The 57,671-nt window shown below is 69.8% G+C and carries 44 protein-coding genes (1 of these 44 cut by a window edge); 24 read left to right on the forward strand and 20 right to left on the reverse strand.

The genetic code is table 11. The annotated features are described in order from the left end of the window. Positions 1 to 896, forward strand: partial view of an aldehyde dehydrogenase family protein gene (locus tag ABZV77_RS18365; RefSeq protein WP_356257421.1) — the 3' portion only. It extends 550 nt beyond the left edge of the window; 896 of the gene's 1,446 nt are visible here — the last part of the coding sequence; its start codon lies beyond the left edge, outside the window; its stop codon occupies positions 894 to 896. A 91-nt stretch (positions 897 to 987) separates the two neighbouring features. On the opposite strand, the gene ABZV77_RS18370 is transcribed toward ABZV77_RS18365, so the two are convergent. After that, complete coding sequence (locus ABZV77_RS18370) at positions 988 to 1,287, reverse strand: hypothetical protein (RefSeq protein ID WP_356257424.1); 300 nt, start codon at positions 1,285 to 1,287, stop codon at positions 988 to 990. Between the two features lie 153 nt (positions 1,288 to 1,440). Next, positions 1,441 to 1,842, reverse strand: coding sequence for a hypothetical protein (locus ABZV77_RS18375; RefSeq protein WP_356257427.1), 402 nt, complete (start codon positions 1,840 to 1,842; stop codon positions 1,441 to 1,443). A 273-nt stretch (positions 1,843 to 2,115) separates the two neighbouring features. On the opposite strand from ABZV77_RS18375, the gene ABZV77_RS18380 reads away from it, so the two are divergent. The 9 genes from ABZV77_RS18380 (at position 2,116) to ABZV77_RS18420 (ending at position 15,017) form a co-directional block, all read left to right on the forward strand. After that, positions 2,116 to 4,071 (forward strand): acyl-CoA dehydrogenase family protein, encoded by a 1,956-nt coding sequence (locus ABZV77_RS18380; protein ID WP_356257430.1) that lies wholly within the window; start codon positions 2,116 to 2,118, stop codon positions 4,069 to 4,071. 65 nt (positions 4,072 to 4,136) lie between these two features. Beyond that, positions 4,137 to 4,670, forward strand: coding sequence for a chloramphenicol phosphotransferase CPT (gene cpt / locus ABZV77_RS18385; protein WP_356257433.1), 534 nt, complete (start codon positions 4,137 to 4,139; stop codon positions 4,668 to 4,670). Between the two features lie 207 nt (positions 4,671 to 4,877). Next, positions 4,878 to 7,514, forward strand: coding sequence for a preprotein translocase subunit SecA (secA, locus tag ABZV77_RS18390; RefSeq protein WP_356257667.1), 2,637 nt, complete (start codon positions 4,878 to 4,880; stop codon positions 7,512 to 7,514). Between the two features lie 55 nt (positions 7,515 to 7,569). After that, positions 7,570 to 8,847 carry a 1-deoxy-D-xylulose-5-phosphate reductoisomerase gene (gene dxr, locus ABZV77_RS18395; RefSeq protein WP_356257436.1) on the forward strand — a complete coding sequence of 426 codons (1,278 nt, stop codon included), beginning with the start codon at positions 7,570 to 7,572 and terminating at the stop codon, positions 8,845 to 8,847. After that, a complete protein-coding gene (locus ABZV77_RS18400) occupies positions 8,844 to 10,145 on the forward strand; it encodes a site-2 protease family protein (protein WP_356257439.1) in 1,302 nt (433 codons plus the stop codon). Before dxr ends, ABZV77_RS18400 begins: the two co-directional genes overlap by 4 nt. A 203-nt stretch (positions 10,146 to 10,348) precedes the next feature. Continuing rightward, positions 10,349 to 11,506 carry a flavodoxin-dependent (E)-4-hydroxy-3-methylbut-2-enyl-diphosphate synthase gene (gene ispG / locus ABZV77_RS18405; RefSeq protein WP_356257441.1) on the forward strand — a complete coding sequence of 386 codons (1,158 nt, stop codon included), beginning with the start codon at positions 10,349 to 10,351 and terminating at the stop codon, positions 11,504 to 11,506. A gap of 319 nt (positions 11,507 to 11,825) precedes the next feature. Further along, positions 11,826 to 12,674 (forward strand): GNAT family N-acetyltransferase, encoded by an 849-nt coding sequence (locus tag ABZV77_RS18410; RefSeq protein ID WP_356257444.1) that lies wholly within the window; start codon positions 11,826 to 11,828, stop codon positions 12,672 to 12,674. Positions 12,675 to 12,703: 29 nt separating this feature from the next. Further along, on the forward strand, positions 12,704 to 13,246 hold the full coding sequence (locus tag ABZV77_RS18415; protein WP_356257447.1) for a GNAT family N-acetyltransferase: 543 nt from the start codon (positions 12,704 to 12,706) through the stop codon (positions 13,244 to 13,246). Positions 13,247 to 13,322: 76 nt separating this feature from the next. Further along, positions 13,323 to 15,017, forward strand: a complete 1,695-nt coding sequence (locus tag ABZV77_RS18420; protein WP_356257450.1) for a proline--tRNA ligase — start codon at positions 13,323 to 13,325, stop codon at positions 15,015 to 15,017. Positions 15,018 to 15,086: 69 nt separating this feature from the next. On the opposite strand, the gene ABZV77_RS18425 is transcribed toward ABZV77_RS18420, so the two are convergent. From ABZV77_RS18425 to ABZV77_RS18435, 3 genes are read right to left on the reverse strand one after another with little or no spacing between them, the layout of a single operon-like run. Further along, entirely contained in the window at positions 15,087 to 15,986 is a 900-nt protein-coding gene (locus tag ABZV77_RS18425) for an aminoglycoside phosphotransferase family protein (protein ID WP_356257453.1), read from the reverse strand. 27 nt (positions 15,987 to 16,013) lie between these two features. Beyond that, entirely contained in the window at positions 16,014 to 16,520 is a 507-nt protein-coding gene (locus tag ABZV77_RS18430; RefSeq protein WP_356257456.1) for a ferritin-like domain-containing protein, read from the reverse strand. Further along, a complete protein-coding gene (locus ABZV77_RS18435; protein WP_356257459.1) occupies positions 16,517 to 17,077 on the reverse strand; it encodes a hypothetical protein in 561 nt (186 codons plus the stop codon). The genes ABZV77_RS18430 and ABZV77_RS18435 overlap by 4 nt, the downstream gene beginning before the upstream one ends. A gap of 267 nt (positions 17,078 to 17,344) precedes the next feature. Between ABZV77_RS18435 and rimP the strand changes: the two genes are divergently transcribed. The 9 genes from rimP (at position 17,345) to ABZV77_RS18480 (ending at position 29,215) form a co-directional block, all read left to right on the forward strand. Continuing rightward, complete coding sequence (gene rimP, locus ABZV77_RS18440) at positions 17,345 to 17,842, forward strand: ribosome maturation factor RimP (RefSeq protein WP_356257462.1); 498 nt, start codon at positions 17,345 to 17,347, stop codon at positions 17,840 to 17,842. A gap of 2 nt (positions 17,843 to 17,844) precedes the next feature. After that, the gene (gene nusA / locus ABZV77_RS18445) at positions 17,845 to 18,843 is read left to right on the forward strand and encodes a transcription termination factor NusA (RefSeq protein ID WP_356257465.1); all 999 of its coding nucleotides are present in this window, start codon (positions 17,845 to 17,847) and stop codon (positions 18,841 to 18,843) included. A gap of 134 nt (positions 18,844 to 18,977) precedes the next feature. Continuing rightward, a complete protein-coding gene (locus tag ABZV77_RS18450) occupies positions 18,978 to 19,256 on the forward strand; it encodes a YlxR family protein (RefSeq protein WP_356257468.1) in 279 nt (92 codons plus the stop codon). A 158-nt stretch (positions 19,257 to 19,414) separates the two neighbouring features. Next, positions 19,415 to 22,474 (forward strand): translation initiation factor IF-2, encoded by a 3,060-nt coding sequence (infB, locus tag ABZV77_RS18455; RefSeq protein WP_356257470.1) that lies wholly within the window; start codon positions 19,415 to 19,417, stop codon positions 22,472 to 22,474. Positions 22,475 to 22,630: 156 nt separating this feature from the next. Beyond that, positions 22,631 to 22,924, forward strand: a complete 294-nt coding sequence (locus ABZV77_RS18460) for a DUF503 domain-containing protein (RefSeq protein ID WP_356257473.1) — start codon at positions 22,631 to 22,633, stop codon at positions 22,922 to 22,924. Between the two features lie 50 nt (positions 22,925 to 22,974). After that, the gene (gene rbfA, locus ABZV77_RS18465) at positions 22,975 to 23,436 is read left to right on the forward strand and encodes a 30S ribosome-binding factor RbfA (protein ID WP_356257476.1); all 462 of its coding nucleotides are present in this window, start codon (positions 22,975 to 22,977) and stop codon (positions 23,434 to 23,436) included. After that, positions 23,433 to 24,341 (forward strand): tRNA pseudouridine(55) synthase TruB, encoded by a 909-nt coding sequence (truB, locus tag ABZV77_RS18470; RefSeq protein ID WP_356257479.1) that lies wholly within the window; start codon positions 23,433 to 23,435, stop codon positions 24,339 to 24,341. Before rbfA ends, truB begins: the two co-directional genes overlap by 4 nt. 226 nt (positions 24,342 to 24,567) lie before the next feature. Next, positions 24,568 to 28,131, forward strand: coding sequence for a trypsin-like peptidase domain-containing protein (locus tag ABZV77_RS18475; RefSeq protein WP_356257482.1), 3,564 nt, complete (start codon positions 24,568 to 24,570; stop codon positions 28,129 to 28,131). 130 nt (positions 28,132 to 28,261) lie between these two features. Beyond that, positions 28,262 to 29,215 (forward strand): bifunctional riboflavin kinase/FAD synthetase, encoded by a 954-nt coding sequence (locus ABZV77_RS18480; RefSeq protein WP_356257485.1) that lies wholly within the window; start codon positions 28,262 to 28,264, stop codon positions 29,213 to 29,215. A 33-nt stretch (positions 29,216 to 29,248) separates the two neighbouring features. On the opposite strand, the gene ABZV77_RS18485 is transcribed toward ABZV77_RS18480, so the two are convergent. The 10 genes from ABZV77_RS18485 to eccE all read right to left on the reverse strand — a co-directional run bounded on the left by ABZV77_RS18485 (position 29,249) and on the right by eccE (position 45,797). Then, complete coding sequence (locus tag ABZV77_RS18485; RefSeq protein WP_356257488.1) at positions 29,249 to 32,590, reverse strand: tetratricopeptide repeat protein; 3,342 nt, start codon at positions 32,588 to 32,590, stop codon at positions 29,249 to 29,251. A 16-nt stretch (positions 32,591 to 32,606) separates the two neighbouring features. Next, a complete protein-coding gene (locus tag ABZV77_RS18490; RefSeq protein WP_356257490.1) occupies positions 32,607 to 32,945 on the reverse strand; it encodes a trypco2 family protein in 339 nt (112 codons plus the stop codon). A 152-nt stretch (positions 32,946 to 33,097) separates the two neighbouring features. Further along, positions 33,098 to 34,108, reverse strand: coding sequence for an ABC transporter ATP-binding protein (locus tag ABZV77_RS18495; RefSeq protein WP_356257493.1), 1,011 nt, complete (start codon positions 34,106 to 34,108; stop codon positions 33,098 to 33,100). Between the two features lie 29 nt (positions 34,109 to 34,137). Continuing rightward, on the reverse strand, positions 34,138 to 35,184 hold the full coding sequence (locus ABZV77_RS18500) for an ABC transporter ATP-binding protein (protein WP_356257669.1): 1,047 nt from the start codon (positions 35,182 to 35,184) through the stop codon (positions 34,138 to 34,140). A 14-nt stretch (positions 35,185 to 35,198) separates the two neighbouring features. Then, positions 35,199 to 36,149, reverse strand: coding sequence for an ABC transporter permease (locus ABZV77_RS18505; protein ID WP_356257496.1), 951 nt, complete (start codon positions 36,147 to 36,149; stop codon positions 35,199 to 35,201). Next, on the reverse strand, positions 36,146 to 37,240 hold the full coding sequence (locus ABZV77_RS18510) for an ABC transporter permease (RefSeq protein WP_356257499.1): 1,095 nt from the start codon (positions 37,238 to 37,240) through the stop codon (positions 36,146 to 36,148). The genes ABZV77_RS18505 and ABZV77_RS18510 overlap by 4 nt, the downstream gene beginning before the upstream one ends. A 3-nt stretch (positions 37,241 to 37,243) precedes the next feature. Continuing rightward, positions 37,244 to 39,166 (reverse strand): ABC transporter substrate-binding protein, encoded by a 1,923-nt coding sequence (locus tag ABZV77_RS18515; protein ID WP_356257502.1) that lies wholly within the window; start codon positions 39,164 to 39,166, stop codon positions 37,244 to 37,246. Positions 39,167 to 39,718: 552 nt separating this feature from the next. Next, the gene (locus ABZV77_RS18520) at positions 39,719 to 43,348 is read right to left on the reverse strand and encodes an SCO5717 family growth-regulating ATPase (RefSeq protein ID WP_356257505.1); all 3,630 of its coding nucleotides are present in this window, start codon (positions 43,346 to 43,348) and stop codon (positions 39,719 to 39,721) included. Positions 43,349 to 43,644: 296 nt separating this feature from the next. Beyond that, complete coding sequence (locus tag ABZV77_RS18525; RefSeq protein ID WP_356257508.1) at positions 43,645 to 44,367, reverse strand: hypothetical protein; 723 nt, start codon at positions 44,365 to 44,367, stop codon at positions 43,645 to 43,647. A gap of 95 nt (positions 44,368 to 44,462) precedes the next feature. Continuing rightward, a complete protein-coding gene (gene eccE, locus ABZV77_RS18530; RefSeq protein WP_356257511.1) occupies positions 44,463 to 45,797 on the reverse strand; it encodes a type VII secretion protein EccE in 1,335 nt (444 codons plus the stop codon). 182 nt (positions 45,798 to 45,979) lie between these two features. Between eccE and eccB the strand changes: the two genes are divergently transcribed. The 4 genes from eccB (at position 45,980) to ABZV77_RS18550 (ending at position 49,773) form a co-directional block, all read left to right on the forward strand. Next, complete coding sequence (gene eccB, locus ABZV77_RS18535; protein WP_356257514.1) at positions 45,980 to 47,509, forward strand: type VII secretion protein EccB; 1,530 nt, start codon at positions 45,980 to 45,982, stop codon at positions 47,507 to 47,509. Positions 47,510 to 47,605: 96 nt separating this feature from the next. Next, the gene (gene mycP / locus ABZV77_RS18540; protein WP_356257517.1) at positions 47,606 to 48,802 is read left to right on the forward strand and encodes a type VII secretion-associated serine protease mycosin; all 1,197 of its coding nucleotides are present in this window, start codon (positions 47,606 to 47,608) and stop codon (positions 48,800 to 48,802) included. Between the two features lie 297 nt (positions 48,803 to 49,099). After that, a complete protein-coding gene (locus ABZV77_RS18545) occupies positions 49,100 to 49,432 on the forward strand; it encodes a WXG100 family type VII secretion target (protein ID WP_356257520.1) in 333 nt (110 codons plus the stop codon). A 32-nt stretch (positions 49,433 to 49,464) separates the two neighbouring features. Then, positions 49,465 to 49,773, forward strand: a complete 309-nt coding sequence (locus ABZV77_RS18550; RefSeq protein ID WP_356257523.1) for a WXG100 family type VII secretion target — start codon at positions 49,465 to 49,467, stop codon at positions 49,771 to 49,773. A gap of 91 nt (positions 49,774 to 49,864) precedes the next feature. Here the strand turns inward: ABZV77_RS18550 and ABZV77_RS18555 are convergent, their stop codons facing one another. The 5 genes from ABZV77_RS18555 to mycP (ABZV77_RS18575) all read right to left on the reverse strand — a co-directional run bounded on the left by ABZV77_RS18555 (position 49,865) and on the right by mycP (ABZV77_RS18575) (position 55,991). Further along, a complete protein-coding gene (locus ABZV77_RS18555; RefSeq protein ID WP_356257526.1) occupies positions 49,865 to 50,179 on the reverse strand; it encodes a DUF397 domain-containing protein in 315 nt (104 codons plus the stop codon). Between the two features lie 951 nt (positions 50,180 to 51,130). After that, positions 51,131 to 51,499 carry a hypothetical protein gene (locus ABZV77_RS18560; protein WP_356257529.1) on the reverse strand — a complete coding sequence of 123 codons (369 nt, stop codon included), beginning with the start codon at positions 51,497 to 51,499 and terminating at the stop codon, positions 51,131 to 51,133. Between the two features lie 310 nt (positions 51,500 to 51,809). Then, entirely contained in the window at positions 51,810 to 54,047 is a 2,238-nt protein-coding gene (locus ABZV77_RS18565) for a DUF6571 family protein (RefSeq protein ID WP_356257532.1), read from the reverse strand. A gap of 1 nt (position 54,048) precedes the next feature. After that, positions 54,049 to 54,465, reverse strand: coding sequence for a hypothetical protein (locus ABZV77_RS18570; protein WP_356257534.1), 417 nt, complete (start codon positions 54,463 to 54,465; stop codon positions 54,049 to 54,051). A gap of 209 nt (positions 54,466 to 54,674) precedes the next feature. Continuing rightward, on the reverse strand, positions 54,675 to 55,991 hold the full coding sequence (gene mycP, locus ABZV77_RS18575) for a type VII secretion-associated serine protease mycosin (protein WP_356257537.1): 1,317 nt from the start codon (positions 55,989 to 55,991) through the stop codon (positions 54,675 to 54,677). Positions 55,992 to 57,143: 1,152 nt separating this feature from the next. Between mycP (ABZV77_RS18575) and ABZV77_RS18580 the strand changes: the two genes are divergently transcribed. After that, the gene (locus tag ABZV77_RS18580; RefSeq protein WP_356257540.1) at positions 57,144 to 57,554 is read left to right on the forward strand and encodes a hypothetical protein; all 411 of its coding nucleotides are present in this window, start codon (positions 57,144 to 57,146) and stop codon (positions 57,552 to 57,554) included. The last annotated feature ends 117 nt before the right edge of the window (positions 57,555 to 57,671 follow it).

Raw genomic sequence — 57,671 nt, forward strand, 5'->3', positions numbered from 1 at the left:
TCTCCGGCCTGATCCTCGGCGAGCTGCTCGCCGAGACCGAGCTGCCCGCCGGTTCGTGGAGCATCCTGCCGGTCGCCAACGACAAGATGCCCGCCCTGGTCCAGGACGAGCGGATGCCGGTCATCTCCTTCACGGGTTCCGAGAAGGTCGGCTACGCGATCATGGACTCGGTGCCGCGCAAGCACTGCACCCTGGAGCTCGGCGGCAACGGCGCGGCCGTCGTCCTCGGCGACTACTCCTCCGACGAGGACCTCGACTGGGCCGCCTCGCGCATCGCCACGTTCTCCAACTACCAGGGCGGCCAGTCCTGCATCTCCGTGCAGCGGGTCATCGCGGACGCCGCCGTGTACGACCGGCTCGTGCCGCGCGTGATCAAGGCCGTCGAGGCCCAGGTCACCGGTGACCCGTCCGACCCGGCGACCGAGGTCGGCCCGCTGGTCAACGAGGACGCCGCCAAGCGCGTGGAGTCCTGGGTCGACGAGGCCGCGAAGGCGGGCGCCAAGGTCCTCACCGGCGGCAAGCGCGACGGTGCCGCGTACGCGCCGACCGTGCTCGCCGAGGTGCCCGCCGACGTCACCATCGCCTACGAGGAGGTCTTCGGACCGGTCCTCACCCTGAAGAAGGTGGACGGCGAGGCCGAGGCGTTCGACGCGGTCAACGACTCCAAGTACGGCCTCCAGGCGGGCGTCTTCACGCACGACCTGCAGACCGCCTTCCGCGCGCACCGCGCCCTGGAGGTCGGTGGCGTGGTCATCGGCGACGCCCCGTCCTACCGCGCCGACCAGATGCCGTACGGCGGCGTGAAGCAGTCCGGTGTGGGCCGCGAGGGCGTCCGCTTCGCGATGGACGACTACACCTACGAGCGCGTCATGGTCCTGACGGGCCTCGCCCTGTAGGACCTGTAGGACCTGTAGAACCCGCGCCACAAAGGCGGACGGCCGGAGCCCACTGTGCGGGGGCTCCGGCCGTCGTGCTGTGTGCCGTGCGTCAGACGATGCGCTCCTGCGCGTCGAACTGGTCGACCGGCTCGTTGGTGCAGGCCGCCACCGGGCCGCCGAGCACGTTGCCGCCCACGCCCTGGGGCGCGGGGACGGCGCAGCGCAGGTCCACGTTGACGAACGAGGCGCCGTAGCTGTTCAGGATGCCGCCCGTGTCGCCGCCGATCGCCACGTCGCCGTTCTCGGTGGCGAACTCCGAGGCGTCGGCCGCGGCCACGCCCGCACCGCCGACGGTCGCGGCGGCGGCCGCCGCCATGAGCGCGGCACCGGTCAGAACTTTCCGGATCATCTTTGCTCCATAAGGAAAGAGGAGTTCACACTTCATTCAGTCGGGCAGTCGGGGAAATTCCCGAACTCGAAGCGCGGAGTCAATGCCGGGCCCTGATTGACGGTCGGGATTTCCGTCCCGAATTGTCGGCAGGGCGGAATCCCCGGCGCCGGATCAGAGGATGCGCTCGGGGGCGTCGAACTGGTCGACCGGCGCGTTGTTGCAGGTCGTGACCGGGCCGCCGAGGACGTTGCCGCCCACGCCCTGGGCCGCGGGGACGGCGCAGCGCAGGTCGACGTCGACGAACGGGGCGCCGTAGGCGTTGGCCACGCCGCCCGTGTCGCCTGCGATGGCGACGTCGCCGTTGTCGGTGGCGAACTCCGAGGAGCCGGTGCCCGTCCCGCTGACCGTCTCGCCGTAGGCGACCCGGGCAGCCTTGTTCATGTCGTGCGCGCTGCTGGTCGTGTTCTCGGCCTCGGGGCCACTCGTCGTCGCCGAGGCCACACCGGCGGCACTCACGGTCGCGGCGGTGGCGGCGGTCGCGAGCGCGGCGCCGGCCAGAACCTTCCGAATCATCGTTGCTCCAATTTCAGTGGGGGGTGACGGCTGCATTCTGCACAGCGGCTCTGTTGTGGCGGGGCTTTATGAATGAAGGGTCGTCCGCATTCACGCATTCAGTCCATTAATTGCCCTGCATTTCCCCGCCCGCCCCGGTGTCCGGGTGATCAGGTGCGGCCGGATGCTGCGCGAGGGCTGGTGGGGCCGCCCCGAATCGGGTACATACGATCGAGTAGCACCGGTCGGTAACGGGCCGGGCCGGTGGCCCCGACACGCGGCGAGGTGAACCTCATGTCCGCAACATCCCCCGCTCCCGAGCACCGGGCGAAGGTCTCCGAACGAGAGGCCAGGCAGGTGGCCGAGGCCGCCCGCGAGCAGGACTGGCGCAAGCCCAGCTTCGCCAAGGAGCTCTTCCTCGGCCGATTCCGCCTCGACCTCGTGCACCCGCACCCGATGCCGCCCGACGAGGACGCCCAGCGCGGCGAGGAGTTCCTCGCCAAGCTCCGCGACTTCTGCGAGACGAAGATCGACTCGGCTCGCATCGAGCGCGAGGCGAAGATCCCCGACGAGGTGCTCATCGGCCTCAAGGAGCTCGGCGCCCTCGGCATGAAGATCGATACGAAGTACGGCGGGCTCGGCCTCACGCAGGTCTACTACAACAAGGCCCTCGCCCTGGTCGGCTCCGCGAACCCCGCGATCGGCGCGCTGCTCTCCGCGCACCAGTCGATCGGCGTGCCGCAGCCCCTGAAGATCTTCGGCACCCAGGAGCAGAAGGACGCCTTCCTGCCCCGCTGCGCCCGCACCGACATCACCGCGTTCCTGCTCACCGAGCCCGACGTCGGCTCGGACCCGGCACGCCTGGCCACCATGGCGGTGCCCGACGGCGACGATTACGTCCTGGACGGCGTGAAGCTGTGGACCACCAACGGCGTCGTCGCGGACCTGCTCGTCGTCATGGCGCGGGTGCCGAAGTCCGAGGGCCACAAGGGCGGCATCACCGCGTTCGTCGTCGAGGCCGCGGCCGAGGGCGTCACCGTCGAGAACCGCAACGCGTTCATGGGCCTGCGCGGCCTGGAGAACGGCGTGACCCGCTTCCACCGGGTCCGCGTCCCCGCGGCCAACCGCATCGGCCCGGAGGGCGCGGGCCTCAAGATCGCCCTCACCACCCTCAACACCGGGCGGCTCTCCCTGCCCGCCATGTGCGTCGGCGCGGGCAAGTGGTGCCTGAAGATCGCCCGCGAGTGGTCGGCCGCGCGGGAGCAGTGGGGCAAGCCCGTCGCGTACCACGAGGCGGTCGGCTCGAAGATCTCCTTCATCGCGGCGACGACCTTCGCGCTGGAGGCCGTCCTCGACCTCTCCTCGCAGATGGCCGACGAGGACCGCAACGACATCCGCATCGAGGCCGCCCTCGCCAAGCTGTACGGCTCCGAGATGGCCTGTCTGATGGCCGACGAGCTCGTCCAGATCCGCGGCGGCCGCGGCTTCGAGACCGCCGAGTCCCTCGCGGCCCGCGGCGAACGCGCCGTCCCCGCCGAGCAGATCCTGCGGGACCTGCGGATCAACCGCATCTTCGAGGGCTCCACCGAGATCATGCACCTGCTGATCGCCCGCGAGGCCGTGGACGCCCACCTGAAGGTCGCGGGCGACCTCATCGACCCCGACAAGTCCCTGTCCGACAAGGCGAAGGCGGGTGCGAAGGCGGGCGGCTTCTACGCCCGCTGGCTGCCGAAGCTGGTGGCGGGCCCGGGCCAACTCCCGCGCTCGTACGCCGAGTTCCACCCGACGGGCCACGCCGACCTCTCCGGCCATCTGCGCTACGTCGAGCGCGGCGCCCGCAAGCTGGCCCGCTCGACCTTCTACGCCATGTCCCGCTGGCAGGGGAAGATGGAGACCAAGCAGGGCTTCCTCGGCCGGATCGTCGACATCGGCGCCGAGCTGTTCGCGATGAGCGCGGCGTGCGTGCGCGCCGAACTCCTGCGCACCACCGAGGAGTACGGCCGCGAGGCCTACCAACTGGCCGACGTCTTCTGCCGCCAGTCCCGCATCCGGGTCGACGAGCTCTTCGACCGGCTCTGGACCAACACCGACGAGCTGGACCGCAAGGTGGTCAAGGGCGTCCTGTCGGGGACGTACACCTGGCTCGAAGCGGGGGTCGTCGACCCCTCGGGCGACGGCCCGTGGATCGCGGACACCGCGCTGCCCGAGACGCCCCTGCCCGATGTCCGCAGGGTGATCAAGGAGGGGTGAGGGCCCGGCCCGACCCGTAGGGGAAATCGTTTGGAGCGGGATCCGGGCACTCCTACTGTGGCCCGGTGAAGACCCAGGTGATCGTCCTCAATGGTGGCTCCAGCTCGGGGAAGTCCGGGATCGTGCGGTGCCTGCAGTCGGTCCTGCCGGGGCCGTGGCTGGCCTTCGGGGCGGATACGTTCGTCGGTGCGCTGCCCGCGTCCATGCAGGCGTCGGATGCCGGGATCGAGTTCGCCGCGGACGGCACGGTGAGCGTCGGGCCGGAGTTCCGGGCCCTGGAGGCGGCCTGGATCGAGGGGGTCGCCGCGATGGCCCGCGCGGGCGCCCGGATCGTCGTCGACGAGATCTTCCTCGGCGGCGCGGGCTCGCAGCACCGCTGGCAGCAGGCCCTGGGCGGGCTGCCGGTGCTGTGGGTCGGCGTCCGGTGCGACGGCGAGATCGCGGCGGCCCGCGAGATCGCACGGGGCGACCGGGCCGTCGGCATGGCCGCGTCCCAGGCCGAGACGGTCCACCGCGGCATGGTCTACGACGTGGAGATCGACACCGCCCGCACCGAGTCGATGGAGTGCGCGCGGACCATCGCCGCGCACGTCGGGTGAGCGAATCCGCTGCGTGAGCGACGCTGCCGAGTGAGTGACACCGCCCCTTTCACCCGTTCTTTTCGCGCGCTCCGCATTCCGCCCCGCCCGTAACCGGTCTGCTTGCTGCCGCGATGTGGCCCCGCCCACAATGAGCGGACCGGCCGGCGAGGCAGGGAGGGGATCACCGTGTCCGTCCTCAAACTGGAACACCTCACCGGCAAGATCATGCGAGCGGGCGAAGGCAGAATGCTGCGTCGGCTCGAACGCGTCAGGGCTCAGGTCAACTCCATAGAGGGCGAGATCGAGCGGCTTTCGGACGCCGAACTCCGCGCCCTCACCGACGAGTACAAAGAGCGTTACGCCGACGGAGAGAGCCTCGACGATCTCCTCCCCGAGGCCTTCGCGACCGTCCGCGAGACGGCCCGGCGCATCCTCGGCATGCGCCACTTCGATGTCCAGGTGATGGGCGGCGCGGCACTCCACCTCGGCAACATCGCCGAAATGCAGACGGGGGAGGGAAAAACCCTCGCGGCCACGCTGCCCGCGTATCTGAACGCCCTGGCGGGCGACGGAGTCCACCTCGTCACGGTCAACGACTATCTGGCCGAGCGCGACGCCCGGTGGATGGGCCGCGTCTACGGATTCCTCGGGCTGACCGTCGGCGTCATCAAGGCCGATATGAGCCCGGACGACCGCCGTGCCGCCTACGCCTGCGACATCACGTACGGCACGAACAACGAATTCGGCTTCGACTACCTGCGCGACAACATGGCCTGGTCGAAGGGGGAGCTGGTGCAGCGCGGGCACCACTACGCGATCGTCGACGAGGCGGACTCCATCCTCATCGACGAGGCCCGCACCCCCCTGATCATCTCGGGCCCGGCCGACCAGCCCACGCACTGGTACGGATTCTTCGCCGACGCCGTCCGCGGAATGCGGGGCATCGCGATCCAGGAGGAGAAGTTCACGGCACCGCAGCGCAAGGTCGAACTGGCGGAACTGCGCGCCGCTTACGACTACGAGTACGACCCGAAGAAGCGCACCGTGGCCGTACTGGACAACGGCGTGGAATTCCTGGAGGACCAGCTGGGCATCGACAACTTCTACGACTCCGCCAACACCTCCCTCATAGGCCAGCTGCACAATGCGCTCAAGGCGAAGGAGCACTTCAAGAAGGACAAGGACTACGTCGTCACCGACGGAGAAGTCCTGATCGTCGACGAGCACACCGGGCGCATCCTCGCCGGACGCCGCTACAACGAAGGCGTCCACCAGGCCATCGAGGCCAAGGAGGGCGTGGAGATCAAGGACGAGAACCAGACGCTCGCCACGATCACCCTGCAGAATTTCTTCCGCCTCTACGGAAAACTCTCCGGAATGACCGGCACGGCCATGACAGAGGCCGCCGAGTTCCACCAGATCTACAAACTCCACGTCGTGCCCATCCCCACCAACAAGCCGATGGTCCGCGCCGACAGGCCCGACGTCATCTACCGCGACGAGTCCGTGAAATTCGACGCGGTCGTCGCCGACATCATCGAAAGGCACCGCACGGGCCAGCCGATCCTCGTCGGCACGGTGTCCGTGGCGAAGTCCGAGCACCTCTCCGCCCTGCTCACCGAGCGCGGCATCCGGCACGAGGTGCTCAACGCCAAGAACCACCTGAGCGAGGCGCAGATCGTCGCGCAGGCGGGCCGCAGGGGCGCCGTCACCGTCGCCACGAACATGGCGGGCCGCGGCACCGACATCATGCTCGGCGGCAACCCCGAGGCCATGGCGGAGGCCGAGCTCAGAACGGAAGGACGGGCCCCGGAGGACGACCCGGACCGGTACCGCGAGGCCCTGGAGCGCATCGGGGCCGCGGCCGCCGCCGAGCACGACGAGATCACCGGCCTCGGCGGCCTCTACGTCCTCGGCACCGAGCGCCACGAGTCGCGCCGCATCGACAACCAGCTGCGCGGCCGCTCGGGCCGCCAGGGCGACCCCGGCCAGTCCCGCTTCTACCTCTCGCTGGGCGACGACCTGATGCGGCTGTTCCGCGCCGAACTGGTCGAACGCGTCATGCTCATGGCGAACGTCCCGGACGACGTGCCCATCGAGAACAAGATGGTGACCCGCGCCATCGCCTCCGCACAGTCCCAGGTCGAGCAGCAGCACTTCGAGACCCGCAAGAACGTCCTCAAGTACGACGAGGTCCTCAACCGCCAGCGCGGCCTCATCTACCAGGAGCGCCGCCGCGTCCTGGAGGGCGAGGACCTCCGCGAGCAGATCCACCACTTCATGGCCGACACCCTCGACGCGTACGTGGCAGCGGAGACCGCCGACGGCTTCGCCGAGGAGTGGGACCTGGAACGGCTCTGGACCGCCTGCCGCCTGCTCTACCCCGCACGCGTCACCACCGAGGACCTAGACCGGGAGGCGGGCACCCGCTCCGACGTCACCGCCGAACTGATCATCGAGGCCCTGACCGACGACATGAGCGCCCGCTACGAGGAACGCGAGCGCGCACTCGGCGCTGACGTCATGCGCGAACTGGAGCGCCGCGTGGTGCTCTCCGTCCTGGACCGGAAGTGGCGCGAGCACCTGTACGAGATGGACTACCTCCAGGAGGGCATCTGGATGCGGTCCTACCTGGGCAGGGACCCCCTGTTCGAGTTCCAGCGCGAGGGCTTCGACCTGTTCACCGCGATGATGGACGCCATCAAGGAGGAGTCCGTCGGCTACCTCTTCAACCTGGACGTCCGCGCCGAGAGCCTGGAGGCCCGCCAGCCCAGCGGCCAACTCCGCTTCAGCGCGCCGACGATGGACACCGCGGAGGGCGTCCTGGAGGGCGACTTCGACCCCCGCGACAAGAAGCAGTGACCCCGATCGGGCACGCCCTGTCGGGCCGGACGCAGGATGCGGCCACAATAGGGGGATGAGCGACAGCCCATCCCCCCTCGCCGACCCGCACCTCGTCTTCGACCCCGTGACGGGGAACGGACCGCGGGACATCGTGATCCTCGGCTCCACGGGTTCGATCGGCACCCAGGCCATCGACCTCGTCCAGCGCAACCCCGACCGCTTCCGCGTCACGGCGCTCTCCGCCGCGGGCGGCCGCGTCGGCCTCCTCGCCGAGCAGGCGCGTCAGCTGCGGGTCGGGACGGTCGCGGTCGCCGACGAGAAGGCCGTACCGGCGCTGCGCGAGGCCCTCCAGGGGCAGTACGCCGCGGGGGAACCGCTCCCCGAGATCCTGGCGGGACCCGACGCCGCGGCCCAGCTCGCCGCGTCCGACTGCCACACGGTCCTCAACGGGATCACCGGCTCCATCGGCCTCGCCCCGACGCTCGCCGCGCTCGAAGCGGGCCGCACCCTCGCGCTGGCCAACAAGGAATCCCTCATCGTCGGCGGCCCCCTGGTCAAGGCGATCGCCAAGCCCGGCCAGATCATCCCGGTCGACTCCGAGCACGCGGCGCTCTTCCAGGCGCTGGCCGCAGGCACCCGCGCGGACGTACGCAAGCTGGTCGTCACCGCCTCAGGCGGCCCCTTCCGGGGACGTACGAAGGCCGATCTCGCGCACGTCACCCCCGAGGACGCCCTTGCGCACCCGACCTGGGCCATGGGCCCGGTGATCACCGTCAACTCCGCGACGCTGGTCAACAAGGGTCTGGAGGTCATCGAGGCCCACCTGCTCTACGACATCCCCTTCGACCGCATCGAGGTCGTCGTCCACCCGCAGTCGTACGTCCACTCCATGGTGGAGTTCACCGACGGCTCGACCCTCGCCCAGGCCACCCCGCCCGACATGGGCGGCCCGATCGGCATCGGCATCGGCTGGCCCGAGCGCATCCCGGACGCCGCCCCGGCCTTCGACTGGACGAAGGCGTCGAGCTGGGAGTTCTTCCCCCTCGACAACGACGCGTTCCCGTCGGTCGGGCTCGCCCGGCACGTCGGGGAGCTCGCGGGCACGGCCCCGGCAGTGTTCAATGCCGCCAACGAGGAATGCGTGGACGCGTTCCTGAAGGGCGCGCTGCCCTTCAACGGCATCATGGAGACTGTGACGAGGACCGTGGAGGACCACGAGAAGCACGGCGTCGCTGTCACCGGTGGGTCGGGAACCTCCCTGACCGTTGCCGACGTCCTCGAAGCGGAGACCTGGGCGCGTGCTCGGGCACGCGAACTGGCAGCAAAGACGACCGCGGAGGCCCGTGCATGACGACACTGATGATGATCCTCGGGATAGTCGTCTTCGTGATCGGGCTGCTCTTCTCGATCGCCTGGCACGAGCTGGGGCACCTGTCGACCGCCAAGATGTTCGGCATCCGCGTGCCGCAGTACATGGTGGGCTTCGGACCGACCCTCTTCTCACGGAAGAAGGGCGACACCGAGTACGGCGTCAAGGCCATCCCGCTCGGCGGCTACATCCGCATGATCGGCATGTTCCCGCCCGGCGCCGACGGCCGCATCGAGGCACGGTCGACGTCCCCCTGGCGCGGCATGATCGAGGACGCCCGCTCGGCGGCCTTCGAAGAGCTCCAGCCCGGCGACGAGAGCCGCCTCTTCTACACGCGCAAGCCCTGGAAGCGCGTGATCGTGATGTTCGCCGGGCCGTTCATGAACCTGATCCTGGCCGTGGCGATCTTCCTCGGCGTGATGATGACGTTCGGCATCAGCAGCCAGACGACCCAGGTCGGCAAGGTCTCCGACTGCGTCATCCAGCAGAGCGAGAACCGCGCGAAGTGCGAGAAGGGCGACAAGGCCGCGCCCGCCAAGGCGGCCGGCCTGAAGCCCGGTGACAAGATCGTCGGCTTCCAGGGGAAGTCCGTCGACGACTGGTCCGCGCTCCAGTCCAAGATCCGCGAGACCATCGGCCCGGCCACGATCACGGTCGAGCGCGACGGCAAGCGGCTGGACCTGCACGCGACCCTGATCAAGAACCAGGTCACCAAGACCGACGGCGACGGGGCCTACGTGGAGGGCAAGTACGTCTCCGCGGGCTTCCTCGGCTTCACCCCCGCCACCGGCATCGTGCAGCAGTCCTTCGGCGACTCCGTCGACCGCATGGGCGACATGATGGAGAACGGCGTCGAGTCGATCATCGCCCTGCCGTCCAAGATCCCCGATCTGTGGAACGCGGCGTTCGGTGACGGCGAGCGCAAGCAGGACTCCCCGATGGGCGTCGTCGGCGCGGCCCGGGTGGGCGGCGACGTGTTCACCCTGGACATCCCGCCGGAGAACCAGATCGCGATGATGCTGTTCCTCATCGCGGGCTTCAACCTCTCGCTGTTCCTCTTCAACATGCTGCCGCTGCTCCCGCTCGACGGCGGCCACATCGCGGGCGCCCTGTGGGAGTCCGTGCGCCGCAACGCGGCGAAGGTCCTGCGCCGCCCCGACCCGGGCCCGTTCGACGTCGCGAAGCTGATGCCGGTCGCCTACGTGGTGGCGGGCATCTTCATCTGCTTCACGATCCTGGTGCTCATCGCGGACGTGGTGAACCCCGTCAGAATCTCGTGATGAATCTCCTGATTACGGGAAGTTTGCGGTGGCCCGGCACCTTGTGTGACGGGCCGCCCACCATTGGGTGGACTTCCGGGCGTGATGTGCCCGGGCCCTGCGGGGTGCCGTAATCTCGAATCCGGAGCCCGCCGATCTCGGGACCCAGACGCACACTTAGTGATCCGTACTCTGTGATCCACACTCTTGGGGATGCTCGCCAGATGACTGCCGTATCGCTCGGAATCCCGTCCGTTCCGACCAAGCTCGCCGACCGAAGGGTCAGCCGCAAGATCCAGGTCGGCACGGTGGCCGTGGGCGGGGACGCTCCGGTCTCGGTCCAGTCGATGACGACGACGCGCACGTCCGACATCGGCGCCACGCTGCAGCAGATCGCGGAGCTGACCGCTTCCGGCTGTCAGATCGTGCGCGTCGCCTGCCCCACGCAGGACGACGCGGACGCGCTCGCCACGATCGCGCGCAAGTCGCAGATCCCGGTGATCGCCGACATCCACTTCCAGCCGAAGTACGTGTTCGCGGCGATCGACGCGGGCTGTGCGGCGGTCCGGGTCAACCCGGGCAACATCAAGCAGTTCGACGACAAGGTCAAGGAGATCGCGCGCGCCGCCAAGGACGCGGGCACGCCGATCCGCATCGGGGTCAACGCGGGCTCCCTGGACGCCCGCCTGCTCAAGAAGTACGGCAAGGCGACCCCCGAGGCCCTCGTCGAGTCGGCCCTCTGGGAGGCGTCCCTCTTCGAGGAGCACGGCTTCCAGGACATCAAGATCTCGGTCAAGCACAACGACCCGGTCGTCATGGTCAACGCCTACCGCCAGCTCGCCGCCCAGAGCGACTACCCCCTGCACCTCGGCGTGACCGAGGCGGGCCCCGCCTTCCAGGGCACGATCAAGTCGGCCGTGGCATTCGGCGCCCTGCTCGCCGAGGGCATCGGCGACACGATCCGCGTCTCCCTCTCCGCGCCGCCCGTGGAGGAGATCAAGGTCGGCATCCAGATCCTCGAATCCCTCAACCTCCGCCAGCGCCGCCTGGAGATCGTCTCCTGCCCGTCCTGCGGCCGCGCCCAGGTCGACGTCTACAAGCTGGCCGAAGAGGTCACCGCGGGCCTCGAAGGCATGGAGGTCCCCCTCCGCGTCGCCGTCATGGGCTGCGTCGTGAACGGCCCGGGCGAGGCCCGTGAGGCCGACCTCGGCGTCGCCTCCGGCAACGGCAAGGGCCAGATCTTCGTCAAGGGCGAGGTCATCAAGACCGTCCCCGAGTCCAAGATCGTGGAGACCCTCATCGACGAGGCGATGAAGATCGCCGAGCAGATGGAGAAGGACGGCGTGGAGTCGGGCGAGCCGACGATCTCGGTCGCGGGCTGACCGACACGTCTCCGGGTGCCCCGCGGCTCACAGAGCCGCGGGGCACCCGCATGTCCGGCCCACGGGGCCCAGCCCCGAGCCTTGGCTCCGAACGCCGGGGCCACACCCACCCACCCGCCCCTACTCCGACCCGACGTCGCGGGGCAAACGGGTGGGCGGGTGGGAGCAACGCCGCGAAGCGGCGAAAAGACGCCCGCCCCCACCGGGGAACACCCGCCACACAGCCAGGACTCCCACGGACAAAAGGCACCCCCCGCACAAGGCGCCCCCGCCAGGTACAGTGCGGAGATCAGCAGACCGTATGGTGAGGCCCCCGCACGTGTTGACTCAGACCACCACCAGGGTCCTCGAACCGAGTGACCTCGACGCCGCGCTCGCCGTGCTCGACCGCGAGCCGGTCGCGAACGCCTTCGTGACCGCCCGCGTCCAGGTGGCGGGCCTCGACCCCTGGCGCCTCGGCGGCGAGATGTGGGGCTGGTACGAGGACGGCATGCTGGCCTCGCTCTGCTACGCGGGCGCCAACCTCGTCCCCATCTGCGCCACCCCGCGAGCCGTCCGAGGCTTCGCCGACCGTGCCCGCAGGTCCGGCCGCCGCTGCTCGTCCATCGTCGGCCCCGTCGAGTCCACCGCCCAGCTGTGGCGGCTCCTTGAGCCCTCCTGGGGCCCCGCCCGCGAGGTCCGCGCCCAGCAGCCCCTGATGGTCACCGACCGGCTCCCGGACGACATCGTCCCCGACCCGTACGTCCGTCGTGTCCGCAAGGACGAGATGGAGACGATCATGCCCGCGTGCGTGGCGATGTTCACCGAGGAGGTCGGCGTCTCGCCGATGGCGGGCGACGGCGGCCTCCTCTACCAGGCCCGTGTCGCCGAACTCGTCGGTTCCGGACGCTCCTTCGCCCGCCTCGACCGGGACGGCAAGGTCGTCTTCAAGGCGGAGATCGGCGCCGCCACCCCACAGGCGTGCCAGATCCAGGGCGTCTGGGTGGCTCCCGAGTACCGCGGCCGCGGCCTCGCCGCCCCCGGCATGGCGGCCGTCCTGCGCTACGCACTCGCGGACGTCGCTCCCGTGGCAAGCCTGTACGTCAACGACTTCAACACCGCGGCCAGGGCGGCCTACCGAAGGGTGGGCTTCCAGGAGGTCGGCGCCTTCATGAGCGTCCTGTTCTGAACGCGGGCATCGCGAAGTAGGGTCGCCCCATGACAGACGATGTCGTGATCGCGCCGCTCGACCTCGCCGCGCGCGTGGACGACGCACTGCGGGTCCAGGCCCACGCCTTCGGACTGAGCGAGGACGAAGTGGCCGTCCGGCGGCAGATCGTCCTGCGACACCTCACCTACCCGGGCGCCCGCGCGTTCGGCGCGATCACCCCGGACGACCGGCTCGTCGGCTTCGTCTACGGCATGCCCAACAGCCGGGGCCACTGGTGGTCGACGGTCGTCGAGCCGTACCTGCGCAGCCAGAACCTGGACGGCTGGCTGGACGACTCCTTCGTCATCACCGAGCTGCACGTGCACCCGGGCCACCAGAACCGCGGCATCGGACGCGCCCTCATCACGACCATCACCGAAGGCGTCCCCGAGCCCCGCTCGATCCTCTCCGCGATCGACGTCGAAAGCCCGGCCCGCGGCCTGTACCGCTCCCTCGGATACGCGGACCTGGCCCGCCGCGTCCTGTTCCCCAGCGCCGCCAAGCCGTACGCAGTGATGGGCGCCCCGCTGCCCCTGCCGAAACGGTCCTGAGCCGTAACCGATTTCCGCCCGCCCCCGGCCCCCGGCTAACCTCCTGCACACCAACCTTTTGCAGCAGGAGTTCACCATGGCCCAGGTCCAGCGCATGTCCCGACTGATGGCGAAGACCTTGCGCGACGACCCGGCGGACGCCGAGGTACTGAGCCACAAACTCCTCGTCCGCGCGGGCTACGTGCGCCGCACCGCCGCCGGTGTCTGGTCCTGGCTGCCGCTGGGCAAGAAGGTCCTCGCCAACGTCGAGCGCGTCGTGCGCGAGGAAATGGACGCCATGGGCGCCCAGGAGGTCTCGCTGCCCGCCCTGCTGCCCCGTGAGCCGTACGAGGCGACCGGCCGCTGGACCGAGTACGGCGCGGAGCTCTTCCGGCTCAACGACCGCAAGGGCGGCGACTACCTCCTCGGCCCCACCCACGAGGAGATCTTCACCCTCCTGGTCAAGGACCAGTGCACGTCCTACAAGGACCTGCCGGTGACCCTCTACCAGATCCAGACGAAGTACCGCGACGAGGCCCGCCCCCGCGCGGGCATCCTGCGCGGCCGCGAGTTCCTGATGAAGGACTCGTACTCCTTCGACCTGGAGGACGAGGGCCTCGCCCAGTCCTACGCGATGCACCGCGCCGCGTACCAGAAGATCTTCCAGCGCCTCGGCCTGGACTACCGCATCTGCGCCGCCACCGCCGGTGCCATGGGCGGCTCGAAGTCCGAGGAGTTCCTCGCCCCGGCCGCCGCCGGTGAGGACACCTTCGCGGACTGCCCGAGCTGCGACTACGCGGCGAACACCGAGGCGGTCTCCTTCGCCCTGAAGCCGGTGGACGCCGCCGACGTGCCCGCCGCCGAGGACATCCCCACCCCGGACACCCCGACCATCGAGACGCTCGCCGCGCACCTCGGCGTCGAGGCCTCCGCGACGCTCAAGAACCTCCTCGTGAAGGTCGACGGCGAGATCGTCGCCGTCGGCGTCCCCGGCGACCGCGAGGTCGACCTGGGCAAGGTCGAGGCCCACTTCGCCCCGGCCGCCGTCGAGCTGGTCACGGCCGCGGACTTCGAGGGCCGCGACGACCTCGTGCGCGGCTACGTAGGCCCGCAGGGCCTGGAGAAGGTCCAGTACGTCGCCGACCCGCGCGTCGCCCCCGGCACCGCCTGGATCACCGGCGCCAACAAGGACGGCGTGCACGCCAAGAACGTCGTCGCGGGCCGTGACTTCGAGGTCGACACCTACGTCGACGTGGTGGTCGTCCAGGAGGGCGACCCGTGCCCGAACTGCGGCACCGGCCTCAAGCTGGACCGCGCCATCGAGATCGGCCACATCTTCCAGCTCGGCCGCAAGTACGCCGACGCCTTCCAGCTCGACGTCCTCGGCAAGGAGGGCAAGCCGGTCCGCGTGACCATGGGCTCGTACGGCATCGGCGTCTCGCGCGCCGTCGCCGCCCTCGCCGAGCAGCACGCCGACGACAAGGGCCTGATCTGGCCCGAGGAGATCGCCCCGGCCGACGTCCACGTCGTCGCGGCGGGCAAGGCCCTGCAGACCGAGCTGGCCCTTGAGGTCTCCGACAAGCTGGCCGCCGCCGGTGTCCGCGTCCTGGTCGACGACCGTCCCGGCGTCTCCCCGGGCGTGAAGTTCACCGACTCCGAGCTGATGGGCGTGCCGAAGATCCTGGTCGCGGGCCGCCGCGCCGCCGACGGCGTCGTCGAGCTCAAGGACCGCCGCACGGGCGAGCGCGAGGAGCTCCCGGTCGACGAGGCGATCGCCCGCCTCACGGCCTAGTCAGCGCCCCGAAGGGGCGCGGGGAACTGCGCGACCAGCCACATGCGGTCCGCAGTTCCCCGCGACCCGTCAGAGCCAGCCCGCGAACTCCAGCAGCAGCTCCGCGTCCTGCGGCCGCCCCACCCGCAGCGCCCGGACGCCCGACTCGACCGCCCGGAACAGCGTCCAGCCCCGCAGCCGCTCCTGCTCGACCTCCAGGGACTCCGCCAGCTTCTTCACGCGTCGCCGCGTGATCGAGGCGCCCGACGGCGAGGCGATCAGGTCCTCCACCCGGTCGCGGACCAGCCGCGCCAGGTCGAAGGCGGGCTCACCGACCACCGGGTCGGGCCCGACCGCGAGCCATGGCAGCCGGTCCCCGGCGAGGACCTTGCTCTGCCGGAACGTGCCGTGCAGCAGCCGGGGCTGCACGCTCGCCGCCAACAGCTCGTCCCGGGCCGCGAGCGCCGCGTCGACCAGCGGCGCGACCTCCGCGTCCGCCGCGGCGGAGGCCCGCATCGCGTCGGCCTGCCGCCCCGTCCGCTCGGCGACCGTCTCGAACCGGTGCCCGGCGGGCGGCTCCACCCACAGCCTGCGCAGCGTCCCCGCCGCCTCGAGGAGCGCCTTGGCCTCGGGCAGCGACCGCACGGACACATCACGGTGCAGTCGTTCCATGAGCAGCGCCCCGTCGGAGAGCTCGGGGTCGAGCAGCCGTGCGGCGCCGAGGCCGTTCCAGTGGGCGAGCGCGGCCCGCTCGCTCTCCGGACGCGACCGGGGCGGCACGAGCTTCAGCACCGCGGGAGTGTCGTCGGCCCGCCGCACCAGCAGCACGAGGCTGCTGCGGCCACCGGGCACATGCACCCGATCGACGGTCAACTCGCGTAGAGCGACGGACTGTTCGACTGCCTCGGGCAGCTTTTCCAGCCAGTCGTCGCCGTCCTGCGCCGTCTCGCCGAGTGCTGTGACGAGGCGCCGCGGCGGTTCGAAAGCCATGCGCGAGTTGTTCCCTTCCTGAGCGCGTTACGCCTTGGGTGTGGCCGCTGCGGACGACGGTGTCGACCGCTCGGCGAGCCCAGGGAAGGCTACGCTCCCGCCCCGCCACCGTGCCGCACGGACCGCCGCCTCCCGCAACGCCCGGGCCGCGGTGCCGCGCCGGGTGCCCGAGGTGGCGCGGACGAGATCGGAGTAGACGCCCGCGACCCGGTCCTCCAGCTCCGTGGCGAGCCGGACGGCCGCCGCGGAGTCCGGCACCGGGAAGGGCAGGGAGTACGCCGCGTCCGCGGACTGCGGCTCGCCGCCGAGGTCGCGCACCGCGCGCTGCAGCTCGTCGCGCCGGGCGCGGTGCGCGTCGTACGCCGTGCGGGCCTCGGCCCTGCGCTTGTCGCCGATCCGGCCGCCGACGACCCCGTAGCCGTACACGGCGGCGTGCTCGGCGCCGAGGGCGGACTGCAGGGCCTTCAGCTCTGCGTCCTTCGAGGCCTTTGAGGTCTCCCGCGAACCCGACCCCTGCGTGTGCGTGTCGCTCACTTGTGGTCCTCCGTCTCCGTCAGCAGATAGGCGTGGGCCGCGCCCGCCGCGGCCACGGAGGCGAGCAGCCTGCCCTCCTCGGCCGGGGCGTCGACCAGGGCGTCGCCCCGCCGGTCGGCCAGCTTGCGCTCGGCATCGGCGAGCTCGCGCAGGGCCTTCTTGGGCTCGGAGGCCACGGAGGGCGACGGCGCTGTGGGGGCAGCCGCGGACGCAGAGGGGGACGGGGAGGGCGCGGCGGAGCCCGTGGCGCGGTTGCCGGGGTCGGCCTCGAACGCCTCCGCATGCTGCGCCACCTCGGCCCGCAGCGGCTTGAGGCGCTCGGCGAGCGAGGGGTGCGCCGCGGCCACGGCGTCGTACTGCCGGAGGAGTTTCCTGCTGTCCTTCGCCGCCGTGGCGCGCAGCCGCCGGGTGGCGGAAGGACGCTCGTCGGCGTCGGAGTCGGCGGAGTCCGTGCAGCCCGCGAGCAGCGCCGCCGACGCGACACCGGCGGCCCCGGTGAGCAGACTCCTTCGGCGCGGTCCCGGACGGGAGCGCGGGGCGGTGAGATACGACGGCACGGCAGACGTCCTCGGAAGGAAGGCCAAAAGGCGCGAGCGAGAAGGGTGTGGAAGGGAACGCAAAGGAACAGAAGGGGAGATCGATGGGCGCGGGCCCGGTGATCACCGTACCTTCGGACCGCCCCGGCACCCGCTAGCGGCTCGGAACGGAGCGCCGCATCGTCCCGTTCGTGGGCGGCAACACCCCTTCGGACCGGATACCCTTTGACCTGACACGCAGACTTGCAACGCACCCACAACAGCACACGCGGCCGAGGAGTCACCCGGATGAGCACCACCCAGAGCGAGAGGCTGCGGCAACTACTGGAACCGCTCGTCACCTCGCAGGACCTGGATCTCGAAGAGATCGAAGTGGCCTCCGTCGGGCGCAAGCGGGTGCTGAGAGTCGTCATCGACTCCGAGGACGGCGTGGACCTGGACGCGATCGCGGAAGTGAGCCGCGTGCTCTCCGCGAAGCTCGACGAGACGGACGCCATGGGCGCGGGGGAGTACGACCTGGAGGTCGGATCCCCCGGCGCCGAGCGGGCCCTCACCGAGCACCGGCACTACGTGCGAGCCGTGGACCGTCAGGTGAAGTTCCAGCTGACCGAGGGCGGCGAGCTGACCGCCCGCATCCTCACCGTGGACGACGAAGGCCTCGACCTCGAAGTGCCCGGCGTGAAGGGCCGCAAGGCCACGTCCCGCCGTCTCGCCTTCGACGAGATCGACAAGGCGCGTGTGCAGGTCGAGTTCAACCGCAAGGACAAGAAGGAAGAGGAGGCGTAGCCGTGGACATCGACATGAGTGCCCTGCGGGGTCTGGTCCGGGAGAAGGAGATCTCCCTCGACCTCCTCATCGAGGCGATCGAGTCGGCCCTCCTCATCGCCTACCACCGCACCGACGGCAGCTTCCGCCGCGCTCGCGTGAAGCTGGACCGCGAGAGCGGCCATGTGACGGTGTGGGCGACGGAGGACCCGGCCGACCTCGAAGAGGGCCAGGAGGCCAAGGAGTTCGACGACACCCCGTCCGACTTCGGCCGCATCGCCGCGACCACCGCGAAGCAGGTCATCCTGCAGCGGCTGCGCGACGCCGAGGACGACGCGACGCTCGGTGAGTACGCGGGGCGCGAGGGCGACATCGTCACCGGTGTGGTCCAGCAGGGCCGCGACCCGAAGAACGTGCTGGTCGACATCGGCAAGCTGGAGGCCATCCTGCCGGTGCAGGAGCAGGTGCCCGGCGAGCAGTACCCCCACGGGCTGCGCCTGCGCAGTTACGTGGTCCGGGTGGCCAAGGGTGTCCGCGGCCCGTCCGTGACGCTGTCGCGCACCCACCCGAACCTGGTGAAGAAGCTCTTCGCGCTGGAGGTCCCGGAGATCGCCGACGGTTCCGTCGAGATCTCGGCCATCGCCCGCGAGGCCGGTCACCGCACCAAGATCGCGGTCCGCTCGACGCGCTCGGGGCTCAACGCCAAGGGTGCCTGCATCGGCCCCATGGGCAGCCGTGTGCGCAACGTCATGGGCGAGCTCAACGGCGAGAAGATCGACATCGTGGACTGGTCCGACGACCCGGCCGAGATGGTCGCCCACGCGCTCTCCCCGGCCCGCGTCAGCAAGGTCGAGGTCGTCGACCTCGGCGCCCGCTCGGCCCGCGTGACCGTGCCGGACTACCAGCTGTCGCTTGCGATCGGCAAGGAGGGGCAGAACGCCCGCCTGGCCGCGCGCCTCACGGGCTGGCGGATCGACATCAGGCCCGACACCGAGCAGCCCGGCGACGAGCGCGACCAGTAGCGGGACCGGCGGCGGAGCCGTCCCGGGGAATAAATTCCGGGCGGTCACCGCTTGGATCACGACAGTATGTGGCGAGTAGCCGTTCGATTCTTGCCCCAAAGGGGTGAGGTCGGTGCGGGGAGGTAGACTTAAGCGTGTCTGGCCGGACGCATGCCCGCGCATGCCCTGAGCGCACCTGTGTGGGGTGCCGGGAGCGAGCGGCCAAGAGCGATCTGCTGCGCATCGTGGCGAAAGAGGGCGCCTGCGTCCCCGATCCAAGCGGTACGCTGCCCGGCCGGGGTGCGTATGTACACCCCGCCCTGGTCTGTCTAGACCTGGCGGTCCGCCGCCGGGCGTTCCCGAGGGCCTTCCGAGCCCAGGGACCGCTCGACACGGAGGCGTTGCGCCGGGCGGTCAAGACAGTTGCCCAGTAGGCAACACCGAAAGACGTGGGCGCACGGAACCCCGTGTGGCCCTGGTACCCCGCGAGTTGGAAGTAGGTCGAGATTGCGATGAGCACTCGATGAGCACGCGATGAGTACGCCCATGAAGTAGCGACGGTCCGGCGTAACCCGGACCTAAAAGGAGCGAAGTGGCTAAGGTCCGGGTATACGAGCTCGCCAAGGAGTTCGGCGTAGAGAGCAAGGTCGTCATGGCCAAGCTCCAAGAACTCGGTGAATTCGTACGTTCGGCGTCCTCGACGATCGAGGCGCCGGTAGTACGCAAACTGACTGACGCATTGAACCAGGGCGGTGGCAACGGCAAGTCCGCCGCCAAGCCCGGCGCGCCGCGCAAGCAGGCCGCCCCCAAGCCGGCGAGCCCCGCGGCTCCGGCGTCCCCCTCTCCCGCGCAGGCCGCCCGTCCGGGTCCGGCTGCGCCGAAGCCGCCGGCGCCCAAGCCCGCACCGGCCTCGCCGGCCCCGGCCGCCCCGGAGTTCACCGCTCCGCCGGCCGCGCCTGCGGCACCCGCGGCTCCTGCCGCCCCGTCCGGCCCGCGCCCCGGCGCCCGTCCGGGCCCCGGCGCCCCGAAGCCCGGTGGCCGTCCGGCCCCCGGTCAGGGTCAGGGCCAGGGTCAGGGCCGTGGTGACCGCGGCGACCGCGGTGACCGCGGTGACCGTCAGGGTGCTCCGCGCCCCGGCGGCCAGGGTGGCGCTCCGCGTCCCGGCGGCGCCCGTCCCTCGGGTCCGCGCCCGGGCAACAACCCCTTCACCTCTGGTGGCTCCACCGGCATGGCGCGCCCGCAGGCGCCCCGTCCGGGCGGTGCCCCGCGCCCCGGCGGCCAGGGTGGCCCCGGTGGCGCCCCGCGCCCGCAGGGCGGTCAGGGCGGCCCCGGTGGCGCTCCCCGTCCGCAGGGTCAGGGCGGCGCCCGTCCGACCCCGGGCGGCATGCCCCGCCCGCAGGGCGGCGCTCCGCGTCCCGGCGGCGGTCCCGCCGGTAACCGTCCGAACCCGGGCATGATGCCGCAGCGTCCCGCCGCGGGTCCGCGTCCCGGCGGTGGCCCCGGCGGCGGTCGTGGTCCCGGCGGCGGCGGTCGCCCGGGCGGCGGCGGTGGCGGTCGTCCCGGTGGCGGCGGCTTCGCGGGTCGTCCCGGTGGCGGTGGCGGCGGCTTCGCCGGCCGTCCCGGCGGTCCGGGTGGCGGCGGTGCCGGTCGTCCCGGTGGCGGCGGCGGCTTCGGTGGCCGTCCCGGCTTCGGTGGACGTCCCGGTGGCCCCGGTGCCCGTGGTGGCACGCAGGGTGCGTTCGGCCGTCCCGGCGGGCCCGCCCGTCGTGGTCGCAAGTCGAAGCGGCAGAGGCGCCAGGAGTACGAGGCCATGCAGGCCCCGTCGGTGGGCGGCGTCATGCTGCCTCGCGGCAACGGACAGATCGTCCGCCTGTCGCGCGGTGCCTCGCTGACCGACTTCGCGGAGAAGATCAACGCGAACCCGGCCTCGCTGGTCGGCGTGATGATGAACCTCGGCGAGATGGTCACCGCCACGCAGTCCGTCTCCGACGAGACGCTGAAGCTCCTCGCGGACGAGATGAACTTCGTCCTCGAGATCGTCAGCCCGGAGGAGGAGGACCGCGAGCTCCTCGAGTCGTTCTCCATCGAGTTCGGCGAGGACGAGGGCGGCGAGGAAATGCTCGTCTCCCGTCCGCCGGTCGTGACCGTCATGGGTCACGTCGACCACGGTAAGACCCGACTTCTGGACGCGATCCGCAAGACGAACGTCGTTGCGGGCGAGGCCGGCGGTATTACGCAGCACATCGGTGCGTACCAGGTCGCCACCGAGGTCAACGGTGAAGAGCGCGCCATCACCTTCATCGACACCCCCGGTCACGAGGCGTTCACCGCCATGCGTGCCCGTGGTGCGAAGTCCACCGACATCGCGATCCTCGTGGTCGCGGCGAACGACGGTGTGATGCCGCAGACGATCGAGGCGCTGAACCACGCCAAGGCGGCCGACGTGCCGATCGTGGTCGCGGTCAACAAGATCGACGTCGAGGGTGCCGACCCGACCAAGGTGCGCGGTCAGCTCACCGAGTTCGGTCTGGTGGCCGAGGAGTACGGCGGCGACACGATGTTCGTCGACATCTCCGCGCGCCAGGGCCAGAACATCGAGCAGCTGCTCGAGGCCGTGGTCCTGACCGCGGACGCCTCGCTCGACCTGCGGGCCAACCCGGAGCAGGACGCGCAGGGCATCGCGATCGAGGCCCACCTCGACAAGGGCCGCGGCGCCGTCGCGACCGTCCTCGTTCAGCGCGGTACCCTCCGCGTCGGCGACACGATGGTCGCCGGTGACGCGTACGGCCGAGTCCGCGCGATGCTCGACGACAAGGGCGAGAACGTGGAGGAGGCGACCCCGTCGACTCCGGTCCTCGTGCTCGGTCTCACCAACGTGCCGGGCGCGGGCGACAACTTCCTGGTCGTCGACGAGGACCGTACGGCCCGTCAGATCGCCGAGAAGCGTGCCGCCCGTGAGCGCAACGCCGCGTTCGCCAAGCGCACCCGCCGGGTGTCCCTCGAGGACCTCGACCAGGTGCTCAAGGCGGGTCTGGTCCAGGACCTCAACATCATCATCAAGGGTGATGCGTCCGGTTCCGTCGAGGCCCTGGAGAGCTCGCTGCTCCAGCTCGACGTCGGCGAAGAGGTGGACATCCGCGTCCTGCACCGCGGTGTGGGTGCGGTCACCGAGTCCGACATCGACCTGGCGATGGGCTCCGACGCCATCGTCATCGGCTTCAACGTCCGTGCGGCCGGCCGTGCCGCGCAGATGGCGGAGCGCGAGGGCGTCGACGTCCGCTACTACTCGGTGATCTACCAGGCCATCGAGGAGATCGAGGCGGCCCTCAAGGGCATGCTCAAGCCGGAGTACGAGGAGGTCGAGCTCGGCACCGCGGAGATCCGCGAGGTCTTCCGCTCGTCCAAGCTCGGCAACATCGCCGGTGTGCTCATCCGCTCCGGCGAGGTCAAGCGCAACACCAAGGCCCGCCTGCTGCGCGATGGCAAGGTCATCGCGGAGAACCTCAACATCGAGGGTCTGCGCCGCTTCAAGGACGACGTCACCGAGATCCGCGAAGGCTTCGAGGGCGGTATCAACCTCGGAAACTTCAACGACATCAAGATCGACGACGTCGTTGCCACGTACGAGATGCGCGAGAAGCCGCGCGGCTGATCAGTTCACTGATCTGATCCGCTCGGTTCAGTGTCGGGGCCGGTCGACGGGGAAAATTCCGTCGATCGGCCCCGGCCGTTCCGTGTACGGTTCTTGTGTCCCTGCCAAGCGGTTGGCGGGGCCTCGAACCCGTACCGGCGGGACATCCGGACACACATGTATGTGGGGACTCTGTCCTTCGATCTGCTCCTCGGCGACGTACATTCGCTGAAGGAGAAACGCTCCGTCGTCCGTCCGATCGTCGCCGAGCTCCAGCGCAAATACGCGGTGAGCGCGGCGGAAGTGGGCGGTCAGAACCTGCACCAGCGGGCCGAGATCGGCCTCGCGGTGGTGTCCGGTGACGCGGGCCACCTCCATGACGTACTGGACCGGTGCGAGCGCCTCGTCGCCGCCCGGCCCGAAGTGGAGCTGCTGTCGGTGCGACGGCGGCTGCACGGCGACGATGATTGAACACAGCAAGACAAGCCCAGGGAATGCCCGGGGATAAGGGAGACGGAGCAGTGGCCGACAACGCGCGGGCGAAAAGGCTGGCGGACCTCATTCGAGAGGTGGTTGCTCAGAAGCTGCAGCGCGGGATCAAGGACCCGCGGCTCGGAACGCACGTGACGATCACGGACACCCGGGTGACCGGTGACCTGCGGGAGGCCACGGTCTTCTACACGGTCTACGGCGACGACGAGGACCGTGCGGCAGCCGCCGCGGGCCTGGAGAGCGCCAAGGGCGTGCTCCGGTCGGCGGTCGGCCAGGCCGCGGGCGTGAAGTTCACGCCGACCCTGGCCTTCGTCGCGGACGCCCTGCCTGACAACGCGCGGGCCATCGAGGACCTGCTCGACAAGGCACGGCTGTCCGACGCCAAGGTGCGGGAGGTCTCGGCAGGCGCCGATTTCGCCGGTGACGCCGACCCGTACCGCAAGCCCGAGGACGAAGAAGCAGACGAGACGGACGGCGACGCCCGCGCATGAGCCAGAGCAGCACCACAACGCCGGACGGCCTTGTCATCGTCGACAAGCCGTCCGGCTTCACTTCGCACGACGTGGTGGCCAAGATGCGCGGGATCGCCAAGACCCGCCGCGTCGGGCACGCGGGCACCCTGGACCCCATGGCGACGGGCGTCCTCGTGCTCGGTGTCGAACGCGCCACCAAGCTCCTCGGTCACCTCGCGCTGACCGAGAAGGAGTACCTGGGCACCATCCGCCTCGGGCAGAACACGCTGACCGACGACGCCGAGGGCGAGATCACCTCGTCGGCCGACGCCTCGAAGGTCACCCGTGCGGCCATAGACGCGGGCATCGCCAAGCTGTCCGGCGACATCATGCAGGTGCCGTCGAAGGTCAGCGCCATCAAGATCGACGGCAAGCGGTCGTACGCCCGCGCCCGCAAGGGCGAGGACTTCGAGATCCCGGCCAGGCCCGTGAAGATCTCCGCCTTCACGGTGTACGACGTCCGTGACGCCGTCGCCGAGGACGGCACGCCCGTGCTCGACCTGGTCGTCTCGGTCGTCTGCTCCTCGGGGACGTACATCAGGGCCATCGCCCGCGACCTCGGCGCCGACCTGGGCGTCGGCGGTCATCTGACCGCGCTGCGCCGCACCCGCGTCGGCCCCTACAAGCTGGACGCGGCAAAGACCCTCGACCAGCTCCAGGAGGAGCTGACCGTGATGCCCGTGGCCGAGGCCGCGGGCCGGGCCTTCCCGCGCTGGGACGTGGACGAGAAGCGGGGCAGGCTGCTGCTCAACGGCGTCCGGATCGACATGCCCGATGAGTACGCGGGCGTGGGCGCCGTCGCCGTCTTCGACGCCGAGGGCCGCTTCCTGGTCCTGGCGGAGGAGTCGCGGGGCAAGGCCAAGAGCCTGGCCGTCTTTGCCTGACACGCCCTCTTCGGGCGGCATGTAGTGAAGCGGCGGACCGAGGTCCGCCGCTTCACGATTCCCCCCTCTAGAGGTCTATCCACCGACACGCGCTCATTCACCCCTTCGGGCAGGCGCTCGGAGTGAACCGAGGGGTCGGAAGGGGGCGCGTTCGTGTTGCCTCCTGTCCTGCTGATCACCGTCGACCTACGGTCGGAGTAACGGGGCACGGCGGGGAGGTTCGAGCATGGCGGGACGCGGCCGGGACGGCTTCTCGGTTCCGGCGCCTGAGCTGTCCCTGGTGCGGGTCTGCGATCTCGCCGGGCGGCCGCGGGGCACGGGGTTCGCCGCCGACGATCACGGCACGGTCATCACCAGCCATGAGGCGGTCGACGGGCTCGCCAGGATCGTCCTGCACGCGCCGGGCGAACGCACCTGCGTGGTGCCGGCCGAGGCCGTGGTGCCGCTGCCGGGCACCGATCTCGCACTCGTCCGCACCGAAGGCCTCGGGCTGCGGCCCCTCCCCGTCTCCGCGCGGGGCTCCGTGGCGACCGGCACCTATGTGCGGATCGCCGCCCGCGGCTGGCGCGAGGCACGGGTCCTCGGCACCTCGGCGGTCACCTACACGGCCACGGACCGCTTCCATCTGGTCGGCGCCGCCCTGGAGCTCGCCATCGGCACGGACGGCGCCGACGCGCTGCGGCTCGGCGGCGGTGCCGCGGGCGGTCCTGTCGTGGATGCCTCGACCGGCGCCGTCCTGGCCGTCCTCGGCACCGCCCTGCTGCCCCAGAGCCCCGAGCCCGCCGCGCCGGACCAGGACGTCTGCGCGCACCGCCCGGCGGGCTTCGCGGTGTCGCTGCGGGACGCGGCCGCCGCCGACCCGGGCGGGCCCCTCGCCGAGCTCGTCGCGCGCAACGCGGCGACCGTGCCCGCGTACGGCGATGACCTCAACCTCGCGGGCGCGCTCCACCTCACCGCCACCTCGGCGGGCTCCGACGGCCCGCTCGCACCGCCCCACGAACCGGTCGAACGGCCCGATACGGCAAGGGAGTTCGCAGCCTTCGCGACCGGCACCGCGCAGGTGCTCGGACTCGTCGGCGACCCCGGCACCGGACGCACCACGGAACTGGCCGCGCTCGCCGCACGACGGGCCAGGGGCGCCGAGCCCGCCCCCACCCTCTGGCTGCGCGGCGCCGACCTGCGGGGCACGGACGCATCCGTGGCCGACGCGGTGGAACGGGCGCTCGACCGCGCAGGACGCATCCTCACGGCCTCCGAAGGGGAGCCGGTGGACCAGTCGGGGGACCGGGGCCTCGGCGACCTCTCCGCAGGCCGGGTGGCCCGGCTCGTGCGGGACGCGGGGCGGCCGCTGCTCCTCCTGCTCGACGGGCCCGAGGAGATGCCGACCGTGCTCTCCCACCGCCTCGCACAGTGGAGCGGCGGCACGGCCCGGTGGCTGCGGGACACGGGCGCGCGGCTCGTCGTCGCCTGCCGCGCGGAGTACTGGGAGCAGGCCGGAGCCCACTTCGATGAGGCGTCGCTGCACACGGCGGCCGACGGCGCCGAGCTCCCCGGCTGCGTACGCATCGGGGATCTGCCGGAGCCGCAGGCGCGCAGGGCCCGCGCGAGGTACGGCATCCCGGACGGCGCGCTGGCCGCCGCGGACGAGCGGCACCCGCTGGCTATGCGGCTGCTCTCCGAGGTGCGGGGCGCCCTGCCGGACGACCCGCCGCCGGGCACCCCGGGCCGCGAGGAGATCTTCGGCGCCTATCTGGACCTGCTGTGCCTGCGGATCGCGGTGCGGCTCGCGGCGGCGAACGGACTGCGCGGGAGCGCCGTGCGCCGCCTCGCCGCGGCGGTGTCGGGGCAGGTCCACGAAGCGGCGCGGCGCTGCCTCGGGCCCGGCCAGGGGGAGCTGGACAGGGCCTCCTTCGAAGCGGTCTTCCCGTGGGGAGCGCTGCCGGGCAAGGGCGGCGCAAAGGGGCTCGGCTGTACGGGATGGGCGTCGGCGGTGCTCACGGAAGGGCTGCTCGTGCCCGCGGGGGCGGGATACCGCTTCGCGCACGAGGAAGTGGCCGACTGGATCCAGGGGACGCACCTGGACGTGGACGGCGCCCTGACGGCACTGGTCCACCGGCACCGGGGCACGGGCCGGGACCCGGCGGTCCCGGCCCAGCGGCGACACCGGAAGGCCCCCGCTCCCGCCCGCCCGCTGCCGGTGCCCCGGCACCGCATCGGCCCGGTGATCCAGGCACTGCTGTTGCTGGGCAGGCAGCGGGGCGCGGCGGAACTGGCGTCGCGGCTGGTCGAGCTCACGGACGCGCTGGTGGAGCTCGGCCGCGGGGGAGAGGGCGGCGGCGCCGATGGGGCGGACGGGGCGGGCGAGTGCGGAGATGCCGCGTGGTGGGCCGCCCACCTGCTCGGGGAGGTGCTGCTGCGGGTGCCCGACGCGACGCCCTACCTCGCGGTGCTCGAACCGCTCGCCGAGCGGGGCGAGTTCGGGACCGCCTTCTGGCTGCGCCTGCCGCTGGGCGAGGCCGACCGGTTCGCGCTGCTGCGGCGGCTCGTCGTGCACGACGCACCACCGGGGGCCCCGGACCGCCGCCTGGACGCCGTCGCCGAACTCCTCCGCGCCGACCCCGCGGTCGTACAGCCGCATCTCGCGCGGTGGTTCACCGACGAGCGGCCGCTGGACGCGGCCCCCGACGCCACCGTCGCCTCCGCCGCGCAGGCGCTGCTCCACACCCACCGGCACCGCGCCATCGACAACCTCACCGAGGCCCTGGTCGACTGCGGACACGCCCGCGCCGACGAGCTGCTCGCCGCGCTCGCCGAGGAGGAGCCCGCTGCCGTGTGCCGTGCGGTGGACCGCTGGGCCCGTGACGAGCGCCCGGCCCGACGCGTCGCGGCCGCCGCCTACGGCCTGCGGGCCGCCCCGCACGTCACCACCGGCGCCGCCCGCGAGCTCCTGCGGTGCGCGGCCCGCACACTCCTCGCCCGCCCCGCCGACGACACCCTGCACGGCGCCGCGCTCGCCCTCCTCGTCCGCGACCCGCAGACCCGCGCCCGGCATCTGCCGCACGCCCTGCAGCGCTTCACCGCCGGAGACCCCCAGCTGCCCGCGAGCGCCCTCGCCGCCGCCCTGACCACCCACCCCGACCCCGTCCTCGACGCCTTCCGCACCCGGCTGCACGCGCCGGACCAGGCCGCCGACGCCATCCTGTGCTGCCTCGCCGACGTGACCACGCCCGCCCTCGCGCGCCGCGTCGCCACCCTCGTCCACGACCTCGTGGAGGCCCGCCCCGAAGCGGCCGCCCCCGCCGTCGCGTACATCGACCGCCGCCTCGAACACGGCCCCGACGTGCGCCCCGTCCTCTTCCCGCTGGTGGCCGGACTCCTGCACAGCAGGCACGTACAGGTACGCACGGCCCTCGCCCCCGTGCTCGCCGCGCCCGGCACCACCGCTTCCCGCACCCTGCGCGGCGAGCTCCTCGACGTACTGCTCAGCCAGGAGCGGGACTCCGCCGTCCTGGAGAGCGTCCTGCGGGCGGTGGCGCTCGGCGTGGCGGAGTGCGGCGAGGACCGCTCCCGCGAGCGCGTCCACCGCACCGGACTGCTGCTCGTCCGCACCCCGGAGGGCGCGAACTGCTTCGACCGGCGCCTGGTCGAACTGGCCCGTGGCCGTGCGGGCTTCGCCGCGCTCGTCACCGGCTGGATGGACGCCGCCCCGCAGGACTGGGCCGCTCTGGTCGGCCCGAGCGCCCGCCGGGTGATCGAGAACCTCGCGGGCGGTGTCCGCGTCCCGGCCTAGGAGAGTGACCCCCGCCACTCCCTCCGGTGCGAGCCGCGAGGTGTCGGCATGGCAGTCTTAGTCCTGCGCAATCGGCAATGGGAACGTACAGATGTACGTGACGTATACGGGTTCGGCGAGGAGCAAAGAAGTGCAGCGCTGGCGTGGCTTGGAGGACATCCCCCAGGACTGGGGGCGCAGCGTCGTCACCATCGGTTCCTACGACGGCGTACACCGCGGGCACCAGCTGATCATCGGGCGTGCCGTGGAGCACGCGCGTGAGCTCGGCGTGCCCGCCGTGGTCGTCACCTTCGACCCGCACCCCAGCGAGGTCGTGCGCCCCGGCAGCCACCCGCCGCTGCTCGCCCCGCACCACCGGCGCGCCGAGCTGATGGCGGAGCTGGGTGTGGACGCGCTCCTGATCCTCCCCTTCACCACCGAGTTCTCGAAGCTGTCGCCCGCCGAGTTCGTGGTCAAGGTCCTCGTCGACAAGCTGCACGCGCGCGTGGTCGTCGAGGGCCCCAACTTCCGCTTCGGCCACAAGGCCGCGGGGAACGTCGACTTCCTGGCCGAGCTCGGCGGTACGTACGACTACGAAGTCGACGTCATCGACCTCTACGTGAGCGGCGAGGCGGGTGGCGGCGAGCCGTTCTCCTCCACCCTGACCCGGCGCCTGATCGCCGAGGGCGACGTCACCGGAGCGGCGGAGATCCTCGGCCGCCCGCACCGTGTCGAGGGCGTCGTGGTGCGCGGCGCCCAGCGCGGGCGCGAGCTGGGTTTCCCCACGGCCAATGTGGAGACGCTGCCCCACACGGCCGTCCCCGCCGACGGCGTCTATGCCGGATGGCTGCACGTCGAGGGCGAGGCGATGCCCGCGGCGATCTCGGTCGGCACGAACCCGCAGTTCGACGGGACCGAGCGGACGGTCGAGGCGTACGCGATCGACCGCGTCGGCCTCGACCTGTACGGGCTGCACGTGGCCGTGGACTTCCTGGCCTTCGTGCGCGGCCAGGCCAAGTTCGACTCGATCGACGCGCTGCTCGTTGCCATGGCGGACGACGTGAAGCAGTGCCGCGAACTGGTCGAGGCGGCGCGGAACGCGTAGGCGCCGCCCATCCGGAGGCCTCGGCTTCTGCTGTCAGGACGCCGACTCCCGGAGCGCCTCCACCTCCGCGATGCTCTCCGTGCGGGAGCGGTCCGGGTCCTCGCGCGCCAGCTGTTGGTACAGGGCCAGCGCGGCATCGCACGCCTCTCGGGCCGCTGCCGGACGGTTCAGGGCGATGAGGGTTCCGGCGTGGTACTCGTGGGCCGCTGCGAGGTTCTCCCTCAGCTCGTCCCTCAGCTCCTCGGGCAGGCCGGTCAGGAGGGCGACGGCTTCGGCGGCCGCCTGTTCCTCGTCCTTCGGTCGCTTGGCCGCGGACATGAACCGGGCCTGATTGACCAGGGCGTCCAGCAGGCCGAGAAAGTCCGCCGGGTTCTCGTGGTGGACGGTGCGGAACACCTGTGCGGCCTTGATGTTCACCCGGTAGGCGACCGATGCGCGCGACGCATGGGTCAAGGACCGGCTCTGCATGAGGAAGGCCCCTCCGAGCAGCGGGAGATGCTGTCGCCCGTCCTCGACCACGAGTCTGCGCGCCAGGCCGGTGGCCTCGTCCGCCGCTTCCAGTGCCTGTGACGGCGAACCGGCCTGCAGACTCAGGTCGGCCAGTCTGAGCAGCGTGCGCACGAGTCGCACCCTCGACCGTGGCTGCCCGGAGCGTGCGAGCTGCCGTCTGATCGACGCGTCTTCCCGTACGTCTTCCAGCGCACCGACGAGATCGCCGAGGTCGATGAAGACCCGCGCCCTGTTGTTCAACGTCGAGGCGAGTTCCTCCAAGTACGCGTCCGGATGGTCCTGCGCGGCCGTCCGGCGGACGCTCAGGGATTCGTCGGCGGCCGCCATCGCTTCGGTGAGGTCACCGGCCTCATGGAGGCGCAACGTGAGCGTATTGAGCGACCTGGCCAGATCGGGTAACAACGTGGCGTTGTGTGCGGCGAGTTCGCGTCGTGTGTGGACCGAACTACGGGCGGCCGCCAGCGCGGCCTCGTCGTCGCCCGTCTCCGCGAGGTACTGGGAGAGATTGTTCAGCACCGCGCCCAGCCCGTCCGGCGCGAACGACTGGTCCTTGCCGCCTGCCACCTGCAACGTCACGAACTGCGCGACGCTCAGCCGCCCCTCGCGCACCGCCTCCGCCACCCGCCCGAGACTCCCCAGCGCTGCCGCTCGGTCGTGCAGCAGCAGCCCCCGGACCAGTGAATCGCCGACGCCTCCGGTGTCGAGCAGTCGCAGCCCGGTCGTCGCCGCCTCCAGTGCCTCCTCGTAACGGTGGGCCGCGAGCTGCCGTCCGGCCAGATTGTGCAGAGCGCCCGCCCGCAGCCGTTGCGGGTCGGCGGCCGTCGGCTCGGGCTCGACCTGCAGGAGCTTCTCGTGCAAGCGGACGCTCCATGACGACAGCGCGCGCGTAAGGGGCGGGATCCTGGCCGCCAGATCCAGCAGCCGGTCCGGCGGCAGCAGCTCCTCCACGAGGATCCGGTCGAGCGCCGCGATCAGGATCGCGGGTTCCGCGCTGCGTGTCCCCGCCACCACGAGCAGGGACGACAGGCGTGCCGGGTGGGAGCGGACGGCGGTGCGCAGGACGTCCGCCAGGGGCTCGGACCCGGTCTGCGCCGCGGCCCGGCTCAGGACGAGGAGTGCGTTCACCGTCTCCCGTCCGTCGAGCACCGGCAGCAGACGCAGAAAGATCTCCGGCTCGGCGGCCACCCGCCTGCCCACGAGGAACTCACCCAGGGGATCGGGCTGCAGGGGGCCCCACTGCCACGACGTGCCGCCGTCGGCGGAGTCGGGGCGGGGGTAGAGCTCGTGGAGCCAGTCCGCCACCGCCCGCCGCACCGACTCCGGGTGGTCGCCGACGCGCGGCACCCGGGCGAGCATCGCGTGGGCGCGCGAACCCGGCACCGGGCCCACCAGCGTGGCCGTGACCACCGCGTTGCGCAGCGCGGCGTCACCGAGCACACCGATCGGGGCGCGACGCGAGGTCTCCCGCCAGTACGCCGACTCGTGGTCGAGGAGCGCCTCCTGGGCGTGCCGTACCGGGACTTGGGCGCTCGGCGCCAGCACGCTCGCGAGGGCCGCCATGTGGATGTCGAGGACGGTCCGGTGCGGGCGCGGGGGCATCCCGGGCCGCTCGGGAGGCGCGCCGCCCGGCGTCTGGGCCGACAGCGCGAGCCCCAGTGCCGCGGCGCCCCTCGTCAGGTCCTCCACCGCCGTACGGAAGATCTCGTCCTCGGCCACGCCCAGCGACGCCGTGTCCAGGATCGACCAGCGCCGGGCTTGCGCCGTCGTGTCGGCCGCCTCCGCCCCGCCGAGAGAGCGCAGCTCCTCCCACCACTGGCCGACGGCTCGTGCGACGAGCAGCACCCTGACCGGGGCCCCGCTCATCCGCCGCCCCAGGTGCTGGAGGAGTTTTCCCACCTCTTCCACCCGGCTCTCCGCGTAGTCGATCACGAGGAGGACGGGGGCCGTCGCACCGGCGAGCAGGCGGTGCTGGTCGAGTCCGCTGCCCCGCCTCAGGTGCACCACCGCGTACCGGTGCGCGGCGAGCCGGTGGCCGAGCTCGCGGGCGAGGCGGCTCTTTCCGGCGCCGCCGGCCCCGGTGAGGAGCGCCATCGACAGGTCGTCGTGCGCGGTGCTCCATGCCACCATGTCGCCGAGGAGTTCATGGCGTCCGGTGAACCGTACGGTCTCCGCTCTGGGGTGGAGCAGTGTGGCGGCGGACCGCGGCACGAGCGGTTCGACGGATTCGGTGTGGTCGGCGAACTCGGCGGGTTCGAGGTGGATGGTCGCCCCCGTGTGCAGGCGCACCAGTTCGCGGAATTCTTCGTCGGCGAAGAGGACGTAGCTGGGGACTGCCTCGATCCTGCTGTGCTGCCAGCCCGGCAGGTCGGCGACGGCGACACCCACCAGCGTGCCCGCACACCACACGGCGCCGCCCGACAGGCCCGCCCAGGGCGAGACTCGCGCGGATCCGAGCGGGGGAGTGCCGGTCAGGCTCAGGACGTAGCGGTCGGACTCGACGGCCTCCATGGGGTCGAGCACGCCGACGAACGACGTCGATCCCAGGTTTCCCGCACGCCCCGAATGACCCGTGTACCCCCGGATCCACACGTCCGCCGGGTCCTGCGTCACCAATCTGCCCCAGCGCACGGGGGCGAGGTCGCTCGTCAGGTCCTGCTCGGCCAGCAACAGGGCGGTGTCGTAGGGCCCGTCGGAGCGCGACCAGACCACTCGGCAGGGGACGGGTCCGCTCCCGGGCACCTGCACCGTCGCGTCCGCGCGGCCCCCCAGGACGTGCTGCGCGGTGAGGACGAGGCGTGGTGCGAGCAGATGACCCGACCCCTGTCCCGCCGCCCGCACCACGGCGGTCCGGTGTCTTTCCTGCATGTCGGGCGGCTGCTTCTCAGCGCCCGAAGGAGGGTTCAAGGCTGCCGGTCTCCGGCGGATCCTCGTTGCTGATCAGCAGCGGGTTGCCGGTTCGGTCCTTCGGGGTGAGGACGAGCTTCACGTGGTGCACGTCCTCCTTCGCGAGCCGTCCGGAGGCGCCCGCCGATACCACCGTGCTCAGCACCCGCCCGAGGCCCACCTTGGCGGTGGCCTCCCTGGTGAGAGTGACCGCGAACTCCAGCTCGATGGGGCCGACTTCGAACTGCACGTTGCTGCCGACGCCCGCGACGGCCGCTTCCAGCAGCTCGTCCCGGAGCGCCTGCACGGCCTCGCCGACCCCGATGGGCTCACTCATCTTTCCCCCAACTCCTCGCCACGCGTGTGCAGTCGGCACACTTTACGGTGCCGGCGTCGCTCGTGAGGGTGCGGCGAGGAAGCCGCCGTACCGGGCCCGAGTGCGGGCCGTGGCGCACGCCCGCGCGGTCCTCGGCCCGTTTCCGTGGCGCGCTAGCGCGCCCGCGCCCAGTGGCAGGCGACCTGTGTCCCGCTCCCGCCGGACAGTACGGCCAGATCCTCGCCGCGGCAGCGGTCCGCCACCCCCGCCCGCTCCGCCTCGCCGGAGGCGAGTACCTGGCACCGGGCGTGGAACCGGCAGCCGCCGGGGATGCGGGACGGGTCCGGGGGCTCACCCGTGAGGACGACGGGATCGCCGGGCGCCTCGGGCAGGACCGACAACAGCGCCTGTGTGTAGGGATGCTGAGGCGACGTCAGCACCTCCTCGACCGTGCCCGTCTCCACGATCCGGCCCAGGTACATCACCGCGACGCGGTCCGCGATGTTCCAGGCGAGGCCCAGGTCGTGCGTCACCACCAGCGCGGAGAGGCCCAGTTCGTCACGGAGCCGGAGCAGGAGCGCGAGGATCTCGCCGCGCACGGAGGCGTCGAGGGAGGCCACCGGCTCGTCGGCGACGATGAGTTCGGGTTCGAGGACCAGCGCGCCCGCGATGACCACGCGCTGGCGCTGGCCGCCCGACAGCTCGTGCGGATAGCGCAGGAAGAAGCGCTCCGGCGGGCGCAGACCGGCCCGGGAGAGGGCCCCGGCGACCGCTTCCCGCTCGTCACCCGCGTACCCGTGGATGCGCAGCCCCTCCGCCACGGCGTCGTACACCGTGTGCCGCGGGTTGAGCGACCCGCTGGGGTCCTGGAGGACCAGCTGGACCCGCTTGCGGTACGCCTTGAGGGCGCGGCCCGAGTAGTCCAGCGGCTTGCCGCCGAACGTGACCTTGCCCGACGTCGGCGGCACCAGGCCGAGCAGCGAACGGGCCAGCGTCGTCTTGCCGCAGCCCGACTCGCCGACCAGGGCGACGATCTCCCCGCCCTTGATGTCGAGGTCGACGCCGTCCACCGCGCGTGCGGTCGGTCCGCCGCGGCGGCCGGGGAAGGCGATGTGCAGGCCGTCGGCGGTCAGCAGCGCGCCATCGGTTCCCGGCGCGGTCGTGCCTGGTTCCTGCGTGGTCATGCGCGGTTCCTCTTCGCGGGGGCTCTCGGTCACGGGGTGCGCTCCGCCGTCACGGGCGCCGACGTGGGCTGCGCGGGCAGCGGCGCGCCCGCGTGGACGCAGGCCGCGCGGTGGTGCGGTCCCGCGTCCCGCAGGGCCTGGTCCTCCGTGGTGCAGGAGTCGAGGGCGACCGGGCAGCGGAGGTGGAACGTACAGCCCGTGGGGAGCGCGGACGGGTCGGGCGGATCGCCCGGCAGACCGCGCGGGGCGAACCGCGACGTGATGTCGCCGATGCGCGGGAAGGCCGCCGACAGGGCCTTTCCGTACGGGTGCCGGGCGTTCTCGTAGACCTCGGAGGCCGGGCCCTCCTCGACGACGCGGCCCGCGTACATCACGGCGAGCCGGTCGCAGGTGTCGGAGAGCACCGCCAGGTCGTGGCTGATCATCATCAGGCCGAGGTCCTGCTCGGCCACCAACTGCTCGATCAGACGCAGGATCTGGGCCTGGATCATCACGTCGAGCGCGGTGGTCGGCTCGTCGGCGATGATCAGCCGCGGGTCGCAGGCGAGCGCCATCGCGATCATCACGCGCTGGCGCTGGCCGCCGGACAGCTCGTGCGGATAGGCCTCCGCGCGGGCGGCGGGCAGCCCCACGTGTTCGAGGAGCTCGCCGACCTTGGTCTTCGCGCCCGCCTGCGTCGCCTTCTTGTGCAGCAGGATCGGCTCGGCGATCTGGTCGCCGATGCGGTGCACGGCGTTCAGCGAGTGCATCGCGCCCTGGAAGACGATCGAGGCACCGGCCCAGCGCACCGCGCGGACCCGCCCCCACTTCATGGTGAGGATGTCCTCGCCGTCCAGCAGGATCTCACCGGACACCTTGGTGCCCGCGGGAAGCAGCCGCAGCAGGGCGAGCGCGAGCGTGGACTTGCCGCAGCCGGACTCGCCCGCCACGCCCAGCTTCTGGCCCGCGTCGACGTGGAGGTTCACACCGCGGACCGCGGCGGCCCCGTTGGCGTACGTCACTTCGAGTTCGCGTACGTCGAGCAGGCGCTGCGGGCTCGCTTGGGTCGTGTCGGCCGACGGGGTGTCGTCGGTCAACTGGGTCTTGTCGGTCAACGGGAGGCCCCCAGCCTGGGGTTGAGCACGGATTCCACGGCACGGCCGCACAGGGTGAACGCCAGGGCGACGACCGCGATGGCGAGACCGGGCGGGGCGAGGTACCACCAGTGCCCGGCGCTGACCGCGCCCGCCTCGCGTGCGTCCTGCAGCAGGCCGCCCCACGAGACGTTCGTCGGATCGCCGAGACCGAGGAAGGCGAGGGTGGCCTCGGTGAGGATGGCGCTGGAGATGACCAGTGTGGTCTGCGCGAGGACGAGCGGCATGACGTTGGGCAGGACGTGCCGGGCCATGATGTGGCCGTGGCCGCCGCCGAGGGCCTGCGCCCGCTCGATGTAGGGGCGCGACTCCACGGCGAGGGTCTGGGCCCTGACCAGGCGTGCCGTGGTCGGCCAGGTCGTCACGCCGATCGCCAGGATGATCGTCCAGACCGTGCCGGACATCACCGCGGCGAGCGCGATGGCGAGCACGAGCGTCGGCATCACCAGGAACCAGTCGGTGATGCGCATGATCACGGTGGCGTACCAGCCCTTGAAGTGCCCCGCAGTGATCCCGACGAGCGTGCCGATGGCCACCGAGAGCACGGCGGCGAGCAGCCCCACGGTCAGCGACATGCGCGCGCCCCACACGAGCAGGCCCAGCAGGTCGCGCCCGAACTGGTCGGTTCCCAGCGGGAATTCCCCGCTCGGCGACTCCATCGGCTTGCCCGGCGCCGCGGTCACGCTCTGCGCGTCGGAGCCGACGAGCAGCGGCGCGAAGACCGCGGCCAGGGTGATCAGGACGAGCACGGCGAGGCCGACTAGCCCGGCGCGGTGCGTGCGGTACTCGCGCCAGAAGCGCACGGCGGAGTGCCTGCGCCTGGTCCAGGCGAGTGACCGCGCGCTCTTGGCGGCGGGCGGTGCCGGGGTGGCCGACGTCGGATCGGTCGGTGCGGATTCGGTCGTCATCGGCCCACCCGGGGATCGAGCAGCGGATAGATCACGTCGGCCAGGGTGTTCATCAGGATCACCGCGACGGAGAAGACGAAGAACAGCCCCTGCACCAGCGGCAGGTCGGGCACGCTCAGCGCCTGGTAGAAGAGCCCGCCGAGGCCCGGCCAGGAGAACACGGTCTCGACGAGGATGGCGCCCGCCACGACCGTGCCGAGGTTGACGAACATCAGCGTGACGGTCGGCAGCAGCGCGTTGGGCACGGCGTGCCGACGCCGTACGAGATCGTCCCTGAGCCCTTTCGCCCGCGCGGTCGTCAGATAGTCGCTGCCCATCTCGTCCAGGAGCGAGGACCGCATCACGAGCAGGGTCTGCGCATACCCGACGGCGACCAGGGTGATGACGGGAAGCACCATGTGGTGCGCGACGTCGACGACGTACGCGAAGCCGGTCTCGCCCCCGGACTCCAGGCCACCGGTCGGGAACATCCCGGGGATCGGCCCGATGCCCACCGAGAAGGTGATGATCAGCAGCAGCCCCAGCCAGAACGACGGCACGGAGTACAGCGTCAGGGCGAGCCCGGTGTTGAGGCGGTCGCCGAGCTTGCCGTTGCGCCAGGCCGTGCGCGTGCCGAGCCAGATGCCGATGAGCGTGTAGAGGACGTACGCCGTTCCGGTGAGCAGGAGCGTCGCGGGGAGCGCCTCCGTGATCTTGTCCATCACGGGGGCGTGGAACTGGTACGACGTGCCGAAGTCGCCGCTCAGGACATTGCCGGTGTAGTCCCAGAACTGGGCCATGACCGACTTGTCGAGGCCGAACTCCTTGCGCATCGCGGCGAGTTGCTCCGCCGAGACGCGCTTGCCGCCCGTCATCTGCTTGACGGGGTCGCCGGGGATCAGCCGGAACAGGAAGAAGCTGGTGACGAGCACGGCGAACAGCGACACGACCGCGCCGCCGATCTTGCCCGCCACATAGAGGAGGTAGGCGCGGGTGTTGCGGGCCCGGAGCCCGCGGGCCGACGCCGCCCCGGCCGGAGCCGGGTCGCCGTCGGCCCCGGGGCCCTGGGGGCCCTCGGTGTCGAGCAGTGCGGGATTGCTGTCAGCGGTCATGCGTTACTCGCGGTCCTCTGCGGTAGAACGGCGGCGCAGGGCGAACAGGACTCCGCCGCCCACGAGCACCACCGCGGCAGCGGCGATACCGATGATGACACCGGTCGAGCTGCCGTCCTTGGAGGAACTCTTCCCATCCGCGGGCACGGCCGACCACCAGCTCCAATATCCGTCCTGGCCGTAGATGTTGCCCGCGGCCGTCGGCATGGTGGTGATGGACTTGATCTGGTCGGTGCGGTAGGCCTCGACGGCGTTCGGGTACAGGAGGACGTTCATGTACCCGGAGTCGTACAGCCAGGACTCCATCTGCTTCACGACGTCGGCACGCTTGCCCTGGTCGTACTCGGCGAGCTGCTTGTCGTACAGGCTGTCGAACTTCTTGTCGCAGATGAAGTTGTCCGTGGCCGCGCTCTCCTTGGCCTTCACCGGCAGTGCGGAGCAGGTGTGGATGCCGAGCACGAAGTCGGGGTCGGGGTTGACGGACCACCCGTCGAAGGCGAGGTCGTACTCGCCCGCGTACCAGGGCACGGAGACGTCGTCCAGACAGTTGACCTTGAGCCCGATGCCCAGGTCCCCCCACCACTCCTTCAGATACTTCCCCACGGCCTTGTCGTTGGGGTCGGTGGCGTGGCAGAGGATGCGGAAGTCGAGAGGCTTCCCGTCCTTCCCGACCCGCTTGCCGTCACTGTTCTTCTTGTAGCCCGCCTCGTCGAGGAGCGCGGCGGCGCGCTTCGGGTCGTACTTCATCTCCTGGTCCGCGGACGGCTTCCAGGCGTACTCGGAGAAGCGCGGCGGAATGTATCCCGCGCCCTCGACGGCGTGGCCCTGGAAGACCTTGTCGACGAGCGCCTCACGGTTCACGGAGAGGAAGAGCGCCTGGCGGACCTTCTTGTCCAGGAGCGCCGGATGCCCGTCGCCGAACTTCTTGCCGTCGAGGGTCTTGGCGCCCGGGTTGGTGGCAAGGGCGAAGAAGCGCCGCCCCGGCCCCTCGTTCACCTTGATGTTGTCCTCGTTCTTGAGGGACGCGGCCTGCGCGGGAGTGAGCGCGGGCTGCCCGGCCACGAACGAGACCTCGCCCTTCCTGAGGGCGGAGACGGCGGCGTCCTGGTCCTTGTACGTCTTGAAGACCAGCTCGTCGAACTTGGCGGAACCGCGCCAGAAGTCCTTGTTGGCCTTCAACTTCACGTACTGGTCGACCTTGTAGTCCGTCAGGACGAACGGGCCGTTGCCGACGACGGGCATCTTGTCGTTGTTGAACTTCGAGATGTCGTCGACCTTCTCCCAGACGTGCTTGGGAACGATCGGCACATCGAGGGCGGCCATGGTGGCCTGCGGCTTCTTCAGCTCGATGACCAGCTTGGTGGGGCTGGGCGCGGTCACCTTCTTGAAGTTGGTGACGAAGTTCGAGTTCGCGGTGGCGGTGCCCTCCTTGGACATCACCTTGTTGAACGTCCACGCCGCGTCCTCGGCGGTCGCCTGCTCGCCGTCCGACCACTTGGAGTCGCCCCGGATGGTGTACGTCCAGGTCAGCTTGTCGGCGGAAGGCTCCCACTTGGTGGCGAACCCCGGGATCGCCTTGTTGTCCTTCGGGTCGTAGTTCGTCAGGTACTCGTACGTCAACCGGTGGATGCTGGTGCTGAGCAGCCGCTGGGCGAGGAACGGGCTGAGCGAGTCGACGCTCTGCGCCACGGCGACGGTGAGGACCTTCTTGCCGTCATCGGCCTTGGCCTGTGCCTGCTGCGGGGCCAGGTTGAGCGGTGTGGCGAGACCGGCCGTCAGAGTGAACGCGGCGGCCCCACCGGCGAGCACGAGCCGCAGTCGGCCGCGGGGTCGGGGACGGGGGCGGTGCGGTGCTGCGTGCGGTGCTGCGTGCGGTGCTGCTGTCCGGGGTACTGCTGATCTGCCGTGCTGATCTTGTGTGTCCATGGGTCGGTGACCTCGCGTCATCGCTCGCGCAGGGATGGCTGGTTGCACATTGGTTGCACGTTTGGTTGCACGTTGGTTGATCAAGGAACGTCAGCTGGTTGCTGTGTGTTTACCAGCGCCGGTCTGCGCGCGTCAACGGCGTGTGAACCCCATGTGGCCTGCGGAAATAACGAGTTGACCGGGATCTGGTCCGCATTGGTCAAGACCACTGACGCATGGCTGGTGAGGGGGTGACGGCGGGGGGAGGGGGGACTTGACCTGGCGGTTGGGTGAGGGTGGTTCGGCTGTCGGGGGGGGAGTGGTGGTTCGGCTGTTGTGGGGGGTGGTGTGGGTGCGGTCGTTGCGCTTGCTGTTCCTGCGGGTGCGGGTGCGGGTGCGGGTGCGGGTGTCGAGGTCGCCCCCGCTGTGGGCAGGCGTTCCGCACGGCGGAACGGGTGGGCACAGCCCACGGTGCCGGGCGCGGCGAACGGGGGCGTGAACGCCGGTGGGCCCGCACCGGGGAACGGTGCGGGCCCACTTGGCTGCTGTCGGCAGCTATTGCTACTGCTAGCGCTACTGCTGCGGGGGCGGCGGCTGCTGGAACGGCGCGCCGGGCTGGAACGGTGCCCCGGGCTGAGCGGGCGGGGGCGCTTGCCCGTCCTGGGGCTGGGGCGGCCGCGGCTGCTGGGGCGGCTGACCCTGCTGCGGCGGCTGCGTCTGCCACCCCTGCGGGGCACCCGGCTGCTGCGGGTAGGGCTGCTGACCGTGCTGGGGCTGCTGTGGCGGCTGCGGCTGCTGCGGCGGTTGAGGCTGCTGAGGAGCGTACGGCTGCGGCTGCGGCTGCCCCGGAGCGTACGGCTGCGCCGGGGGCTGAGGCACCTGCTGCCCCGGCATCGGCGGAGCCAGATGCGGCGGCGGATTCCCGTCCGACGTCCACAGCCCCTGCTGCTGCTGAGCCCGCGAGAAGTCCTCGGCGACCATCGCGGAGAGGTTGAAGTAGGCCTCCCGGACCTTCGGCCGCATCATGTCGAGGTCGACCTCCGCGCCCGCGGCGAGGTGCTCGTCGAAGGGGATGACGACAACGCCCCGGCACCGCGTCTCGAAGTGCGACACGATGTCGTCGACCTTGATCATCTTGCCGGTCTCGCGCACACCGGAGATGACGGTGATGGACCGCGAGACGAGGTCGGCGTACCCGTGCGCGGACAGCCAGTCCAGCGTCGTCGAGGCGCTGCTCGCACCGTCCACGGACGGCGTGGAGATGATGATCAGCTGATCGGCGAGGTCGAGGACCCCTCGCATGGCGCTGTACAGCAGCCCCGTACCGGAGTCGGTCAGGATGATCGGGTACTGCTTCCCGAGTACGTCGATCGCGCGCCGGTAGTCCTCGTCGTTGAACGTGGTCGACACGGCCGGGTCGACGTCGTTGGCGATGATCTCGAGCCCGGACGGCGCCTGCGAGGTGAAGCGGCGGATGTCCATGTACGAGTTGATGTACGGGATCGCCTGGACGAGGTCACGAATGGTGGCCCCGGTCTCGCGCCGCACGCGTCGGCCGAGCGTACCGGCGTCGGGGTTGGCGTCGATCGCGAGGATCTTGTCCTGGCGCTCGGTGGCGAGGGTGGAGCCCAGCGCGGTGGTGGTGGTCGTCTTGCCGACGCCACCCTTCAGGCTGATGACGGCGATCCGGTAGCAGGAGAGCACCGGCGTCCGGATGAGTTCCAGCTTGCGCTGCCGCTCGGCTTCTTCCTTCTTGCCGCCGAGCTTGAACCGCGAACCGCCCGCGGGCCGACTGCTCTTGGCCTTCTGCTTGTTGTTGCGCAGCAGCCGGTCGGAGGAGAGCTCGACGGCGGCGGTGTAACCGAGCGGGGCCCCGGGGTTCGTACGTTCCCGCTGATCGTGCTGCACGGCCTGCGGCCAGGCGGCGCCGGTGCGGGGGTCGATGGGCCCTTGCGCCTGCTGCGCCTGCGGATCCTGGGGCTGGGGCTGGGGCTGCTGAGGTGCCTGCGGCTGCTGCTGGGGGGCGTACTGCTGGGGTGCCTGGGGCTGCGGGGCCGGGGGCTGAGGTGCCTGAGGCTGCGGGGCCTGAGGCTGCTGGTGCGGAAGGGGCTGCGCGCCCGGAACCGCCTGCTGCCCAGGAGCCTGCGGCTGCCCGGGGAACGGCTGCCCCGGTTGCCCGGGCTGAATCGGTTGCCCTGGCTGAACGTGCTGGCCAGGCTGCCCCGGCTGAACCGGCTGCTGACTCTGGGGCGCGGGCGCCTGCGGGAACCCGTACCCACTGCCCTGGCCGGGCGCTTCAGGGGCGACCGGAGCGGGAGCGGAGTTCTGCGGGGGCGGGGCCGGTGCGAAGGGTGCGCCAGGGGTGGCGGGGGCGGACTGCGGGAACCCGTAGCCGCCCTGGGACGGCTCCGGAGCGGCAGGCGCGGGTGCGGCCGGTGCCGTGTTCTGGGCGGGCGGGGCCGGTGTGAACGGTGCGCCGGGGGCGGCGGGCGTGGACGCCTGCGGGAACCCGTAGCCACCTTGCGACGGCTCCGGTGCGGAGTTCTGCGCGGGCGGGGCGGGAGCGAAGGGGGCGCCGGGGGCGGCAGGCGCGGGCGCCTGCGGGAACCCGTAGCCACCCTGCGACGGCTCCGGCGTCGGGTTCTGGGCGGGCGGGGTCGGTGCGAACGGCCCGCCGGGGGCGGCGGGGGCGGACTGCGGGAATCCGTAGCCACCCTGCGACGGCTCCGGCGCTGTGTTCTGCGCGGGCGGCGCGGGGGCGAACGGCGCGCCAGGGGCGGCCGGGGCGGGCGGAGCCGTGGGCGTCGACGCGGGCCAGGCGCCCGGCGCGGGCTGCGGAGCCTGCGGCTGACCCGGCGGGGTCTGCGCCTGCGCGGGCTCGGGCGCCGTGGGCTGCACCGGCTGCTGCTGCGCGGGAGGCGCAGTCGGCGTAGGCACGGGCCACTGCGGCGCGGAGGCCGGAGCCGCGGGCTGGAACGCGGGCGGCAACGGCGGCAGCACGTCCTGCGGCGAGGGCGGCGGGGGCCACGGGGACGGCGCCGAGTCCTGCACGGCGTCGTCAGCCGCGGCGGCCACGGCATCCTGCGGCGCGGATTCCTCGGAGCCGGACGAACCGACTTCCTCGGTTACGGAGACGGAGTCATCGTCAGCGTCCGTACCGCTGTCCAGGCCCTGCTGGGCGGCAGACTGCTCACCGTCGTCCGAGTCCCGGTCCTCATCGGGTTCGTCCACGCCACGGAGCCCCGTTTCCTCCCCGGCGTCATCACCATCACCATCACTCGATGGCGCCTCCGCGGCATCGGCCGCGACGGCCCGCTCCTCGATCTCCCGCTTCAGGGCGCGGGCGGAGAACCGCATGGTGGCGCCGCTCTCAAGATCACCACTGCCGAGACTCTCGGCGACGGGCTCGACGACCGGCCGCTCAGCGGGAGAGACACCCTCGTCCTCGCCCTTTTCCTCTTCCTTGTCCTCGGCGCGACCCCGAGCCTCCGCGAGGGCGTCCACCTCGTTCTTCGGCACGACACCGGTCACGTGCACGGAAGCGGCAGGCCCGGCAAGGGCCCCGCTCCAGTCGGAGACCCCACCACCGGAAGCCACCGGCGGCACGATGGAAGGCACGAAGGGAGCGGCGGGAGCACCCCCGGCGCCCGTCTCCTCCGCGTCATCCACATTGTCTTCATTGCCTGCGTCGTCCGCCGCGTCCACGGAATCCGAGGCGGCAGGCTGGAACCCACTCCCCACGGGCAACTTCGGCACCGCACCCGGAACACCCGCCGAAGGCGGACCCAAAGGCAGCGGCGGAGGCGGCGGAGCGGAGAAGGACGGCATGGCGGGCGGCGGCGCGGCAGCGGCGGCGGCCGGAGCATCCGAACCGGAACCCGCTCCGGTGGAATCCGCCGAACCGGAACCCGATCCCGTGGAATCTGCCGAACCAGAATCCACCGGAGCGGAAACGGGCGGAACAGGCGGCGTGGGCGCGGAGGCGGGCGGCGTGGAGACCGGCGGCGTAGAGACAGGCGGCGTGGAAACGGGCGGCGCCGAAGGCGTCTCACCCGCAGTGCCCGAAGCGTTCTGCGTGTACCAGGCGGGCGGGGCGTAGTCGATGGTGAACTCGCCCGTCGTCTCGGCAGCGGACTCCGCGTCGGACTGATCATCGACGGGTGAGTCCCAGCCCCCGCGGATCTCGTCCCGATCGCTGTTCACAATGCCTCCTGATGTGGTCGAGCACCCTCGTGCCGTGGTGGGGGGCGACCGTTCCTGTCGTCCGATCCGCCTGGCTCTCCCCGTAGAGGGACGCGCACGACCCGCTCGAGGGTTCTGGCGTCGCGCCCTGTCCCAGCCTAATCACCAAAACCACGAGCACGGCAGGGCAGTCCACCCCACCAATGCTGTCCGTTGCGTCACGCCCCACCCGGGAGCGTTCCACGTACATCAAACCGTGACGGACAAATCACCCAACGGCCGACACCACACCCCGAATTACTCAATGCCCAGGGCCGTCAGTCCATCCGTCGAGCGGTACCCAACAATCCGGTCTCGGCATCGGTGGCCTGCGTCATCACGTACTGCCGGTCCCGATCGGCGCACCACAGGGTCACCCCGTCCGCCAGCGTCGGCAGCGAATCCACATCCCCGCCCGGCAGCCCGAGCAGCCGCCCGATCTGCGCCGCTTCGTCCGGCGACACCCGCTGCACGCCCACCAGCCGCGCCTGCCGTACGAGCCGCGGCGCGACGGGACTCAGATAGGGCAGCACCGTCAGCACGGACTGCCAGGGCGCGGAGGCGACCCGCCCCCGAGGAGGCCGCATCCCGCAGTCCCGCACGACGAGCACCGGACTCCCCGCGGAGGCCCCCTGCGGCGGCACCCGCCCCACGTCGTGCACGGCCATCCCGCTCTGCCCGACCCCGAGCGCCTGCACCAACTGCGCCCACGCCCCGGCCCGCCCGGTCTCCACCGCAACGCGCGCCCCGGTCGCGGCGGCCCGTAAGGCGATGACCTGCGCTGTCCACAGCCCGCCGATGAAGACCATGTCGTACGGAGTGGGCCGGTTGACGCCGAGCACGGCAGGACTGCCGTCGGCGTCGACGCCTATGACGACGCCGTCGTCCCCGATGGGGAGGTCGAGCTCGGGCAGTGACTCCAGGGGAAGCGCATGCCGGGGGTGCCGCGGCCCGATCAGCCCGAACCCCGAACGGATCCGCTGCCGGGCGCGAACCGCCATCGAAGGATCAGGTTCCCCGGATCGCGCGGGCGCCCCGGGCGCGGGTGCAGGCGCAGGCCCGGTCCCAGCCCCCGGCACAGGTCCAAGTGCGGTCATCAGCGCGTGCCCCCGAGCGGCAGAGTGGCAAGAGTTCCGGGCAGCTGTTCACGGTCGAGCCGCACGAGGCCGATCCTCGCCTGTCGCGCAACGTGCTCCAACGCACGTCGTGCGGAGACGAGTTCGGCGTCACCGCGCCCCGTCACGCGCATGTGCCCGCACAGCGACACCTCCCGGCGGTCGTCGCGCCGCAGCGTCAGGCTGAACGTGGTCGCCAGCGCCGGTACCGCGGTGAGCGAGGCCACGAGCTGCGGGAGGGGCTGACCCGCGGAACCACCGAGCTGCGGCCAGCGCCGCACCCAGTACGTCGTGTGCCTGCGGTTGTCGCAGCGCCACGACCGCGCCGTTTCCTCGGTCCGGCGCTCAGGCGCGTCGACACGCCCCGCCTGGGCCGTGACCAGGGGATTGGCGCCCGCGGATGTGGCGATGGCGGACGTCAGCTCCTCCTCGTTGAGCACCGTGACCCGGAAACCCGCCCCCGTCAGCCGACTTGCCAGCTGATCGACGGCTCGCACCACACACTTCTGGGCGCCGAGCAGCCCTCCTCCGCGTGCCGTCACGGCCTCCGGGCAGAGCTCCGGGTCGAGCTTGAGGGCGATCCAGGTGATCCGTACCGCAGGGGTCCCGGTCTGCGCCTGCAAGGGCGCGTAGTTGCCGACGGCGACCGAATCCTGCGGCAGGTGCAGCGCGGGTGCGGGCTGAGTGTGCAGCACGACCTGCGCGGACTCCAGCTGGATGCCGTCGACTTCGAGCGCGTCCGCCACGAGCCGCAAGGGCAGAGGGCGTTGGCGCCGGTCGGCTCGCAACGAGGTCGCCTCCGACTCCACTTGGAGCACGACGGTCACGAAGGTGCCGTCCCCGACGATGCCCACGGAGCGGCGGTCCTTGTCGCCGTAGGCGTAGGTCCGCAACGCGGGATCACACTCGACGGCCGGTGCGAGCCCCGGTTCGGTGCCGGGACGCACCGCGGTGCTCGCGGCTCGCCTCTGCCGTGTGCGCAACGCCCTTGCCGTGCCCAGCCAGTCGGGCAGGGAGCGCCCCCGTCGGCGTACGAGCGCCAGAAGAAGCAGTGCCGTGGACACCAGGAGGGCCGGGAGCGCGAGGAGTTGGTCGACGGCCCAGGCGGCGAGGAGCAGGGCGGCGGCGACCTCGACGAGAATGAGCTGTTGCAGCCGGAACGAACCGTACTGCTGTGCCCGCAAGCGGAGTTGAACGGATGCGGGGCCACGACCGGCGGACGCGCCCGGCCCCTCCGGTCCGGCCGGGGAGCCGTGGGGTCCGGAAGGCTGGGTGCGCACACGTGCCCGCGGTCTGTTCCGCGTACCCGCAGCCATCACTCCATACCCCCCGAATCCGGCGAATCCCCTTGATGAGCAGGGGGCTTGAGCGTCTCGGTGCCCTACCCCCTGCGCACGCCCGACTACTCACCCTGCATAGTAGGGGCCGGGTCTTGCAATGGAGGAATGGGGTTCGCTGATTCGCGCCCCGACTTGCGGTGGGGGAGAAGCAGGCGCTCATGGCATCACGGCGGGACGAGCTCAACGCGTACACCTTCGCGAAGAAGCGGACGTTGGCGGCATTTCTCCAGCCCTCCCCGACGGGGTCCGAAGAGGGCGCGCCGCGTCCACTGCGCGCCTTCCTGCCGAGCGTGATCATGGGCGTCCTGGTCCTGGCCGTGTTCGGCGCGTGGGGGATGTTCCAGCCCAAGGCGCCGCCGGGATGGGACGCGCCGGGCACCCGCGTCATCGTGGGCAAGGATTCGACGACGCGGTACGTCGTGCTCAAGACCGGCAAGAAGTCGCGCCTGCACCCCGTCCTGAACCTGGCCTCTGCGCGCCTGCTGATGAACGGCGCCGACTACAAGGTCATTCAGGTCAGCGACGGCATCCTCGACGCGGGCGAGCCGCCGCGGGGCCCCATCATCGGCATTCCCTACGCTCCCGACCGCCTCCCTTCGTCCGACGAGGCGGGCAGGCCCAAGCGCTGGGCCGTGTGCGAGCAGCCGGGTTCCGGCGGCCGCACGGCACAGGAGGCGACGTTCGTCCTCGCCGACCGGGAGGCCGACAAGATGGACGGCTCGCGGCGACTCGACACGGGCGAAGTCCTGTACGTGAAGACGCGCACGGGAGCACGCCACCTCGTGGACGCGGCAGGGGTGTCCTACGAGGTCGAGGGCGATGAGGGAGACCTCCTGGCGGACGCGCTCGTCGGCCCGACGAGGAAGCCGCAACTGGTGACCAAGGAGTGGCTTGCCACGCTGCACCGAGGCAGCCCGATCCGTTTCCCGCAGCTGCCTGCGAGCGTGGGGGACCCGGCCGACGCCTCGGATCAGCTGTCGGCCGAGGAGAACCGGGTCGGCATGGTCCTGAAGGCGGAGACCGGCGAGGGCGTCAAGCACTTCGTGGTGTTGCCCGGCAAGGTCCAGCCGATCACCGAATTCACCGCCTGGCTCCTGACCAACTCACGGCAGACGGGGGAACTGAACATGGACGGCGAGGCCCGCACCGTGGGCCTCCAGGACTTCGAGTCCGCCGACGGCACCTTCGACGGAGAGGCCGCGAAGTGGCCCCGGCACCGCACCGTTCAGGTCAACAGCGGGACGAGCGGCACCGGTCGGGACACGGTGTGCAGCGTGCTGCGGAACGTGGATGACGAAGGCGGTACGACGCTGAGCACGTGGGCGGGCACGAAGTACCCCGCCGACATCGGCGCAGGTGGCACGAGCACACACGTAACCCCCGGAACCGGCCTGCTCTACACCCAGGTCCGTGGCACGCAGACAGAGACCGGGTCCCTCTTCCTCGTGACGGACACGGGTCTGCGGTACGCCGTGCAGGCCAACGGCGACAGCGACAGCGAGAAGTCCGACATCGGATCGGACGGCAAGCAGAAGACGACCGACGGCAGCCCCGAACCGAGTGAGGCCCAGGTCAAGCTCGGCTACAAGAACGTCCGGCCCGCCAAGGTCCCCCTGCCCTGGTCCGACTTCCTCGCCAAGGGCCCCCGCCTCGACACCAACAGCGCCCGACAGCCCCAGGGCTCCTGACCCTGCTTGCCCCTGATGCCACCGACGGAGAGGACAGAGGTAGCGGTGCCGCCGACGAAGAGAGCCCTGCTGGCCGGGGCTGCCGCGGTCGCAGCCATGAGCACGGCCACGCCCGTGGCGGCTGCCGACGACGCCGGTACCCGCCCGCACGCACACGTGCGACTGGCCGGGAACGGCGCGTGCCAGACCCCCGCCGAGCAGATCAAGGGCCGCCCCTGGCCGCTCCAGCGGGTGCTGCTCGATGAGCTGTGGCAGGACGGGAAGAAGGGCAGGGGCATCCGGGTAGCGGTGATCGACACCGGGGTGGACGACAAGAACCCGCAGCTCGCAGGCGCAGTCAATGCCCGTGCGGGGCGCGACTACCTGACGAAGGGCAAGGGCGCGGACCCCACCAAGGACGAGGTCGGTCACGGCACGAAGGTCGCGGGCATCATCGCGGCCCGGCCGCACAAAGGGACGGGCTTCGTAGGCATCGCACCGGCCTCGACCATCATTCCGATCCGGCAGAACGACGCCGACAACAGCGGTGACTCCGACTCGATGGCGAAGGCCATCGACCACGCGGTCGCCGAGGGTGCCGACGTCATCAACATCTCCCAGGACACGACGAAACCCCTGTCGCGCACATCGGCCCTGGCCAAGGCGGTACGTGATGCCCTCGACGCCAAGGTCGTGGTGGTCGCCTCCGCCGGAAACGACGGTCTTGACGGCAAGGTGAAGGACACCTACCCGGCAGCCTTCGACGGCGTCCTCGCGGTCGCGTCCTCCGACCGCAACAACGAACGAGCGGCCTTCTCCCAGCCCGGGGACTTCGTCGACGTCGCGGCTCCCGGCGTGGACATCGTGTCCACCGTCCCCGGAGGGGGCCAGTGCACGGACAACGGCACGAGCTTCTCGGCGCCCTTCGTCGCGGGCGTGGCCGCTCTCCTCAAGTCCCGGCACCCGGACTGGAGTCCGGCCCAGATCGCCACCCGGATCGAGCAGACAGCGGAGCGTTCCATCAACGGCCATGACAACTACGTCGGCTGGGGCGTGATCGACCCCGTACGAGCCGTCACCACCTCCGACAGCACCTCACCTGCGACGTCGCCGACCCCGGACCCCGGGGTGTCGAAGGCCCCGCCACCGGACACGGCGGCCTTCTCGCTCGCCGAGACCTCTCAGGAGCGGGCCGAGCGGTACGCGACGTACGCAGTCGGCATCACCGTGGTCGTGGTGGCGGTGATCGCGGGCGCGGCGGCAGCCCTGCGCGAGGCCCGCAGGAGAAGGGACCTGAACAGAAGAGGTGTCTGAAATCCGCGGATTCACTCCAGCGGCGTGCGGCAGGTGTCGTGGCTGATTCTCGGCGCCGATATCGCATTCGGGGTCACAACTGACCCTTAACGCATGCTAGTTGAGTAACCCAAATGACTAGAGTGACCTACAGCATCACGAGTTGATGCTGCACGGGGGCGGCGCAGCGTCGCGAATCGCGTGTCGGTACATGCGAGACCTGGCGCGACCCTTGCCCGCCGGAGCCGGGAGGCTCGGCACAGATCCGAACAGAACAGCGGGTACCGCCGCTGTCCGCACACGAGGAGGGCAAGCGCGATGAGCGTTGATTACAGCAATGACGATCTCACCAAGCTGGCGGAAAGGATCCGCAACTTTCACATGGACGTGAGCAAGCGCGTCACGTCACTGAACACGGTTGTGGACATGATTCAGGCCGGTTGGAAGGGCGCGGCCGGCAAGGAATTCGACACCCTTCAGCGAGGTGTGAACCAGCACCTGAAGAAGCTCCAGGACAACCTCGTCGACCTCGAAGACGTGATGCGCATGAGCGTCAAGGGCTTCGACAGCCACGAGCAGGAGCGGATCGCACAGATCCGCAAGGTGGACAACTCGTACGAGGTGCCGAGCAAGATCGTCGACCACGCCTGAGACGCTGCGACCGAAAGTCAGGGAGTACCGAGATGTCTGACAACTTCGACCGCACAGCGGTCAATTACGACACCGTCACTACGGCGGCCACCGATGTGCGCAACACCGCCAGGCACATGGATGAGGGGCTGGAGACCCTCATGCGTGAGGTAGCGCGCGTGGCTGAGACTTGGGACGGCGAGGCCAAGACCGCGTACAGCGACATTCAGCGGCAGAGCGAGGCGGAGATGAACGCGATGGTGCTGAAGTTGCAGCGCATCGCCCGTCTGCTGGACGAGTCCGTCGTCGGATACAGCGACACGGACAAGGGCAACGCCGCGCGCTTCCGCATGCTGAGCTGAGGCGTGCCCGGCCAGTGACGCACTTGTGGGTCGGGGCGTGCGAACTGCCCCGACCCACACACTCACACCTCTCCCAGCAGGCGTACCGAACTCACCCGACAGAGTCGGTCCCGTCCGCCGGCAGACCACCGTTCCGTGGCGTCGGCTCCAGGTCGAACTCCCCGTCCCGGGCCCCGAGCACGAAGGCCTGCCACTCGGCCGCGGTGTACCGCAGCACGGTCTCGGGATCCAACGACGACCGCATCGCCACGGCTCCTTCGGGCAGATAAGCGATCTCGACGCGCTCCTCGGCCGTCTCTGTGCCGGGCGCGCTGTGCCACTCGACGCCGGAGATATCAAGCGCGTAGAGCTCGTCCTTCTCCCGCTCCTTACGCGCCCTGACGTCCTCGTCCTGTCCCTCGCCCATGACGAACCGGCCCCTTCCCGACGTACGAAACCACTGGTGGCTCAGCCTACTTGGCGAGGTGGGGGCCGGGAGTGGAGTCACTTGGGGTCGTTGGGCAGGCTAACGCTCATTTGGTGTACTCCCTCAGGACTTGTCCGAGTGCCGGGACCGTTTGGTGCATCCGCCGCAGCGAGAGCAGCGCAGTCATGTGCCCTGTGGGGGGTGCGCCGACGCCAGAGGTCGAGGGGACGGGTACTTGACAGTATTCGAGCACCCCAGGCGCGGGGTGAGTCTTTTCGCCGAGGAGATCAGCATCCTGGCATGAGCGCGTTGGCTCATCCGAAAGGCATCCCAAGCCGTGAAGCGCAGGAGGGTTCCTTGGACTGCGGCCTCGGGGCGTGCGCCGTCGGAAGCCCCCATTTGGCACGCAACCCACAAGGTCCCGGCATTGGCAGGCGAGTCCCCTGCCACATACCGGACGGCTTCACTGAGAGTCAGAGGCCTGCCCGGGACCCCGTCTGATTTTGCCCAGGTCACTGTGGCACCAAGACGCAAAAGGCCGCTCTTTCTGTCTCGAAGTGCGCACATATAGTGAGGGGGAACGGACTCTGCGGGGTACAACTTGCGCAGCAATCGGGCCACGGCGGAAGCTTCGAGAGAAGGAGCAGTAATGGTTTGCGGCCACAGCGGAGATTCACGGGCTTCAGCAATGATCTGCCCGTCGACTATGCCGGCACATGCCTGACTGATCTCGTTGCGGGCCGTCGGTGATGACGACTTCTCCGTTTGGCTGGCCGTTTCATTATTCGTGCAGGCGGTCGCCAACACGACGGCGATGCACGTAAATATGATCACCTTCACAGTGGCGGGAGATCGAAAGGCAGAATGATGCATGGTGTTCCCGACCTCCTCGGATGTGCTTCCTTTTCACGGCTTCTAGTGAACTTTGCATCCGGTCAGCAAGTCGGCGGACTATGATTCAATCTTCGGCGGCCCGCTTGGAGGCACGAAAGACTCTTGGCAGCCGGTCTGCATCTGTGCTTCGTACAGCATTTTCACGGCCACATCAGCCAAGTCTCTCCGGTGCTGGTCATCGTTTCCTTTCGCGGCACCTGTAGCAGTTGCTACCACAGACAGATACGGGCGCTTCATTTTCTGAGTATGACTGGATCCCTCGGAATATGGTTTACACGCACTGTAGATCGCTGCGGCATTGTCCCAGACGAGCGCCTCGGTGCCCGATTTGAATCGAGAAGCATCCGAGATGCTACCGACCTGTTCGTGACTCGCCAGTGACGAAAGCCATTCTTGCCGAGTTCCGTCGCGCATGTCGGCAGTCATAACAATCGTGGCAGTCTCGGTGGAATTTCTGCAATTTAGTTTCAGGGATTTATTAGTGGCCTTTCGAGACCAATCTGCCTTAAATGAGGAATCAGGGGAAATGAGCCGTTCGAGGGGGGCCAGATCTCCGGAGAAGATGTCCTCGAGGCATGTCTCTGAAGCCTTTAGGCTCCGAGGTGGATCGTCCGTGGTGTCACGGATAAGAAATGCGGAGACAATTCCGACTCCGCCCGCGAGGGCTAGAACGAGAAGGAGTGTGCGCCGCCTGCTCAACCATTCCATGTTATGCTCTTTCGGTCTTTTGGCATAATTAGGCCTTCCCCCTCTGTTCCCTGTACTCCTTCATGACATCATGGGCGTAACCGCTACCTGTGAAATGGCCGTCGCGAATGGATCGCTCGACTTGAGCTTCCTTCAGATCTGAGGGGTGTGCCTTATCTGAAATTTCCGCAGCATCCTGGGTTGCTTGCAGTGTTGAATTTTTGTGATCCTCCCATTTTTCTCCGGCTTGGTAAAGTGCGCTGTCAGAGCTGTCGCGAGGTTCACCGAAGAGCTTATCGATCATTTGGCCGCTGATGTCATCCAAAGCCACAGCAGCCAGGGCGCCGCCAACGGGCGATGTTGCAGCGCCCACTCCAGCCCCGATGCCTATCGTTGCGAAGCTTTTGGTCCACGTCTTCCACTCGTCTTTGTTGGCGTTAAATGCTGCGTCACCTTCGGCTGATTTTTGGATGTCAGAGTCTGCGCGAGCCAAGCCGACGATTCCCTGTACCTCCGAGTTCCTGGATGAGATCTCCTCCAAGGTCTCGAGGGGTGGCAGGCCGGAGTCGCCGGGATTCGCGTAGTGATAGTTGATGAGGTTGCTGGAGTACAAGGTTTGTCCAGCATTGATAGCCTTGTATCCGTCCGGAGTCTGCCCGAGCTCATACATGTAGCGAGTAATGTCGTTCTCGGAGAATTTTGCCTGGGCACCGCTTATCGGATAGAGCTGCCCAAGCGTGTCGCCGCCGGCGGATCCTCCGGAAAGAGCATGATGGACGTCCGGCATGTACTCGGCCGTCATCTGCCCGAGACTCCGTTCCATGCCTTCATGAAGCTTGAAGTCATCGTCAGGGTCAGCAACCCCATGAACGATCTTCGTCATGATTTGTGCTTGCTCCTTGGTGTGCGGGGGCATATCCGCGCTGGGTCCTGTGTCGTATGCGTGTCCGGTCGTTGCCGACTCAAATGCGTGCGACAGGGACCGGTATCCCGCTGATCCGTCCGTGCCGCTATCGGTGGTGCCGTCCGAGGGCCACTCTCGCTCGTTGGCGAGGTAGTCAAAATTCTCATTCGATGACAAGAATTCTGTGGACGCTTTAGGGTTATGCCCGAGAGCCTCCATGAACCCGGTCATTGGGTCCTGGCCGCGGTCATCTTTTTCGCCGAAGTTCAGGTCCGCTGTCGAGTTCCTGGTCCAGTGATCAGATGGTGAGAACGGCTCCTCATTGAACCTCTTGTCGTCCTCTCTGAGAGCATTCCCGTACTTCTGGAGGAAATCAGTGTCGTAAGACCCCTCGCGCATCAGATTACTCATTACCTGAAAACCAAATGGATCACCAGCGTGATCGCTTCCGATCCTTCTCCCGCCAAGGTCGATCATCTGCTTCTCCCACCTCTGCATACCAACCGAGTCCGATTGTGTTGCGGAGGCGAGTGTTCTAGACAAGTTGTCCTGAAGGGACTTCAGCTGGTCCAGCCGAGCCGCACTGTGCTCGTAGGGGATTCGGGTGTTCCCCTCCTTCTTAGGGTCGGCCATCTCCGCCCAGAACTGCAAAGTCCCCTTGGCGCCAAGTCCGGTAGTGAACCGTTCATTGAAAAAGGGGTCACCTTCATATTTAGACAGAAGCTTATTCATGCGCTCGATCTGGCTGGTCTTCAAATCGTCACCAAGACGGGCGAGCTCAACCATCTCCTTGGCGTCTTGTTGTGCCGTCTTGCGCTCCTCTTTCGCCTCCTTGATGGTAGATGCCATTTCGGTATTGAAACCGCGCTGCCTGCCGTTGGCATCAAAAGTGAGCGCCCAGTGCAAGGCGTCGTCCGCGGCCTCAGCGCTTTCGAGGGCGGCTTCGATACGGTCATTGCAGCTATGAACCGTCTCAATATACGCCTTGTTGATTGACGGCGCACTCACGGAGGCGGGAGGGGCACAGTAGACGGTTCCCTGAGAATTTATATGCAGATTCTCGTCGTCTCGTACGTAATCCTGGACCAGCTTCAGATCCTTCTTGGCATTCCTGAATGCGTCCAGCGCGCTGTTCAGCAGATCGTAGACGTCTCTGGCCTCGTCGGATGCTGCCTTCATTTGTGCATCGACTACAGGAAACTTTTCGAGCGCGGCATGTGCAGCTTCACCCTTCCATTCCGACTCGCGCAATCCCTGAGTCACTGTTCTATCGAATGATCCGGCAATCGTGTTGAGCTGCTCGGGGAGGTTTCGCCACTTGTCGACGGCATCAGAGAGTGTGGAGAAGTCCGCTTTGATCAATTGATGAAAAGTGAGCGCCATGTTAGCTCCCATTTCCCTCTTGATGTAGTTTCTTCGTTTCCCTCAAGCGCTTTTGTTCCTCTGCTCTGAAAGATACGGCGGAGGTTCGCAGATTATTGATAACGCCGTTTTCCAGGAGGCCATCCATGTGTCTCATCTGGCGTCGCCACCGCTTCTGGAAGGTGGCTATGGCTGCATCGGACTTGAAGCCTTTGAGCTCCACTTTCTCGGTTGCACCCATCACCTTGTTGTCCGAGTCCCTGAAATTCCCGCGTACGATTTCTGCCTTCCTGGCCCGCTCTTCTAGGACGCTGGAGGAGACATTTAGCTGGTCCTTCGATCCGCCCCGATCGTCGTACCCGCCAGTCCCGTTGAGTTCCAGGGGGGACTTCTCAGATGCTTGCGCCAGAACTTTTTTCCACTCGTCTTCAAAGGCCATTGCTACTTCTCCGGTGGGGGAGCTTGAACGGATACTTTCATCGCTGAACTGGTCGCTTTCGGGTTGTTGCCGATAATGACGTCAGCCTTGGCCATGTTCCTGAAGGACCTCGGAGGTCGCCTTGGCCCCACGTCGCTGCGTCCTCCACGATGAGCTGCACACCACCACAGGTCCCCGGGGTAAGTCTTTCTGCGGGCGTTAGTCGACCATCACGGCCTGCGGTCGGAGTGAGCCTGGTTGTCGTACACAGGGCTGGCGAGCGGAAACTGATGGTGGGTACGACGGCGTCGGGAACGTGTCACTGCGACGGCAGTGCCTGTTCCAAGGGCCACGACTGCCCCGACGCCGGAGAGGATCCAGGTCATGTTGCCATCGTCCTCCGTGGCCGGGACTTTGGCGGCTGTCTCGTCGGCTTGGTCGGCTCCTTCGGAGGAGCTGGTGCCCTCAGGTGCTTTCGGAGAGGGTGACTTGGCTGCCGCTGCGAGGTCCGGGAGCGGGTACTCGTCGGCAGGCCCCGGATCGCCCGGGTTCTTGAGCGCGATGCGAGGGCGTACCGCGCCATAGCCGACCGAGTCGTCCCGGCTCCAGCCGTCGTCATTGCCCTGCATCGTGTTGATCATGACCCGTAGGACCTGGTTGTTCGTCCAGTTGGGGTGCTTGGACCAGATGAGGGCGGCGGAGGCGGAGGCGAGGGCCGTGCTGGCGCTGGTCCCGCTACCGCTGCACACCTTGGTGCCGCCGGTGCACGCGTTCCAGATGTCATCCCCGGGCGCCACCATGTCGACCTGAGGGCCCCACTGTGATTCCTTGGTCCTCTTGATCTTGCGGTCGATCGCGCCGACTCCGACCACGCCAGGAGTCGCCGCCGGGTACATCAGTGGGTTGCCCTTGGCAGCGTCATTGCCGACACCAGCAAAGATCAGCTTCCCTTTGCTGAGTGCGTACTTGACCGCAGCCGTCAGTTCAGGAGTGTCAACGTTCTTGAAGCCACGATGGTTGGCAGCCGCCATGGAAACGTTCAGGATCTGAGCCTGTGAATCTGCGGCGTAGCGAATGGCCTTCGCCATGTCACGGGAGTAACCCGACAGCTGTGTCCCCTGGCGGGAGCGCTCGGTCCCGTAGGACATCCTGATGGGCAAGATCTTGGTGTCCGGAGCCAGGCCGAACGAACCCGCTGTGCCGCCTCGAGCGCCTGTTCCCGCGATGAGGGCCGCTGTACCGGTGCCGTGGTTGGCGTCGTCCGTGTGCTCATCGCCCGCAAGACTGGAGAAGTCCTTCCCGTCCAACACCTGACCACGCAGGTCGGCGATCGTTCCATCGACTCCGGAATCGATGACTGCGACGGTGATCCCACGACCGGTGCTGGTCTTCCACATTTCATCGGCACGCATGGCGTCAAGGTGCCACTGGCGGGCGCGAACACTGTCGGCGTGCGCGGGAGCCGCCACGACGCTCGTCATGAGGAATCCCAGTGCCGCTGCCAGAGCGACCCTGGAGAGTGCGATGCTCTTCCGGCTGATGGGCATCTGTGTTCCTTGTCAGGTCAGTCGACGACTGGCGGGACGATACGACGCTGGTCGGGTTGCCAGGTCTCTTCCTCTTCGGAGAGGTAGTTCGGCCTGTCACGCCGATCCTCGTCGCGGGAGGAACTCTTTTGTGTGTTGGAGGGCACCGGAGCTGGGCGTCCCGCCGCGGCCGAGCGCGACGGCTCACCTGAGGTGGATCCGCGTACGAGCCCCGTGCCCCCCGGAGTGAAGGGACGCCCGCCCACTCGGCCAGGCTGAGGAAGCTGCCTGCCGACCGTGCCGCCCGCCTCTCCCGTGAGGCGTCGGCCTCCGATCGGGGCCGTACGGGCGGGGCCCGTCCCACCGGCTCCGGGTCCGGCCCCCGTACCCATGCCCATGGAGGGACGACCCTGCATGTGGTCACCGCCGAACACGTTGCTGCGAGGGATACCCGGCGTCGGGCGCCCTGAGTTGGGCAGGACCGGACGGCCGCCGATGACGCCGGGATCCCGGGGGAGGCGGTTGCCCAGGCCGTTGGTGGGGCCTGTCAGGCCTGGAACGGCCGGTGGCCGCACTCCTGGAGTGGGACGGTTCGGCAGTGGCGCGCTGGGCCCCGGGTTGCTCAGGCTCGGATTGAACGGAGGCGGCGCGGTGCCCAGGGCGGGAGGCGTTGTGCCTTCAGGGCGGACGGTGGGAGGGCCAAGGGCCGGCGGGCCATCCGGAACGTGCGGGGCCTGGGGAAGTGTCACGCGGTCGATCCCCATGGAGGCGGGCTCAGGGGAGTGCGGACGAGCAGGAGGCGGCGCGGATACGGGATTGTTCTCCGGAATGCCGCCAGGGACCGGATGATGGCCGACTGGAGCGGGACCGCCGCCGGAAGCGGGGCTGCCTCCGCCAGGGCCTCCCCCTGCGACGGATGGCCCGGAAGTCGCGGCACCGCCGGAATGATCACTTCCCGAACCCGGTACTGCTTCATAGTTCTGGGGCCGCACCCACTCATGGGGATTCTCCGCATGGCTCGCCGGCGGCGCAAACGTAGGCGGCGTCACCCCATTAACCTGCTGCGCAGACTGCTGATACGTCTGCGCCAGCTTCCGCATCCGCTGCACCGCCTCCGCCTGCGCCGCCTCGATCCGCCCCTGCGCCGCCGTCGCGTCCGCCTTGGAGTCGCGGGTGACCTTGCCGGCGTCGGGATCGTTGCGGGCCTTCTGGGCGGCGTCCATGTTCTTGTTGGCGGTGCGCAGGTCGGCCTTCGCCTGGGTCGTGTCCGAGGCAGGCGGCATCGATGCCTTCGCCTCGGCGATCGCCTGGGCGACCACGCCCATCCAGCGCGACGCGACCTCGCTGTACTCCCCGAGGTACAGCGTGGCGCTGGCCGACTGCGTGCCCCACGCGCGGAAGGCGTCGCCGCCCTCGCCCTGCCAGTGCAGGCCCTTCGTGTACGTCATGAGGTCGTCGCCGATCTTGGTGATCGTCGACGCGGCCTTGGACAACTTCCCCGCGAGCTGGGAGGCACCCTCCGAACTCGCGGACTCCAGCAGTGCGAGCAGCTGCTCGTGCGTCATGGACTCGAAGTCCGTGTGAGCGAGCTTCGGCGTACCGCCCTTGGATCCCTCAGCCATGTCCTTGTGCCCCCGTTCCCCGTCCCCGTCCCCGTCCCCGTCCTCTTCCCCGTCTCCGCACCCGTGCCCGTCTCTGTTC

It is taken from the genome of Streptomyces sp. NPDC004732, assembly GCF_040609235.1.
Lineage (GTDB): Bacteria > Actinomycetota > Actinomycetes > Streptomycetales > Streptomycetaceae > Streptomyces.

Coding starts and splice junctions, on each gene's coding strand:
- ABZV77_RS18550 (WP_356257523.1), top strand. CDS start 49,465: ATGTCTGACAACTTCGACCGCACAGCGGTCAATTACGACACCGTCACT.
- ABZV77_RS18485 (WP_356257488.1), bottom strand. CDS start 32,590: ATGCAGGAAAGACACCGGACCGCCGTGGTGCGGGCGGCGGGACAGGGG.
- ABZV77_RS18510 (WP_356257499.1), bottom strand. CDS start 37,240: ATGACCGCTGACAGCAATCCCGCACTGCTCGACACCGAGGGCCCCCAG.
- truB (WP_356257479.1), top strand. CDS start 23,433: ATGAGCCAGAGCAGCACCACAACGCCGGACGGCCTTGTCATCGTCGAC.
- ABZV77_RS18525 (WP_356257508.1), bottom strand. CDS start 44,367: ATGGCGGTTCGCGCCCGGCAGCGGATCCGTTCGGGGTTCGGGCTGATC.
- ABZV77_RS18420 (WP_356257450.1), top strand. CDS start 13,323: ATGGCCCAGGTCCAGCGCATGTCCCGACTGATGGCGAAGACCTTGCGC.
- eccE (WP_356257511.1), bottom strand. CDS start 45,797: ATGGCTGCGGGTACGCGGAACAGACCGCGGGCACGTGTGCGCACCCAG.
- eccB (WP_356257514.1), top strand. CDS start 45,980: ATGGCATCACGGCGGGACGAGCTCAACGCGTACACCTTCGCGAAGAAG.
- ABZV77_RS18495 (WP_356257493.1), bottom strand. CDS start 34,108: ATGACCACGCAGGAACCAGGCACGACCGCGCCGGGAACCGATGGCGCG.
- ABZV77_RS18560 (WP_356257529.1), bottom strand. CDS start 51,499: ATGACTGCCGACATGCGCGACGGAACTCGGCAAGAATGGCTTTCGTCA.
- ispG (WP_356257441.1), top strand. CDS start 10,349: ATGACTGCCGTATCGCTCGGAATCCCGTCCGTTCCGACCAAGCTCGCC.
- secA (WP_356257667.1), top strand. CDS start 4,878: ATGCGAGCGGGCGAAGGCAGAATGCTGCGTCGGCTCGAACGCGTCAGG.
- mycP (WP_356257517.1), top strand. CDS start 47,606: ATGAGCACGGCCACGCCCGTGGCGGCTGCCGACGACGCCGGTACCCGC.
- ABZV77_RS18490 (WP_356257490.1), bottom strand. CDS start 32,945: ATGAGTGAGCCCATCGGGGTCGGCGAGGCCGTGCAGGCGCTCCGGGAC.
- ABZV77_RS18570 (WP_356257534.1), bottom strand. CDS start 54,465: ATGGCCTTTGAAGACGAGTGGAAAAAAGTTCTGGCGCAAGCATCTGAG.
- ABZV77_RS18400 (WP_356257439.1), top strand. CDS start 8,844: ATGACGACACTGATGATGATCCTCGGGATAGTCGTCTTCGTGATCGGG.
- ABZV77_RS18370 (WP_356257424.1), bottom strand. CDS start 1,287: ATGATCCGGAAAGTTCTGACCGGTGCCGCGCTCATGGCGGCGGCCGCC.
- dxr (WP_356257436.1), top strand. CDS start 7,570: ATGAGCGACAGCCCATCCCCCCTCGCCGACCCGCACCTCGTCTTCGAC.
- ABZV77_RS18375 (WP_356257427.1), bottom strand. CDS start 1,842: ATGATTCGGAAGGTTCTGGCCGGCGCCGCGCTCGCGACCGCCGCCACC.
- ABZV77_RS18460 (WP_356257473.1), top strand. CDS start 22,631: ATGTATGTGGGGACTCTGTCCTTCGATCTGCTCCTCGGCGACGTACAT.
- ABZV77_RS18475 (WP_356257482.1), top strand. CDS start 24,568: ATGGCGGGACGCGGCCGGGACGGCTTCTCGGTTCCGGCGCCTGAGCTG.
- ABZV77_RS18380 (WP_356257430.1), top strand. CDS start 2,116: ATGTCCGCAACATCCCCCGCTCCCGAGCACCGGGCGAAGGTCTCCGAA.
- ABZV77_RS18425 (WP_356257453.1), bottom strand. CDS start 15,986: ATGGCTTTCGAACCGCCGCGGCGCCTCGTCACAGCACTCGGCGAGACG.
- ABZV77_RS18545 (WP_356257520.1), top strand. CDS start 49,100: ATGAGCGTTGATTACAGCAATGACGATCTCACCAAGCTGGCGGAAAGG.
- ABZV77_RS18555 (WP_356257526.1), bottom strand. CDS start 50,179: ATGGGCGAGGGACAGGACGAGGACGTCAGGGCGCGTAAGGAGCGGGAG.
- mycP (WP_356257537.1), bottom strand. CDS start 55,991: ATGCCCATCAGCCGGAAGAGCATCGCACTCTCCAGGGTCGCTCTGGCA.
- ABZV77_RS18515 (WP_356257502.1), bottom strand. CDS start 39,166: ATGGACACACAAGATCAGCACGGCAGATCAGCAGTACCCCGGACAGCA.
- ABZV77_RS18565 (WP_356257532.1), bottom strand. CDS start 54,047: ATGGCGCTCACTTTTCATCAATTGATCAAAGCGGACTTCTCCACACTC.
- ABZV77_RS18415 (WP_356257447.1), top strand. CDS start 12,704: ATGACAGACGATGTCGTGATCGCGCCGCTCGACCTCGCCGCGCGCGTG.
- ABZV77_RS18505 (WP_356257496.1), bottom strand. CDS start 36,149: ATGACGACCGAATCCGCACCGACCGATCCGACGTCGGCCACCCCGGCA.
- rimP (WP_356257462.1), top strand. CDS start 17,345: ATGAGCACCACCCAGAGCGAGAGGCTGCGGCAACTACTGGAACCGCTC.